Source organism: Agathobaculum sp. TL06, from assembly GCF_054658635.1.
On the sequence record NZ_BAAGGY010000012.1, the window covers coordinates 57,190 to 110,193 of the forward strand.

Consider the following 53,004-nt stretch of genomic DNA (forward strand, 5'->3'; position numbering starts at 1 on the left):
ACGCAAAAAGCGCGCAGTACCTCGGCGCGCTTTTCGCCTGCGCGGAACAGGTGCAGGACCCCGCCCTCGCGGCCGAGCTGCGCAAGCAATGCCTGCGCATGCACCGCATACTGACCCATTCGGATTTCCTGCACGACCCGCCTCTCACCGAGCAGCTCCGCCTGTACCGCACCGACCTCGCGGCCCTCTGCCGGACAGCCGCGGCCAACGCGGCGCTGTACGGCCCGTCGCACGGCACCAAAAACATCACCGTACACGCGCCCGATTACTGCGACGCGCTGATCGAGCCGCAGCTGATCCAAAAGGCGCTGTACAACCTTCTGTCCAACGCGCTGCACGCATCCCCCGCGGACGGCGATATCGTCCTTACCCTGACCGACGACAGCAGCTTTGCGACCATCACGGTCGCGGACCGCGGCCCCGGTCTGGATGCCGAGCTGTTTGAAGCGCTCCTGACCGGCTGGGAACGGCAGGTTTCGCTGGACGATTACCTTTCCCTGGCGCGCTGCGGCGCGCCGCTCGGCCTCGGCCTGCCCCTGGTCCAGCGCATCGCGCAGGCCCACGGCGGCAGCCTGCTCCTGTCCCCGCGGGAGGGCGGCGGAAGCGAGCTGCACATGAGCATCGCCCACCTGCCGGCCGCGCTTGCGGATAATAACCTGCGCGCGCCGATGATTTTGGAGGAGGGCTACTCGCTCGAGGAGATCGAGTTTTCCATCTTTGACTGACTGCCGCGTCACAGGCAAAAAAACCGCTGTATCCACCGGATACAGCGGTTTTTCTTTTGGGGTTGTCTTACCGGCCGGCGTCCGAGGCGATGTTACTCAAAACCTGCGCCAGTTCCGCGCGGAGCACATTGCCCTGCGGGGCGAACGAACCGTCCGTGTTGCCGTTCATCAGCCCGTTCTTCAGGCAGAATGCAACGCTGTCCGCCGCCCAGTCCGAGATCTGCGAAGCGTCGGTGAACTCCTGCACGGCCATGCCGTCGCCCGGCACGGTTTCGGTCAGGCCGCTCTCCTCCAGCAGGCCGAGGTAGCGCGTCAGCATCGCCGCGAACTCCTCGCGGGAAACCGTTTTCCCAGGGTGCAGGCGGTTCTCGTCATCGCCGGTGAGGATGCCTGCGTCAAAGCAGAACGTCATCGCCGGATAGTAGTCCTGACCGATATCCGCGTAGTCGGCCATCTCGTGGATGCCCATGCCCGCGGCGCCCGCTGTCAGCTTTTCGTCCCTGTTTTTCGCATCACGGTAGAGCGCGTCCGCAACCTCCTGACGGCTGACCGCGTGCAGCGGCCAGAAGCCCGCGTCCACCGGCGCGGCAAGATCCATCAGTCCCTGCTCCAGCACATAACGGACCGCCGGCGCGTACCACGCGGTATCGGCCACGTCGGCCGGCAGGGCGGTCTCCTGTTCATCCACCACCGTATTGGCGGCCGTATCCTCCGCCGCGTCGGGCGCGGTATCCGCCGCCAGCGCGGTGGCCGACATGGACAGCACGGTCGCGCCGGTCAGGAAAAACGAAAGCACCTGTTTGAATGTCATTTTTATAAATCCTCCTTCTGGAAGCTGTTATTTTCCTTAGTTGCTCCCTATTATAACACAGCGTCCCGCGCCCGCCCGCAAAATGTAACAGAGGTGTAATAAAGACGGCGGCCGGTATCCGGCCGCCGTCTTGTGCGTTTTCCGTCTCAGTCCTTATAAAACGCCCCGAAGCCCTTGTAGGCCATATACAGGTCGAGCTTGGTGATCACCTCGAACGGCGCGTGCATGGAAAGCACGGGTACGCCCGCGTCCACCGTATCGATGTTGCGGTTGGCCAGGTACATCGCCACCGTGCCGCCGCCGCCCTGATCGACCTTGCCGAGCTGGCCGGTCTGCCAGACCACGCCCGCCTTGTCAAAAATGCAGCGGATGCGCGCCATCAGCTCGGCGGTCGCGTCCGACGTGCCGGACTTGCCGCGCGCGCCCGTATATTTGACCAGCGCAAAGCCGCAGTTGGCGCGGGCGTCGTTGCGCTTTTCGGACACCTCGGGGAAGTTGGGGTCAAAGGCGTTGCACACGTCCGCGGACAGGCATACCGAATTTTCATAGCATTCCTCCACCAGCGCGCCCTGCGCGCGGCACAGATCGGCCATGAAGGTATCGAACGCGCGCGACTGCATACCGGTTACGCCGTCCGAGCCGGTTTCCTCCTTGTCCACCAGCAGGCAGACGCAGGTGTGCGCAGGCGTGGTTTTGAGGTCGAGCAGCGCGGTCGCCGCGGTGTAGGAGCACACGCGGTCGTCGTGACCGTAAGCGCCGACGAACGAACGGTCAAAGCCGATATCGCATGCGGGGAAGGCAGGCACGCAGCACAGCTCGGCGGAGAGGAAATCCGCTTCCACCATGCCGTACTGCTTATTCAGGTATTCCATGACCGCAAGCTTGATCTTCTCGCTGCACTTCTCGTCCACGGTCTCGCTCGGCACCGAGCCGACCAGCACGTTCAGGCCCTCGCCCTTGACCACCTCGGTCGCCTTTTTGGTCATCTGCTCGGAGGCCAGATGAGGCAGCAGGTCGGTGATGACGAACCTGGGGTCCTCCGGCTTGTCGCCGATGCGCACCTCGACCGTTTTCATCTGCCCATTGTGGCACACGCACACCACGCCGCGCAGTTCGAGCGGGATAGCGGTCCACTGGTACTTTTTGATGCCGCCGTAATAGTGGGTCTTGAAAAAGGCCATGCCGCCGTCCTCGTACAGCGGCACGGTGCGGATATCCACACGCGGCGCATCCAGATGGGCGGCGGTCAGGCGCACGCCCTCCTTGAGGCTCTTTTTGCCGATTACGGCCAGCGTGATCCCTTTGTTGCGGTTGACCTGGTAGAGCTTGTCGCCGGGCTTGACGGTATCGTCCCGCGTCCATGCGCGGAAGCCCTTGGCCTCCGCCAGACGAACCATTTCCCTGACCGCGTCGCGCTCGGTCTTGGCTTCGTCCAGAAATTTCTTGTAGTCCCCGGCATAGGACTGAATGTTCTTTTTGTCGCTGCCGGTCAGCCGGTCGAAGCCGGTTTTTTTGTCATAAAAAAGCTGTTCAGAGGTCATTTTCGTTCTCCTTTGCTCAAAATGGTATATAAAGCATCGGTCTCCCGCCAGAGCGCGGCGAGGTCGCCGTTGTTTTCCAGGATATAGTCGCAGCGGGCGCGGTAAAAGCCGTCGTCCGGCTGGGCAAGGATGCGCGCGCGCGCGGCCTGCTCGGAAATGCCGTCGCGGGCCATCACGCGCCGTATGCGCGTTTCGGTATCCGCCAGCACGCCGACCGTCTTTTCGCACAGATCGTCCGCGCCCGCCTCAAACAGGGTCGGCGCATCGTACAGCACGATCGGACAGGCGGCCTGCGCCTGTATGGCCGCGCGCGACGCGGCGCGGATATAGGGGTTCGTGATACGGTTCAGCTCGCGCAGCCGGTCGGGATCGGAAAATACGAGCCGCGCCAGCTTCGGGCGGTCGAGCGCGCCGGTTTCCTCCAGCACGCCGCCGAACGCCGCGTCCAGCGCCGCGAGCATCTCGCGGTTTTCCGCGCACAGGCGGCGGTAGACCGCGTCCGCGTCCACCCAGCCCGCGCCCCGTTCGCGCATCCGCGCGGCGACCGTGCCTTTGCCCGTGCCGCTACCGCCGGTCAGACCTATGATTTTCATTATCCCACACCCCCTGACTGGATATGCGCCCCGCTCAAAGCTCGATCACCGCGAAGCCCGCCGCCTTTTTAATGCGGTTGGCTACCGCCAGACCCAACCCTTCGTCGGACGGACACTGCGCCCAGATCTGCCGGACATCGGTTTCGTCGAACGCCCGCAGGCGGTCGAACACCTCGCGCGCCTGTGCCGCGAGGTCGGTTTGGGAGCCGAAGCACTCCACCACGCAGGTGGGGAAGCACTCCCTGTATTCATCAAAGCACAGCACGCCGGTGGGGCCGCTGATATGTGCTTTAATATACTGCGCCGTGCGTTGTGGGTCGCCCCGCACGACCGTTACCGGCGCTTTCGGCGCATAGTGGCGGTATTTCATGCCGGGCGCGGACACCCTGACCTCATCCCCGATCTTCTCGTACAGCGCGCGGTCGACCTCGACCTCGCCCAGCACGGCGCGGAGCTGTTCGAGCGTCACGCCGCCCGGCCGCAGCAGGCGCGGCTTGTCCAGCGCAAGGGTGACGACCGTGGATTCCACGCCCACGCCGCACGGCCCGCCATCCAGAATCGCAGCGATCTTGCCGTCCATATCGCGCAGGACGTGTGCCGCCGTGGTGGTCGAGGGGCGGCCGGAGGTGTTCGCGGAGGGGGCGGCCAGCGGCACGCCCGCCGCGCGGATGAGCGCGCGCGCCAGCGGGTGCGACGGGAGGCGGATGCCCACCGTGTCCAGCCCGCACGATACCTCGTTGGGAATGCAGCTCCCTTTGGGTACGATCATGGTCAGCGGCCCAGGCCAGAACGCTTCGGCCAGCGCCGCTGCCTGCGGCGGCACCGCGGGACACAAATCGAAAATCTGGTCAAAATCTGCGATGTGGACGATCAGCGGGTTATCCTGCGGCCGTCCTTTGGCTCGGAAGATTTTCGCCACCGCTTCCCCATTCAGGGCGTTTGCTGCCAGCCCATACACGGTTTCCGTGGGTATTCCCACCACTTCACCCCGCCGAATCAGGTCTGCGGCGATCCTTACGGCATCTTTATCAAGTTGTGGGGAAAGTATGCTTGTTTTCATCGATTACACTTCCATCAGTGGGAAATTTAATGCTCCAGTGTGCGGTCCACTCCTGTGACGCGGCCATTTTGCAGGTAAATATCCAGGGTGGACTCGTCAAACGGCATGTCAATGACGTAGGCCAGCAGCTCCGGCGAGTCGGTATAGTCCGGCGCGCCCAGCAGGCCGCGCACCTCGTCGGCCGTCATGCCCACCAGCGGCTGCGTTTCCAACAGGTCGTTCACCAGAAAATGCCGCTGGTCCGGCGCGGTCTTCGCCCAGTTTTCCGCGGTGAAATCGCGCGGCACGCCGAGGCCAAGGCCGAAAAAGCCGTTCGCCTGCCAAACGCCTCCACCCAGCAGCAGCGCGCACAGGGCAAGCGACGCCGCCCAGCCCCGTCCGCGCAGCCTGCCCGCGAACAGCAGGATGCTCCCCGCCAGAAACGACAGGATGCCGAGCAGCGCCAGCCCAAGGCCGGAATACAGCGTCAAAAAAATAAAAAGTCCCATAGCAATCCCTCCCACCCTCATTATAGCAGCGGCGAAGCGGAGATTTGTAACAGCGCTGTTAAATCGCAAAAAACGGCAGCGCCAGCAGGCCGGCGGGCGCGTCGATCACGCCCGTATAGATGCCGACCGCGATGAGCAGCGCGCCGGCCGCCAGAAAGATCAGCTTGCGGGTCAGCTTCAGGAGCAGCAGCACAATGTTGATCAGCACCAGCGCGCCGCCCACCACCAGCCAGGGCGCAGACTGCCAAAGGGAAGAAATTTCGTTCATTGGGGATTCTCCTTTCCAGGGGTCATGCTTCGCCCTGCGCCTTGAGCTCTTCAGCCGTGTCGGCGGCGATCAGGGCGTCGAGTATCTCGTCCATATCCCCGTTCAGGAATTGGTCGAGCTTGTAGAGCGTCAGCTTGATGCGGTGGTCGGACACACGGTTTTCCGGAAAGTTATAGGTGCGGATGCGCTCCGACCGGTCGCCCGTGCCGACCTGGCTTTTGCGGTCCGCGGCGATCGCGGCCTGCTGCTTTTCCACCTCAGCCTCGTACAGGCGGGCGCGCAGCACGCGCAGCGCCTTATCCTTGTTCTTGTGCTGGCTGCGCTCGTCCTGACATTCGACCACCGTGTTCGTCGGAATATGGGTCACGCGGATGGCCGAGGATGTTTTATTGATATGCTGGCCGCCCGCGCCGGATGACCGGAACGTGTCGATGCGCAGGTCCTTGGGGTCGATGTAAAAATCGACCTCCTCGGCCTCGGGCAGCACGGCCACCGTGGTGGTCGAGGTGTGTACGCGGCCCTGCGACTCGGTTTCCGGCACACGCTGGACGCGGTGTACGCCGCTCTCAAATTTCAGGCGGGAATACACCTTATCACCCGCCACGCGGAACACGATCTCCTTATAGCCGCCCAGCTCGGTTTCGGACGCGCTCATCACCTCGGTCTGCCAGCCGCGCTTATCCGCGTACATGGTGTACATGCGGTACAGATCGGCGGCGAACAGCGCGCTTTCCTCGCCGCCCGCGCCGCCGCGGATCTCGACAAAAATGTTCTTGTCGTCATTCGGGTCCTTGGGCAGGAGCAGGAGCTTCAGCTCGTCCTCCAGCCGCGCGATATCGGCCTTGGCCTGTTGCAGCTCCTCCTGCGCCAGTTCCTTCATATCCGGATCGGACAGCATATCCAGCGCATCCTCCTGCGCCCGCCGCGCCTTTTGGCAGGCGCGGAACGCTTGGACGATGGGTTCCAGCTCGTTGCGCTCCTTGAGGAGCTTGGCCGCGCGGCTGGGGTCGTCATACAGGCCCGGCTCGGCGAGGCGGGCCTCCAGCTCGTCCATGCGCTGCGCAAGAGCGTTCAGTTTGTCAAACATAACAGGTTCCTTTCCGATTCCGCCGCCTTACGCGGCCGGCGTATCCTTTCCCGTACCGCCCTGCCACCTGCCGGTGAGCATCAGACCCAGGATGGAGCAATACTCCCGACAATGCACCGCCACGCGCTGCGCCGGATAGGGCGTCGGCGCGGGGATACCGGCCGCGTCCAGTCCGCCGCGCGCCATCAGCACGCGGGCGCGCGCAAGGTGGTAATCGCTCGTCACCACCGCGGTCCTGTGTCCGTCCCCGATCAGGGCGCGGGCGTTTTCAATGTTCTGTATCGTATTGTTGGATTCGTCCTCGAGCAGCAAACGGTCCGCGTCCATGCCCCTGGCGGTCAGGTAATCGTACATCGCCTCCGCCTCCGGACACGGCTCGTTGCTCCCCTGCCCGCCGCACAGGATGGCGGTGGCCTCGGGGTGTGCCTGCAGGAAATCATACGCCGTATCCAGCCGCGCGGCCAGCGCCGCGGACGGACGGCCGTCCTCATACACCCGCGCGCCCAGCACCAGCAGGTAATCCGCGTCTCCGGCTTCCGGATCGGCGCGCATCCCGTGCAGGATGATGCCCTGCACCGCGACGAACGATACGACGAACAAGCCGAACAGCACACGTCCCACAACGGACAGCACGCGGCATACCCTGTACCGCTCCTGCAAGCGCAGCATCAGCCATTCGCCCGCGCAGCCGGCGGCCAGCGTAAGGAAAAACACGCCGCCGAACCGCGAGGGCGCCCAGGGTAGCTGCACCACGCCGCCCGCAGCGAACACCGCCGCCAGCGCGAGCCAGATCTTCCGTTCGCTCATTGCTGCAGCTCCTCCAGCTCGGCGGCCACGGCCTCCCATTCGTCCATTTTCGCGGCGAGCGACTCGTCGCATTGCTCCTTTTTGGTCATCAGTTCGAGTAGCCGCGCCGAGTCCGAGGACGCGTCGATCATCTGCTGCTCCAACTCGGCCGACTGCAGCTCGAGCTGGGAAATTTCACGTTCGAGCGCGCTGAGCTGCTTTTGCAGGTTTTTGGTGCCGCCGGTGCGCCTGGGTTTTTCCGGCGGGCGGGGTACGTCGTCCAGCGTCGGCGCGTCGGGCTTTTTCCGCCTGGGGGCCGGCGCGGGGGCGGGCGCCTCGGGCAGCTCGCCCCGTTCACGGAATTTCAAAAAGTCGGAATACGAGCCGATGAAGTCGGTCAGCCGCCCATTTTCCAGATACAGTACGCGGGTGGCAAACCGCTCGACGAAGTACCGGTCGTGCGAGACGAACAGCAGCGTGCCGTCGAACGCCTCCACCGCCTCCTCAATCCACTCGCGGCTGGCGAGGTCGAGATGGTTGGTCGGCTCGTCCAGAATGAGGAAATTCAGGGGGTCGTACATCAGCTCGCACAGGCGCAGGCGGCTTTTTTCGCCGCCGGACAGCATATCGACCGTTTTCATCTGCGTTTCGCCCGTGAACTGGAACGAGCCCAGCCGGTTGCGCGCGACCTGCATGGACACGTTCTTGTCATAGATCAGCGTGTCGATCAGGTTGCGGTGCGGGTTGGCGAAATGCACCTGCTGCGGCAGATAGGCGGGCTTCAGGCCCACACCCTTGCGGATCGTACCCTCGTCCGGCGTTTCCTCCCCCAGCAGGATCCTGAGCAGGGTGGTTTTGCCCGCGCCGTTCGCACCCAGCAGGGCGACCTTCTCGCGGTTGCGGATGTTGAAGCTGATATCGTGTAATATTCCACGGCCTTCATAACTTTTTGTAATATCCCGAACCTTTAATACCTCCTCGGTCTCGTAGTTCGGGTCGCCGAAGGTGACGGTCATCTTTTTGTCCTTTTTCGGGCGGTCGGTGACGGTCATGCGCGCGATGCGCTTTTCGATTGAGGCGGCGCGCTTGGCCAGATGCTCGGTGCCGTGCTCGTGCATGATACGGGCGACCGCTTCCAGCCGCTTTTTCTCGGCCAGCTCGTGCTCGTGGTGCTTGAGCTGTTCCTCGCGGCGGCGTTCGCGCTCGACCGCGTAATAGGAGTAGTTGCCGTTGTAGAACTCGCAGGTGCAGTCGTGAATCTCGATCACACGGTCGCAGCACTGGTCGATGAACCAGCGGTCGTGCGAAATAATCATCACCGTGCCGCGATAGGACTCGAGGTAACTGCCCAGCCAATCGACCGCGTCCATGTCCAGATGGTTGGTCGGCTCGTCCAGCAGCAGGATGTCGGTCTGTTCGAGGATGATGCGCGCCAGGTTGATGCGCGTCTTTTCGCCGCCCGAGAGCAGCGCGAACGGCTGTGCGCGCATGGCCGCGGGGATTTCCAGGCCGTTGCACACACGGTCGATCTCAAAATCACGGTTGTAGCCGCCGAGGAGCTCCAGACGGGTTTCAAGCTGGGCGTAGCGTTTGAGCAGCGAGGCGTCGTCCGGCTTGCGGGCCATCTCGTCGGTCAGCGCGTCCATCGCGGCGGCGACCTCGTCGGATTCGCGGAAGGCCAGGCGCAGCACGTCCTCGACCGTGGATTCCGGCGGGAAATCCGGCATCTGGTCGATCACGCCCGCGTTCTTGCCCGCGCCGAGCGAAACATGCCCCCCGTCATAGGGCAGGCGGCCGGTGAGGATGTTGAGCAGGGTGGTCTTGCCCGCGCCGTTCGCGCCCAGAATGGCGACCTTTTCTCCCTGCTGGATATCAAAGGAAATATCCTGCAGGATGAGGCGGTCGCCGTAATATTTGGTGAGGTTTTGTACGGAAATGTCAGCCACAGCCGCGGCTCCTTTCAAATATCGGGATAAATGGATATATACCGTTTTATTATAGCACAAAAGATAGATAAGGGAAAGCCTCTCCCCTGTATTTTACCGCTTGGCAACGCATCGACGTACCGTAGAACGCCGCCGATACCGCCTGAACTCTGCGTCGGTTGCGCCAAGCTGCCTGATACGGTATACTTTTCCCCAAAAGGAGGATATATCAATGGATGCAACAAAAACAGGCGTTTTTATCGCCGCGGTACGTCGGGAGCGGAACATGACACAGGCGGAGCTGGCAGCCAGGCTGCATGTGACCGATAAGGCGGTCAGCAAGTGGGAACGGGGGGGTTCACTTAGATAAAGATACCACACCAATCCCACGCTGACTTTTGCTCAACCAATACAGCCGGAGGGCTGGATAACAAGAAAAGGCGGTATGCGCCCCGTGGAGGGGTAGCATATCGCCTTTTCTTGTGGGGGTTTCCAAAGGGGGCAACGCCCCCATTTGGCACACGACTTTGCGAAGCAAAGTGTAGTGTGTTATACGCTCTGTCGGCGTTGTCGTGAAAATGCCGTTGCCGCCGGGGAGGGCAAGGGCATTTGAAGCGGCAAGATTTGAAGCGGCAAGAAAACAGGGCTGTGCTTGCGTGGCGTGGAGCCGCAAGCGCAGGTCTGGTTTCATCAGCAGACAGGGCGTATATGAAAGCCCCCGTCCCTCGTCCTACGCTCCGACTTGTGGACAAAGTGTCCCGAAGTTGTGGCCACACTCCCGGAAAAGTAGCAGGACAGCGGGCAACCGTCAAGGCTGAAATGAACGGGGTTACACCCGGCCTTGACCGCCGCCCGCCGCCCCGCTGGATGGGTGGACAAGGCGGCCAATCCCTCAAAGTGCTTGGCCGCGCTCTTTCTGATTTTGAGGTATTCAGTTTTTCAAAATTGAATAATCAAAATAAATTTTTTCGATTGAAAAAATTTTATTTGTTATCATCTTCAATGCCATATTTTTTCTTTTGCCGAATCACATAATTACTGATTTTTTCATCATATAGTGGATACTGGTAATCCAACTGGCATGCCACTTCTGACGAAACCTCCCGGAACAATGCCATACATTGTTCAAAGGATTCCCACATATGGGGATAGGAATCCATATTATAAGTAGACATAAGTCGTTCCCACAATTCCTCTGGGACATATTGCTTCATAAATTTATAGTTTTTTCCCAAACTGAAATGAAATCCCTGTTTGATACCAATCAGCCAGGAAATCATGCGAAGCAATTCTTTTCGTACTATATCATTCATATGGTCAATAGCAAAAAGAATTTCTTTGCGGCATAAGCCCTTTACTACATATGTTGTAGTATTCCAAAATTCATTACAGCAATCGTCAAACATTCTTTGAGTAGGCTTCTGCAAGTGGTAGTCTATATCCGTTGGTATTGGCGGCTTTACGATACGGTTGTCTTTATCCAACAGTAACTTTACCAGTTTATCCCATGTAAAATACTCGTCTATCAGTTCCAGCGGCAGCAAAGTTAAATCTATCTTAACATCATCAGTAAACAGCATTAAATATGAAAATCCCTTTTCTACAGCTGGAAATAATTCCATATCTTCCGGCTTTTGCAGAATCAACCTTTCACCAAATATATCTAGCCATTTATCATCACTTGTGAAGCTGTCCATATCCGTAACAAAAAAAGTAATATCAAAATCCTGAAAATCATCAGGCGGAATATTTGTATTTGTTCTAGATCCTTCCAAAGTAACCATGCGAATGCGTTTGTCTGTTTTTGCAAAATTCAAAACAATATCATAAACTTCCTTTTCTGATCTCATTTTTATCTCCTCCAATTATTGAAATAGGTGTGAAGCCATTTTAGGGCTTTCCCGCCTTGATTACCCTTTAGCAAAGACGGGCGGGACTGTCAACGGCGGCGCATGAAATGCGCCGTTCATCTTGACCGTTGACTGGCTCGGCTGGCTTTGCTATTTTCTCGATGAAAAACAATTTATTCGTATTTATTTCCATCATTGTCATAGTAAGCCACATGAATGGAATACTCTTTTTCTGGGTTTTTAATTGAGATAATATCCATATCATCTGTGTTGTATCTCAATGTATCTTGCACTTGTCCATTTATTGTATAAGTGATTTCAGCATACTCTGTTTTAGCACCATTAAACCAAATTAAATCATACCATTCTCCGTTTATTGCAACGCCACCGACAATAATCTCATCACTATTTCGGTTTGTTGATGTACTAAATTTGTAGTCTCCATTTCCTGTTGGTTCAAAGATAGCAAGTGTAGATTTATTATCTGTACTGTATGCTCCACTCACGATATAACCGCCAAGTTCCAGTTCTTTTGCGATAGTCCATTCATTCCCTTTTGAAATTGCGGTGTTCAATATGCTTTCTCTGCTGGTAATGGTATCTCCTTTGGGAGTTAAACTAAAGAAATATAAAAAAGCGGCAGCAACGCAAATAACAGTCGCTGAAATTATCAGTAACCACTTTTTCATAACCAATACCTCCATATAATCTGATTTATTATTCTCTTACTTGCGTCCCCGCTGCGGCTTTGGATTTTTCAGCAAATCCGATTTCTGTGCAATCTTTTTCAACCACTTCTTTTCTTCCTCTGACAGTTTCCCATAGTTCAGCTTGAGCCGCTTACAGATAAATGCCATAGCCGCCTGCTCCGGGTCGCTGTCCTCTCTGGTGGTTTCCTCTGCGGTCTGCAAAAAATCTTCCAGAGGATTGTCCTCCGGGACGCTGAAAAAATCGTCCTTGTGGGCTTCCCGCAGGTCGAAGGCTATCTTGTTTATGTCCTGCTGTATCACATAGCGGCAAAAGCTGTCATCGTCAATATGGGCGGCGATAAGCTGTCGCAGCTGTGGGTCAGTCAAGCCGGGATTGTGTTGTTTCATAATCGTTGCACTCACAGCGTCCACAATGGCGTTTGCGCTCTGCACCTGCTTTCCCGCTACGCCGTTCACATAGATTTCAAGGTCGGCCATGAGCCGGGGAAAATCCGGGTGGGTCGCCAGTTCACACAAGAGGGAATTGTCCACCCGCCCGCTTTTCAATAGTTCAATCATATCGTCGCTCAAACGCAGGTCTGCAAGATCGGCGTTTGGGTGATTTTTTGTTTGGGAACGGCCCAGCAGATAATCAACAGTCACTTCGTAAAACTTTGCTAACTCAATAAGGGCATAGTGGCTGATGTCCTTATACTCGTCCGCTTCATAGCTGCCAAGCGCAGATTTGGAGAGGTGCGTCTGTTCCGCAAGCTGTTCCAGCGTCAAGCCACGCTCCACACGCAGGTCTTTTAGTCGTTCTTGAATAGTTAGGGCCATACTCTCCCCCCCTCTGTCCTCTGTTCTAAAATATCATCCAATCTTACCACGACTTTTTGATTTCTCTTAATAAAGCAACCGTAATATCTTTGGCAATACTTGATGCTTTTGCACAGTTTCCGTCAAAATTATCAACTCCGCTGTGTTTTTCAGTATCGGTCACACACCGAATGGCGATAAACGGTATGTCATTTGCATAGCAGACATGAGCGATACTGGCAGTTTCCATGTCAACCGTCAAGGGAGCAAATTCATCGTTTATTTTTTGCCGGCTCTCATCGGTTATAAACGATTCTCCCGTTACCATACGGCCCCAAACTACCTTTCCAGAAGTTGAAAGCTTGTCAACAGCAGACTTTGACATATCTATCAGCTTTGGGTCTGCCACAAAAAACACAGAATTCATCCACGGATGAAATTCCGTTAAAATGTCTGGCGCTACATCGTGGTAACAAACTTCTGTGGAGATAACTGTATCGAATATTTCAAGTTCTGGCTCCATACCGCCCGCTGTCCCTGAATTGATAATTATATCCACGCAAAATACATCTATCAAAAGCTGAGCGGCTATGGCGGCATTTACTTTGCACACGCCGGAAAACAGGGCGACAACTTCTACACTATCAATCTGTCCAGCATGGAATTTCAGCATAGCTTTTTCCGTTATCTTACAGTTGCTTATCAAGGGCAAAAATGGGGCGAGTTCTTCGTCACCCGCACATAAAATTCCGATTTTCATAGATTATTGTCCTCCTATGGCTTGAAAGCCAATTTTTATGTTTATTTTACCATAATTCCGAGAGCACGGAAATAGCCTGTTTTTTAAGCCGATTTCCTACCTTTCGGATATACGGGACGGGCGGTCATTTAGGTGTAGACTTAGGGTAGTTCATCGATGGACAGCACCTTGAAAACAGAATGACCGTCCAAAAAGGAATACCCCGGCTGGGGAAGCACTGCAAGGAGCCAGCTTCTGGACACTTTGTCCAGAGGTCACTTCGGGACAAGTTGTCCCGAAGTTGCGGGGAGCGTGCCTCGTCGCCGCAAGCTGCGTATCATTCGCTTCCGCCAGAGGGCGAAAGCTCACTCGCTCCGCTGCGGCTCCTCTCCCCACAAAGTCTGACGACTTTGCGGGGGCCCCTGTTGGGAACACGCCGCAGGCATGGGGCAAGAAACCTTTTCGGGGAGAACGGCAACGGAAAGCAAAATGGAGGGAACGCATGAGAGATAACCCCTATAAAGACTTGCCGCCGCTGGAACGCAGGCCGGACGGTTCCCTTTACCGCATGACACCGGCGCAAAGGAAACAGGCGGCCAGCCTGATACGCCAGGAGTGCTGTTGCTGTGAGGACGGCAACTGCATTGTCCTTGATGATGGGGACACCTGCACCTGCCCGCAGACAGTTTCTTTCTCGGTCTGCTGTAAGTGGTTCCGCTGGGCGGTCTTGCCGCTGGACGGGACGCTGGAAGCGGAGATTTTCCGGGATAAGGACTTGAAACGCTGTGTGGTCTGCGGCGGTGTGTTCGTCCCCAAATCCAACCGGGCAAAATACTGCCCCGGCTGTGCCGCCAGAGTTCACAGGCGGCAGAAAACAGAAAGTGAACGGAAAAGGAGGTCTGCTGTGGACAGTTAGGAGCGAAAAAAGCCTTGATTTATTAGGCTCCGCAAGCCCCAAACCGGGGCAGGTGGTATAAAGTATCGCCCGCCCCGGAAAACGGGCTTCTAACCGTCCACAAAACACGATATGACAAACACGATTTACATTCATCAGCCGGAAAAGGCGTTCAGCTTCACCCGGCTCCCGAATTTTCTCTTTGAAGCCCCCACATTCAAGCCCCTGTCTAACGAGGCAAAGGTTCTGTACACCTTTATCCTGCGCCGGACAGAGTTATCCCGCAAGAATGGGTGGGCGGATGACTGCGGACGGATTTTCCTGTATTACCCTATCTGCGAAGTGGTTGACCTGCTCCACTGTGGGCGGCAGAAAGCGGTGAACACCCTGCGGGAACTGCAATACGCCGGACTGGTGGAGATCCAGAAGCAGGGCTGTGGAAAACCCAACCGCATTTTTCCAAAATCCTATGAAGCGGTTCCAAACACCGACTTCAAGAAATCCCGTTCTGGTACGCCGGAGGACTGAAAACCGTACCCTTGAAGTACGGAAACCGCCCCCCTAAAGTACGAAAACCGGACGGTATATAGAAATACAAAGATTAAAATGATTTATTTATATCCATTCCATTCCTATCGTATCAGAGATAATTCTGGCAGGATTTTCCCTGTGGAAAACCCAGGATAGGAAAGGAATGGGGAAAGGAGCAGAATGGCACAACACGCAATTTTGCGGTTTGAGAAGCACAAGGGCAACCCGGCAAGGCCGCTGGAAGCCCATCACGAAAGGCAGAAAGAACAATACGCCAGTAACCCCGACATTGACACAAGCCGGAGCAAATACAATTTCCATATCGTCAAGCCGGAGGGACGCTATTACCACTTCATTCAGAGCCGTATCGAGCAGGCCGGATGCCGAACCCGCAAGGACAGCACACGGTTTGTCGATACGCTGATAACCGCCAGCCCGGAGTTTTTCAAGGGGAAATCTCCAAAGGAGATACAGGCGTTCTTCCAAAGGGCGGCAGATTTCCTCATTGGCCGGGTAGGACGGGAAAATATCGTGTCGGCGGTGGTACACATGGACGAGAAAACGCCCCACCTGCATTTGACCTTTGTTCCGCTGACAAAGGACAACCGCCTGTGTGCAAAGGAGATTATCGGCAACCGGGCAAACCTGACGAAGTGGCAGGACGATTTTCACGCCTATATGGTGGTGAAATATCCCGACTTGGAGCGTGGGGAGAGTGCCAGCAAGACAGGCCGGAAGCATATCCCCACCCGGCTTTTCAAACAGGCGGTTTCCCTCTCCAAACAGGCCAGAGCCATTGAAGCCGCCCTTGACGGCATTAACCCGCTGAACGCCGGAAAGAAAAAAGAGGAAGCCCTCTTCATGCTGAAAAAGTGGTTCCCGCAGATGGAGAACTTCTCCGGGCAGTTGAAAAAGTACAAGGTCACAATCAATGACCTGCTGGAAGAAAACAAAAAGCTGGAAGCAAGGGCAAAGGCCAGTGAGCAAGGCAAGATGAAAGACCGCATGGAACGGGCAACGCTGGAAAGCGAATTACACAATCTCCGCAATTTCGTTGACCGTATCCCGCCGGAAGTGCTGGCGCAGGTGAAACGGCAACAGCGGCACACAGTAAAGGAAAGGTGATAGATATAAGCAGAAATTTTCGCCGCCCCTGTGCGGCATTGTACCTTGAAAACTGAATATGGAGGACACTGGATGGCAAAAAGCGAAAGCGATATTTTTACGCCCCGGACAGGGCAGGTCATACAAGCAGAGAACGGCACGCAGTATTTTGTATGTGGGAACAACCGTATAAAAATCTCCGAACACTTCGCCGCAGGCGGGAAGCCCCTCGGTGATCTGATTGTAGATGTGGTGCGGCATACCGCAGAAAAAGCCGCTTCAACCTGATAGCCCATCATTGATAACACGCCCACGCTTATGATATAATTGCCATAGAGCAAAAGTATTGTAAGCGTGGGTTGTTTCTTTAAGAAGGAGGATTTTTAACGGTGAAACAACCTTACAATACTACGATTTACAACACGGCGCTTTATATGAGATTGAGCCGGGACGATGAAAACTATGGTGACAGCGTAAGCATTGAAACACAGCGGACAATCCTGCAACAGTACGCAAAGGAACAGGGACTTCATGTAGTCGGTGAGTATGTGGACGATGGCTGGTCGGGGACGAACTTTGAACGCCCGGATTTTCAGCGCATGATGGACGATGTGGAAGCCGGAAAAGTAAACTGCATTGTCACGAAAGACCTTTCCCGTTTCGGGCGGGAACATGTGATGATGGACTACTATCTGGAATTTCTGTTCCCGGAAAAACGGGTGCGCTACATCGCCGTTGCGGAGAATGAGGACACAGAGAAAGGGCTTTCCGATTTTGTCCCGTTCAAAAACCTGTTCAATGAATGGTTTGCGAAAGATACAAGCCGCAAGGTAAAGGCCGCTTTCAAAGCAAAGTTTGCCACAGGACAGCGTATCGGCGCTTATGCTCCCATCGGGTACAGGAAACACCCGGAAATCAAAAACAAGCTGATAATCGACGAGGAAACCCGCTGGATAGTGGAGAAGATTTTTGACCTCGCCATTCATGGCAGAGGGGCGGCCAGTATCACAAGAATACTGATTGCGGAAAAGGTTCCCACGCCGGGATTTATCAACTTCCAGCGTGACGGGACTTTCGCAAACATCTATGCGGGTGCGCCAGAGGAAAAAAGCTACGCATGGACGATAGCGCAGGTCAAGAGCATTATGAAAGACGAAACCTATATCGGCCATACCATCCACTACCGGGAAACAAACATTTCCTTTAAGAACAAGCGGAGGATACGCAAGCCCCAAAGTGAATGGGTGCGGGTGGAGAACACGCAGGAGCCGATTATCAGCGAACAGGTTTTCCGGCAGGTACAGGAGCAGATAGCAAACCGCCGCAGAAAATGCAAGGACGGTACAACACAGATTTTTTCCGGATTGGTAAAATGTTCGGATTGCGGCTGGTCGTTGTCCTATGGGGAGAACAGGCAGAACAGCAAGCCTTACGGCCATTATCATTGTAGCAAGTACGGACAGGGCACACGCCAATGCTCCATGCATTATATCCGCTATGATGTGCTTTACGCCTATGTCCTCTCCCGTCTGCAATACTGGTCGGGGCTGGTACAGCATGATGAAGAACGGCTTTTGAAGCGGCTGTTAAATGCCAATGACAAGGGACAGGCCGCCGCAAGAAAGAAGCAAGCCGCAGAGTTGAACAAAGCGGAGAAGCGGAAAGCCGAAGTCGATACCCTGTTTGCCCGGATGTATGAGGACTGGGCGGCGGGGCGTATCACAGAATACAACTTCTCTATGCTGTCCGGGAAGTACCAGAGCGAACAGGCTGAACTGGACACAAAGATTGAACAGCTTCAATCCGCTATCGCCACTGAAAGCCAGAACGCCGCAGACGCAGAAAAATGGATTGCCTTGATGAAAGAGTGCGTCAATCCAACAGAACTGACCGCCGAACTTTTGAATACGCTGATTGAAAAAATCGTTGTCCATGAAGCGGTCAAAGGTGAGGACGGAAGCCGGGAACAGGAGGTAGAAATCTTCTACCGCTTTATCGGCAAAATTGATTAAATGACACCAATATTTTTAACTATGTGATACCGGCGCGGGCCTGCCGGATATCAACCTCATCGAACCGCTTGCGGCGGCACTGGACGTCAGCGTGCTGGAGCTGATGCAGGGCCGGCGGATCCCCACTGAGACCGTCCGCCACGCCGAGGCCGCAGGGGTACTGACCGATGTCCTCGATATGGCAAAGCACACGCAGACAGACAAGCGCAGCCGCCTCAAGGCGGCCGACCGCGCCTTGTCCCGACTTCTGGAGACCATCGGCTTTCTGTTCCTGCTGTGCTCGGCATATTGCAGGGTACAGCTACAAACGCCGATACCGCTTTGGCTCACCATCAGCGCCCTAGTCCTTGCGGCAGCCGTCCTGCTCGCCAAATGCGTCTTACATCGGGCGGCGGCAAATCACACATAATAAAAACGCAACAAACCCCCGGAACAGCTTCTCCGGGGGTTTTATCAACAAACAGGGATCAAAACCGCATCAGCGGGATCTGGTGCGGCTCCGCCTCGCCCGCCGGCAGCAGCATGGACGTGATATCCGGCCGCGCCGTTTCGATGAAGTTGACGCCGCTGCGGATCAGTCCGGCCAGTGTGCGCTCGTCATTCGTCGGCAGGCTCATGGTGAACAGCCCCGCCCGCCGGCAGGCTGAGAGCAGCGCCGGCGTCAGGTCGCCCGCCGCCGCGCGCAGGCCGAACAGGCCGGTCGTCTGCGCCGCACGCACCAACGCGTCTATATTGTCCGGCAGCGCGGGCAGCTCGCCCATGATGTGCAGGTCAGGGTTGGCGACCGCGATGCGCGCCGCCTCCACCAGGCCCAGGCCGACAAAGATCGTATTGTCCAGCCATTCGGAATGGCGCAGGGTGATGCGGAGCTGCGGCAGAAGCGTCTGGTTATGTACCGTGATCGCGATTTTTGCCCGGCAGGTGCGCGCCAGCTCGATCGCCTGTCCGGCGGGGACAAGCTGCGGCGCCGCCTGGTGCAGCTCCGCGTAGCTGTAATCCGTGATGCTCAGCCGCGTTCCGTCGTTGGCCACGCAGTACCCGTCCGACGACAGCACCGCGATGCCGTCCGCGGTCATATCGACCGACAGGCAGCAGCCTTTCGCGCCCTCCTCATTCCCTGCCAGGATGGACTCCAGTCCATCCGGCTCGGTATCCATACAGCCAACCGCGGAAAGGACGAAAATCTCTTTGTTGGTATAATACAATACCATTCCCCTTCTTTCCGTTTACAGGGTTTCAGGCGCCTCGTACGCCACGCCCAGCGTATCGACGGTCACCTTGCGCATGCGCTGCTCCTGGCGCGGGCGGTCGTGCCAGTCGCGCGGGGTGTTCACGATCCCGTCGACCACATCCATACCCTCGGTCACCATGCCGAAGGAGGCGTACTGGCCGTCCAGATGCGGCGAATCCTCGGTCATGATGAAGAATTGGCTGCCCGCGGAATCCGGCACCGCGGTGCGCGCCATGGACAGCACGCCGCGCGTGTGGTTCAGGTCATTCTGAAAGCCGTTGGCAGTGAATTCGCCGCGGATCTCATAGCCCGGGCCGCCCATTCCGGTGCCTTCCGGATCGCCGCCCTGGATCATAAAGCCCGGAATAACGCGATGGAAGATCGTTCCGTCATAAAAGCCCTTCTGGATCAGCGAAATAAAATTGCGCACCGTATTCGGCGCGACCTCGGGATATAGCTCCGCGCGGATGATACCGCCCTGTTCCATTTCAATCGTAACGATAGGATTGCTCATTACCATACTCACTCCATTATTACCGCGAATTTGCGGATATTCATTTATATTGTAGCAAATTTCCCCGCAAACAGCAAGACATGTTTCCATAATGAAACTCTACGCCGCCGCGCGCCCTTTCCGGCGGACGAAATCCACTTTATGCACAAAGCTTTCCACCACGCATTGGGGATAACTCTGTGTACAAAGTGGATAACTTCCGGTATTTGCTTGTAAAAGCTGCCTGTTCTACCGGATCCGCTGTTTACAATCTGTAATATTTCCCTGCTCCGCGCGAGCCGCGCATGAAAACCGCCGCTGCGAAGCATACTCTACCGTAGGGATTTTTGTATCAAAAAGGAGGAGCGATATGGCGGAGGAACATCCATCCATCCAGGCGCCGGAAGAAAATAATATTATGGAGACCGGCTCGATCACGGCTAAAACCTCGCGCGGCACGGTCCACTGCATCACGATCGTAGGCCAGATCGAAGGGCATATGGAGCTGCCCGCGCAAAACAAAACCACAAAATACGAGCATCTGATCCCGCAGATCACCGCGGTCGAGCAGGCGGAGGAGATCGACGGCATGCTGATCCTGCTCAACACCGTGGGCGGCGATGTGGAAGCCGGCCTGGCGATTGCCGAGCTGATCGCGGGCATGACCAAGCCGACGGTCTCGCTTGTGCTGGGCGGCGGCCATTCGATCGGCGTACCGCTCGCCGTGGCTGCGAAAAAGAGCTTTATTGCCGCCTCCGCCGCCATGACCATCCATCCGGTGCGCATGAACGGCACCATTATCGCCGTGCCGCAGGCCTTCGAATACCTCGCTAAGATTCAGGAGCGTATCGTGGATTTCATCACCACGCACTCGCGCATTTCCGCTGAACGGCTGCAGCAGCTCATGCGCGAGACCGGACAGCTCACCGCGGACGTAGGTACGGTCATCTCCGGCAAGCAGGCGGTCACGCTCGGCCTGATCGACGAGGTGGGTACCCTGTCCGGCGCGCTTGACGCGCTTTACCAGATGATCGGCCAGGCAAAGGAAACGCATCCGTAACGCCCGCGTTTCGGAAAAAGGGAACAATAAAGGCCTCGTCCCTATCGAACGAGGCCTTTTACTTCCAGATCTCCATAGATTCTCTTTTCTCAGCAGGATATTTCCCGCTGTCCTTTTTTATTTTTTGCTGTCCGCTTTTTCATCCTACGTTCACGGGAACCGCGCGGCTGCGGTTCTTCGGGTAATGAACACATTTCGGTTTGTTACCTTAACTACATTCAGGAACTCTATATCAAGTCGGATTTTGAAATGCGTCTCTTCCTGGCGGGCAATCGTTCGATTCTACTCCTGTATGCCCGAACCATTTTCAGCAGGCTTTGATATGATCTCTGTCCTGTGCTCTGGTCCGCTTTTGCTGCATCATACTCATCAGTATGCCCATCGGCCTTTTTTCTTGGATGCGCACTATTTTTGGCGATTACAGGTATCGTACTGATCAATTTTCATATTCGCCAACGCATTGCTTCAGGGTTCTTTCATGCATGAACCTTACTTTCCTGCTGCCTCGATCCGCTTACATCGTCAGTATGCTTTCACGGATATATTTTCACGAGGATAGCTTCCTCACAGGTGCCGTTCCTTACTATCAGAAGCCGATCGCGCTTTTCAGGCGGTTCGTTTTTTTAATTTGGAACTCGCTCTTTTTATAAATAGCTATCACCTTGATCGTTTCGGTCACAGCGCCGCGGCGAGTCCCGCGAACTGGTAGGATGTTTCTTCTGATACCATTGGACTCACCCCTTTCTCCGGTATCATTTGGCTTTGTATGCCAACCCTTCAGAATAAGAATGGGTTCTCGCCCTTTGTAAAGCCCCTGCTTTACGTCCCTTGGTGTTTGCCCTTTTCTTTTCTGTGACATTATAATATCATCAACCTTGCACAACGTCAAGCATTATTTTATGTTTTTTCATGGTTATATTAAACAAAACATTCTTGTCCTTTTCAGCGTTTTCCCTCTTCCCACGCTTCCGCTGATTTGCTATAATTGTATTGTTGGGTGCGTTTCGGCCCCAGCCGGAAAACGTACAGCAAGCAGCATTCGCATGGGGGTCGTTGGACCCCCTTTTTTTGAGGGAGGTTTTCTCGTTGGATATTTTCAGCTTCTATATGCCCACCCGCCTGTTTTTCGGCAACGGCGCCGTGCGCAAGCTCGCCAAAGCGCGCCTGCCGGAGGGCTGCGGCCTGATTATCACCGGCGGCACGTCGACCACACGGCTCGGCTATGTCGACCGTGTGGCCGACGTGCTGCGGCAGGCCGGACACGAAACGGCTGTTTACAACAAGGTACAGCCCAACCCGACCATCGAAGGGGTGCGCGAGTGCGCGGCGCTTTGCCGCGCGGCGCACATCTCATTCATCGTCGGCCTGGGCGGCGGCTCCTCGATCGACACGGCCAAGGCGGCCGCTGTCATGGCCACCAACGACGGCGACTGGTGGGACTATGTCCACGGCGGCACGGGCGGCGGCAAGCGCATCGCCAACGCCGGTTTGCCGGTGGTCGCCATCCCGACCACTGCGGGCACAGGCACCGAGGCAGACCCGTTCACGGTCATCACCAACGGCGAGGAAAAGATCGGCGGGGGCGGCGAAAAGTGCTTCCCCGCCATCTCGGTCGTGGACCCAGACTTTATGATGACCGTACCGCCGCACCTGACCGCCTATCAGGGCTTTGACGCGTTCTTCCACGCGGCCGAGGGCTATATCGCCCGCACCGCCAGCCCGATGAGCGACATGTTCGCGCTCCGCGCGGTCGAGCTGATCGGCCGGTCGCTCGCAACCGCCGTGCATGACGGCGGCGACCGCGAGGCACGCGCCGAGGTCGCGCTTGCCAACACGCTGGCCGGTTTTGTCGAAACGCTGTCGAGCTGCACGGGCGAGCATGCGATCGAGCACGCCCTGAGCGCGTTCCATCCCGCGCTGCCGCACGGTGCGGGCCTGATTATGATTTCGCGCGCCTATTGGAGCCGGTTCGCCGAGGTTTCCGGCGAACGGATGGCCGCGCTGGCGCGCGCGCTCGGGCGCACGGACGCTGTTGGCGCGACGGATTTCCTGGCGGCGCTGGCCGATCTGCAGAAGCGCTGCGGCGTCCACCAGCTCCGCCTGTCCGGCTACGGCGTCCGGCCGGAGGATTTCGGGAAGATCGCGGACAACGCGGCCGCCACCATGGGCGGCCTGTTCCGCGCCGACCCGCGCCCGCTTGGCCGCGAGGAAATCATCGGCATCCTTGCGGACAGCTACCAGTGAGCCGCGGACGCGGGGAGGGCAATCGATGAAACAGGTGCTTTTGATCGCCACCGGCGGCACGATCGCGTGCCGTGAAACGGCAAACGGGCTGTCCCCGACCCTGACCGGCGGGGAGCTTGTCCGCCTGCTGCCCGCGCTGGAGACGGTCTGCGCGGTCACGGTGTGCGAGCTGATGCGGCTGGACTCCACCGACCTGACCGCCGCAGACCGCATGCAAATGGCGCGCGCGGTCTGGGAAAACCGCAGCCGGTACGACGGCTTTGTCATTGCCCACGGCACGGACACGCTTTCCTATACCGCCGCGCTGCTGCACCATGTGCTGCGGAACATCGACCGCCCCGTGGTGCTGACCGGCTCGATGCTGCCCATGGGCGCGCCGGATTCGGACGCGCCCCGCAACCTGCTCGACGCATGCCGCGTCGCGGCGGCGGACTGTGCCGGCGTGCTGGCAGTGCTGCACAGGAAGATCATTCACGGCCCCCACGCCGCAAAGCGCCATTCGCTCAAAGCGGATGCGTTCACTTCGGTCGGCGCGCCGCTCGCGGGCGTAATCGACGGGACTGGGTGCGTGCGGCTGACGCATCCGCCACAGCACGGCGGCGAACCGCGCTTCGTGCAGGACATCGACACGGACGTCCTGCTCGTCAAGCTGACGCCCGACCTCCCGCCCTCGTTTTTCAGCGCCCTGCACGGGTATCCCCGGGTGGTGGTCGAGGCGTTCGGCGCGGGCGGCATCCCCCGCTGGCTGGAGGGCGCGGTGCGGGCGCTGATCCGGAGCGGCACACGCGTCTATCTCACCAGCCAGTGCGCCGAGGGCGGCGTGGACCTGCACAAATACGAGGTCGGCCGGCGGGCCGAGGCCATGGGCGTCATCCCGCTCGGCAGCCGGACGACCGAGGACGCGCTGGCCGCCATCCAGTGCCGCGAGCTGTGACGCGCGTCTGCTTGATTTTTCCAGCCTTCCCGTTTTCTCCCCGCAGGACATACCACTCATAACGCCGCTCCTTTCTGCGCATACTGTGTGCGAGAAAGGAGTGTTTGTTTATGCAGGTCACGATCGACCGCGGCGGCTGCATTTCCTGCGGCCTGTGCGAAGCAACCTGTCCTGATGTGTTCCGCATCGCCGGAGATGGGCTGGCGGAGGTCTATCACCAGCCCGACACCGCGGCGCAGGAAGCGGACTCCCAGGAAGCCGCAGGCGGCTGTCCGGTCTCTGTTATTCACACCGAAGGCTGATTTTTGTATTAATTGCACAATTCTTTCTTATCTAATTTGTATAATTCATACAATCAGCCTCTTGTTTTTCCCCCAGAAAAAAGGTATGATATAGACAAATCTTAAAAGAAAGAAGGCCGCAATATGAACAAGTTTGTAAAGGCACTCAGCAACATGAGCGAAGCATCTATGCAGAACAACGGTTATGTCCGTAACCTGCTGCGCACCTATGGCGGCAAGGTTTCGAACAGAGCCAACACCCCGAAGGATTAAGCCCCCATCGGGATCATGCCATAGAACGAAAAGACGTCCGGAGGCGCTCGCCTTCGGATGTCTTTTCTATATTTTGCGGATATTCTCCCGATAATAGGCTTCAAACAGGCTCATCATCAAGCCCTTGCGGCGCCCCTCGCCCCTGTGCCGCAGGTAGCGCCAGCAGGACCGCGCGGTCAGCAGCCCGCCGACGGCGCAGACGATCATATCCTGCATTGTGTCGCCCACGCCGGTGGACGCGACCTGCTGCGGGTCCGCGCCGGAAAAGGACACGAGGTATTCCCATATCTCCCACAGGACCGCGCTCAGCACCGCGAACATCCAGGTATACAGCGAGGCGTTGAACGCATCCTCCCGATCGAGCGCATGGCTGGGCTTTTTCGCAAAATACACCACCATGCCCAGCACGGCGAACAGAAAGCCCGACAGGAAATGCAGCAGCTTATCCCACCAGGGGAGCCACTCATACCCGCCGAACAGGCTCGCAAACGGCACCGCCGCCAGCACGAACCAGTCGAACACGATCTCCAGCAGGTACACCGGCCGCAGCCGGCAGACCCGATAAAGCGCAAACGGCACAGCGGGCAGGGCGAGCGCCGCGGCGGCAAGCAGGGCGTTGTACGCCGTCAGGTCCCGCCGCAGGCCGTATCCCGCGGCGCACAGCGTGAACACATAGTAAAACAGCAGGGTGCCTCCCCGCAGACCGCGCAGCCTGTCCATCCGGCCGGCCTCCCATCACTTGTATTTCTGGTACTGACTTACCGCCAGCTCGTCGCAGCGGTTGTTATAGGGGTTATCCGCGTGTCCTTTCACCCAATGGAACCGGACCTCATGCTTTTCGAGCAGATCGAGCAGCCGTCCCCACAGCTCCGGATTTTTGGCCGGCTTTTTATCTCCCTTGATCCACCCTTTCGCGCGCCAGCTTTTTGCCCAGCCCTTTGTGATGCCATCGACAACATATTTGCTGTCCGAGTACAGGTCGACCGAGCAGGGCTCGGAAAGCGCTTCCAGCGCGGTGATCACGCCGAGCAGCTCCATGCGGTTGTTGGTGGTTGATGGCTCGGAGCCGGACAGCTCCTTCTCATGCGCCCCGTACCGCAGGATGGCGCCCCAGCCGCCCGGCCCCGGGTTGCCGGAGCAGGCCCCGTCCGTATAAATCGTCACGTTTTTCATAGTATCTCCCATTGTTTTTTCTTTATTATAGCACGGGCCGCCGGAAAAAAGAAGCGCTTCCGCCGCACGCCGCAAAAAACAAGCACCGTCCGGAAAACCGGACGGTGCTTGCCGCAACAGCTTGTGAAACAGCGTGTGAAAATTGTCTGTATCAGGCGATGACCGTTGCAGATACATCCACCTGCTCGTAAACGATGCTGATGATCGAAAGCACAACCATCGCGGTCGCCCGGCAGATATGTATCAGGTCGTCGTCAATCCCATGATGGCGGCCGGCCGCGCGGTATTCGTCATGCATGGCGCCGATACGGTTGATCAAAGCGTCCACCGAGGTCGGCGGGATGATCGGGCTTGCCCACTGCTCGAATTTCGCTTCGGTCATCCGGCGGCGGATCACGAGCGCAACGCGCTTTTCGTATACATAATGCGCCAGCAGGTTGCGGTCGTAGATATCGTCGTTATGCGGATAGGTGAAAAAGTCGGTCATAAAGTGGCAGATCTCGCCCAGATCGACCGAAAGCTCATGCCCATTCACCGGACCGATGGTGTATTTTTCGGTAAACGCGCGGATTTTTTCCATCACCTCATCCATCATGATCGACGGATTGTGGCGCTTGGTCAGGTAGGTCCCCGTCAAATCCGGCTTCAGGTTTCCATAAACGAAGCCGCTCTGGTCAAAGGTAACGCCGCAGGTCTGCTCGACATAATCGAGCAGCAGGTGTGCAACACGAATGTGGGATACGGAATCCATTAGCAATCCTCCAGCCGGAATACGCTTTTCTTAACAACTTCTTAACAGCACGGCCGCTCAGCAGCCTTTCATTTCTCCAAATCATCAATAGTATAGCACATCTCCGCGCCGCTGTCTCGTTTTTTTCTAAATTGTAACGAAATCAACATCTAATTTCGCGTTTTTCTCTGTTTTTCACAATACAGGCAAAATTATTTTAGCTATCTCGCACGAAATGCCTCATTGCGGAATTGCACCTCGCCCGCCAATGCCTGCCGCAGGCGTTGGCACATCGCCTCCCGATCGCGGTTGAGCGTGCCGGCAAGGTTGACATAATTGGAGGCGTGGTTGGCGCGGAACACGCTGCCCTCGGCGTCGATATGCTCCAGAAGCGTGAGCGTCTCCCGCGCGATCTCGACCGGCTGCATCATATAAAACCGCCCTGCCTGCCAATCCCGCATCAGGGGCGTTTCCAGCTCAAACAGCAGGGTCAGCAGGCCGATATACTCCGGCTTCATGCGCGACAGGGCCAGCGCGGTCCCGACCGCGTGCTCCTCGCTCAGCTCCAGCGAGCCAAGGCCCGCAATGCAGGTGACCGACAGCTTCATGCCCGCCTTTTTCACCATCAGGCCCGCGCGCACGATCTCGTCCACCGTTTCGCCCTTATTGACGCGGCGCAGCACCTCGTCCGAGCCGGATTCCAGCCCCATATACACCATTTCCAGGCCAAGCCCGTGCAGCTGATCCAGCTCCTCCTGCGTTTTGACCAGGATGGACGCGGGCGAGCCGTAGCTTGTCACCCGCTCGCACTCGGGAAACAGGCGGCGGATATACTGCAGTAGCTCGGCCATATGCTCCGCACGGCACATCAGCGCGTCGCCGTCCGCGAGGAAAATGCGGTCCACGCGGCGGTACATGCGCCGCGCCTCATCGAAATCCGCTTTCACGTCCTCCAGCCGCCGCACGCGGAAGCGCTTTTCCTTATACATATCGCAAAACGTGCATTGATTATGACTGCAGCCGACCGTCGCCTGTACGATCAGGCTGTATGCCTCTGACGGCGGGCGGAACACGCGACCCTCGTATTCGATCACGTCCCTCTCTCCTTTCTCCCGACAATAAGGAACGGGCGGAGGGTGGCTCCGCCCGCTTTGTCTCATTCCTCGTCTTCTTCAGCCTGTTCTTCCTCCGCAGGCTCCTCCGGCTCGGCGGCCACAGGCGCTTCCGCTTCCTCCGGCACCTCTTCGTCGAACGTGTCCTGATAGGAGGCGTCCGCCGCCGCGCACTCCTCCGCGCAGGCGCAGGAGGCACAGTCGGATTCGGCGCGCATCATTTCCTCCAGCTCGTCCATTGCCTTGAGCTCCGCCTCATGATAAACTTCTTCCTCGCGCTTTTTCTGAAGCAGAACGAGCGCCGCCGTTGCGCCGGCCGCACAGGCCAGGCTGGTCAGCAGCAGCCCCGTTTTTACTTTCGTCGATTTTTTCACGGTATCCACTTCCTCTCAAAGTGATGCGGAATGTTTGTCTTTACTTTACCATATGGTCTACCTAAAGTCAATGGCGAAGGGTGGTTATTTGCCCAGTTCGTATGCGCGGGCAATGCAGTTGTCGCATGCTTCCGCCAAAATATCGTACAGACCGCGCGATTCGAGCACCTTCATCGCCTCGACCGTGGTGCCGCCGGGCGAGCAAACCGCGCCGATCAGCTCGGCGGGCGTCCGGTCCCCCTGCAGCAGCATTTTGGCGGAGCCGATCATGGTCTGGCAGAACATCCCGAGCGCGTCCGCCTCCGGCACACCGTGCTGTACGGCGCTGCGCACCATCGCGTCCGCGAAGGCGTAAATATAGGCGGGCGCCGAGCCTGCATAAGGAATGACCTCGTTGAGCATGCTTTCCTCATCGAACACCGCGGTCACGCCCATGGTATCGAACAGGGCGCGCACGGCGTCAAGCTGCTGCTGCGTCGCGGCCGCGTTTTTCACAAGCTGCGCCGCCCCCGCGCCCAGCATGAGCGGCGTGTTCGGCATCACGCGGACAACCGGCGTATCCGCGCCGAGCGCGCGCTCGATCTTCGCAAACGTTATGCCCGCCGCGATCGAAACCACCAGCGGCTTTTCACACCGGCACCCCGCCAGAACCGGCAGGATCTCATCAAAATTCTGCGGCTTGACCCCCAGCACGACCGTGTCGCACGCGGTATACACCTCGGTATAATCCCCCGTGACCGCAAAGCCCTTTTCCCTGTTTTTCTCGCGTTTTTCCGCGCTGCGGTTGAACAGAAGCGCCTGCGCGGGCGGGAACAGCCCTGCGCGCACCGCGCCCTCCACGATCGCGGTACCCATGTTGCCCGCGCCCAGCACGCCGAAACGGTAGGTTTTCATCCGAACACACTCCTTATCTTATGACTGCCTGTGGGATTTATTATAGCACAGCGCGCTTTTGTGTGCAAACGCCTTGTGAAAAGGTCTGTTTCATGGTACAATACTTTTATTATTTTATTCCGGAGGGGACGCCATCGTGGGACATTTGCTGCCGCATATCGGGCTGCGGACGGTCAAGACCGGCCTGGCGGTCGCGCTGGCCCTGTTTTTTGCCGACCTGCGCTCCTCGCCCGCGGCGATCTTCGCGGCCATCGGCGCGATCGTCGCCATGAACCGCACGGTGGGCGACGCGTTCCAGTCCTGCCGCACGCAGTTTTTCGGCATCCTGCTGGGCGCGGGCTTCGGCGCGGTGTTTGTCAACCTGTTCGAGGGGTTCCGCTATATCGGCGTCGGGCTGGGGCTGATCGCCCTGATCCTGCTCTGTGTGGAGCTCAAGCTGCAGTTTGCGGTGCCGCTGGCATGCATCGTGTTCGTGTCCATCTGCCTGTCCCCGGCGGACGAAGCCTTTTTTTACGGCGCCAACCGCCTGCTGGATACCTCGATCGGCCTGGCCACCGCCCTTGTGGTCAACATTGCGCTCAAGCCGTACAACAACCGCGCGCGGATCACGGAGCAGTTCACCCATTTCCTGCAGGCCGTACCCGCCTATGTGGAGACGCGCGTCATCTGCGGGCGGTATCCGGACCTTTCCCCGCTCAGCCGCCAGCTGGCGCGCATCGCGGAGGAACTTTCCATCTTTGAAAAGCAGAACGTGTTCCGCTTGCCGGACCACCGCACACAGGCGGTCTATCTGCGCGGCTGCGAACAGCTCGCCAACGCTCTACTGCAGGAGCTGACCGCGCTGTGCGCCATGGATGAAAAGGGCCGCCTGTCTCCGGAAAACGCGGAAAAGCTGTCCGCACTCGGCCTGCATGTGCCGGATACGCTGCCCGCGCCGCCGCAGAGCGACGCGGATGTGGTGGGCAATTACCACCTGTCCGGCCTGCTGCAGGCCTACCACTACCTGAGCGAATTCAACCTCATGGAATGAACCGTCCCAGGGCCAGGCGTCCGGCATGGGGCAAAAGAGAAAGAAATGTAGTAAGGGAGTTCAAAACAACAACATGGAAAAGAAAAAGAGAAGCAGTTTTTCCAGCCGCATCGGCTTCGTGCTCGCCGCGGCCGGCTCGGCGGTGGGGCTGGGCAACATCTGGCGCTTCCCCTATCTTGCGGCAAAGTATGGCGGCGGCATCTTCCTGCTGGTCTACCTGATCCTGGCGGTCACGTTCGGCTTTGCGCTGATGATTACCGAAATCGCGATCGGCCGCCGCACCGGCCTGTCCTGTATCGGCGCGTACAAGGCGCTGGACAGGCGGTTCGCCGGCCTCGGCTGGCTCGCCTCGCTCGTGCCGGTTATCATCACGCCGTACTACTGCGTCATCGGCGGCTGGGTTATCAAGTATTTTGCCGATTATCTGTCCGGAAGCGGCAGCCTGCTGGCTGAAAGCGCCTACTTTGACCGCTTTATCGGCTTTGCCGGCGAAGGGCTGTTCGCCACCCCGCTGCCCTGGTTCCTCCTTTATGTGCTGCTGACCGCGGTGGTCGTGCTGCTCGGCGTGGAGAAGGGCATTGAAAAGGTGTCCAAGTTCATGATGCCCGTGCTGGTCATCCTGTCCATCATCGTGGCCGTGTTCTCGCTGACCATGGAGGGCGCGCTGGAAGGCCTCAAATTCTATATCGTACCCGATTTCAGCAACTTTTCCGGCAAAACCGTGCTGGCGGCCATGGGGCAGATGTTCTATTCCATGTCGCTGGCCATGGGCATTATGATTACCTACGGCTCCTATATGCCGAAAGAGTCCAATCTGGAGCGTTCGGTCGGCCAGATCGAAATCTTCGACACCGCGATCGCCTTTATCGCGGGCCTGATGATCGTACCGGCGGTCGTGGCGTTCAACGGCGGCGACCCGTCCGGCATCAACGCCGGCCCCGGCCTGATGTTCGGCACGCTGCCGCAGGTATTCGAACGCATGTGGATGGGCCATCTGGTCGGCGGCGTGTTCTTCCTGCTGGTGCTGTTTGCGGCGCTGACCTCGTCCATTTCCCTGATGGAAACCGTCGTCTCCATCGTGTGCGACAAGCTGCACTGGAAGCGCCGACCGGCCACGGTCGCCGTGACCCTGTTCGTCCTGCTGCTCGGCCTGCCCTCCTGCCTGGGGTACGGCCCGCTGACTTCGGTCCAAATCCTCGGCATGGCGTTCCTCGACTTTTTCGACTTTATCTCCAACTCGGTGCTCATGCCGATCGTGGCGTTCTTCACCTGTTTGCTGGTCGGCTGGGTGGTCGGCACCAAAACCGTGTCCGACGAGGTGGAAAAGAACTTCCCGTTCCACCGCAAGCGCCTGTTTGAGATCATGGTCCGCTGGGTCGCTCCTATCCTGGTGGTCTGCATTCTGGTCGGGCAGCTGCTCGATGTGACGGGCATTATGAAGCTGTAAAGCAGAAACCAGGCTTCCGGCATGTTGGAACGACTTCACAGCTTTTTTATGAATCTTCTCAATGAACAGCCGCAACAGGTTCGAGCGGTCGATGTAGCACTTTGCCTTGGCGATGAAGTTGTATGTGCCGATACCATCTCTATCGCTTTCCGAGCCATTTCCCCCGCGTTCCCGCATTTTTATATTTCCTCATTTTATGGAAAAAGCCCGACAAGCGTCGGGCTTTTTCCACAGACTGCAACGAGCCGGATCCCTTTTGGGGGATCCGGCTCGTTTTATGGAGAGGAATATCTGCAAGCCTCAGAGAGAGGCAAGGCAGCAAAATAGAGGGGGAGCGGATTATATGGGTTCCTCCGCCAGCCTGCGGTACTTTGCATACCGCGCTTTCGCGTCCGCAACCGCTTTTCGGTAAAGCGCGTCCGCGCGATCAGGGAAGTTGTTCTTGAGCGAGGCATACCGGTTCTCGCCCATGAGAAAGTCCATCAGCTTATCCGTATCCGGCGCGGGGGAATCGAGCTGGAAAGGATTTTTGCCCTCCGCCGCGCGGCGGGGATCATAGCGGTACAGCTGCCAGTAGCCGCATTCGACCGCTTTCTTCATCTCGGTCTGCGTGCAGCTCATACCAGCCTTGATATGCTGCTCCAGACACGGGCAGTACGCGATAATGATCGAGGGGCCGGGATATGCTTCCGCCTCGCGGATCGCTTTCAGCGTCTGCGCCTGGTCGTAGCCAATGGCTACCTGCGCGACATAAACATAGCCGTAATTCATAAAGATCGCGCCGAGATCTTTCTTGGCGATCTGCTTGCCGCCTGCGGCGAACTTGGCCACCGCGCCGGTCGGCGTCGCCTTGGAAGACTGGCCGCCCGTGTTGGAATACACCTCGGTATCCAGTACCAGCAGATTGATATCGCGGTTCTGCGCCAGAACATGGTCGATGCCGCCGAAGCCGATATCGTATGCCCAGCCGTCGCCGCCGATGGCCCAAACCGACTTTTTCGCCAGATATTCTTTGTTTTCCAGCACATACTGCACATCTTCAGTCTGTTTGCACTGCGCAAGCGCTGCGAGCAGGGCGTCGGTCACCGCGCGGGACTGATGCTTGTCGTTCCAGTTTTCCAGATAGCTGCCGACCGCTTCGGGCGCGCCGCCCGCGGCTTTCATCGCTTCCAGACGGATGAGAATTTCCTTACGGATTGCCTCCTGCGCATGCAGGAAGCCGTAGGCGAACTCGGCATTGTCTTCAAACAGGGAGTGTTCCCACGCCGGACCGAAGCCGCGCTCGTCGCGGCAGTACGGCAGGATGGGCGCGCCGCCGCTGTAAGCGGACGAACAGCCGGCCGCATTGCCGACGTACATACGGTCGCCCACCAGCTGGCTGACCATCTTAAGGTAAGTGGTTTCGGCACAGCCCGCGCAAGCCGCAGAGAACTGGAAGTATGGCTTGGAAAATTCCAGAGACTTGATGTTCCTGTCGCTGATGACATCCTTTTTGAGATAGGACTCGTTCATCGCCGTCTCATCGAAGTGCGCCTGCTCGCCTTTCATCTCGTCGAACGGGGTCATGGTCAGTGCGCCCTCGACCGGACAGACAGTCAGGCACACGCCGCAGCCCAGGCAGTCATAGGGAGAAACCTGCATGCGGTAAGAATACGCCGGCGCATCCTTGCCCAGCCCCTTGGCGGGTACAGTCTCAAACGAAGCGGGAACGTTCGCTTTCTCCTCCTCGGTCAGCAGCACCGGCCGGATAGCTGCATGCGGGCAGGCCGCCGCGCAGCGGTTGCACTGCGCGCACTTTGCGCCGTCCCACTTGGGTACGCTGGTCGCTACGCCGCGCTTGGCATAGGCCGAGGTGCCGTTCTCCCATGTGCCGTCCAGCACGCCGTACTTCTGGAACACGGAGACTGGGAGCTTGTCGCCCTGTTGGCGATCCATCGGGAGCACGATGTCGCGCACGAACGGCGTCGTCCCGCACGCTTCTGCCGGCTCGTCGGAGGCATTTGCCCAGCTTTCCGGAATTTCGACCCAGACAGCCGCGTCCACGCCGCGGTCCACCGCCTCGTTGTTCATGTCAACGATCTTCTGACCGGCTTTCTTGAAGTAGGAGTTGTAATTGTTTTTCTTCATATCCTCGACTGCGACATCCAGCGGGATGACCTTGGTCAGGGCAAAGAATGCCGCCTGCAGGATATTGTTGGTGCGCTTACCGAGGCCGATCTCCCCTGCGATCTTCGCCGCGTCAATGATGTAGAACCGCGCGTGCTTGTGATGCAGGTCGCGCTTCATCTTGGCGGGCAGGCGGTCCTCCAGCTCCTCTGCGCTCCACGGGCAGTTGAGCAGATAGATGCCGCCGTCTTTGAGGTCCTCGGTCGTGTCGTATTTATTCACATAGGTCGGCGCATGCACAGCCACAAAGTCCGCCATAGAGACCAGATAGGTCGAGCGGATTGGATCGTCGCCAAAGCGCAGGTGGGACTGCGTCAGGCCGCCTGACTTCATCGAGTCGTAGGAGAAATACGCCTGCGCGTATTTGTTGGCGGTCAGGCCGATCGTGGTGATGGCGTTCTTGTTCGCGCCCACGGTGCCGTCGCCGCCCAGTCCCCAGATCTTGCAGGAAACCTGTCCGGAATGCGGCAGCTCGATCTCCTTGTAATCCAGCGATGTAAAGGTAACATCATCGTTGATGCCGATGGTAAAGTTGTTTCGGGGCTTATCCTGCCGCAGATTATCGTACACCGCGGCAAACATGCCGGGCGTTGCGTCCTTGGAGGACAGGCCATAGCGCCCGCCGACCACGGTAATGTCGCCCCTGCCCGCCTGGTTGAGCGCTGTGACCACATCCAGATAAACCGGCTCGCCAACCGATCCGGTTTCCTTGGAACGGTCAAGCACCGCAATTTTTTTGCAGGCTGCGGGGATGGCCTCCGCAAAATGTTTGACAGAGAACGGGCGGTACAGGTGGATCTGCACCATACCGACCTTACGGCCGGCTGCATTGAGGAAGTCCACGGTTTCCTTGACCGCTTCCGAGGCCGAACACATCACAACAATGACCTCTTCCGCGTCCGGAGCGCCGTAATAGTTGAACAGCTTGTAGTCCCGACCGGTGAGGGCGTTGATCTCGTCCATATAATGCTGCACCGTGTCCGGCACAAGGGCGCTCTTGACGTTCGCGCCTTCCTTGCACTGAAAGTAAATATCGGGGTTGACATTGTTGCCGCGGTTGGTCGGGTGCTCGGGGTTGAGCGACTGGCGGCGGAACGCATTGAGGGCGTCATAATCCACCAGGCCGCGCAGGTCCTCGTAATCGAGCGCCTCAATGCGCTGCATCTCGTGCGAAGTGCGGAAGCCGTCAAAGCAGTGCATGAAAGCATACTTTGCATGGATTGCCGAAAGGTGCGCCACCGCGCCCAGATCCATTGCCTCCTGCGGGGAGGAGGACATCAGCATCGCATAACCCGTCATGCGGCAGGTCATAAAGTCGGTATGGTCGCCGAAAATCGAGTGGTGGTTGCTCGTCACCACGCGCGAGGCAATGTGAATGACATTCGGCAGAAACTGTCCGCCCATCGCATACATCGCCGGTATCATCAGCATCAGGCCCTGGGACGAGGTAAAGGTCGTCGTCAGCGCGCCTGCCTGCAGCGAACCGTGGCAGGTGCCTGCGGCGCCCGCCTCGGACTGCATCTGAATCACGTCCACCGTGGAGCCGAACAGGTTCTTCCGGCCCTTGGCAGACCATTCATCCACCTTTTCCGCCATCGGGGAGGACGGCGTGATCGGATAGATCGCAGCAACTTCGGTAAACGCGTAGGCCACATGGGCCGCAGCGGTATTGCCGTCCATCACAGCATATTTCTTTTTCATTCTGATACTCCTCTGCTTCCTCATGAATACATCTGCTGCAGCAGGGAACGTCCCCTGCCGTTTTGACGCAGATTTTTGAACCTGCACAATTTATTATAATAGCGGTATGCAGATCCTCATATGGCTCATCGCGTGTCCGATCACAGCAAGCAAAGGATGATTATCTTCTGCGTTTTTACCAAACAGTCAAGCTGTCTCAGGCTCCGGATCAGAAATCCAGATGGTAATTCTGGATACGACAGTTTTCTTCAATGAGCCGCTTCTTTTGCAAAAGCAGCGCAGTGATCTGCTGCTGTTTTTGCTCGTTATAACGGAACTTTGGGATAGTGACGCTGATCGCGGCCTTTACGCTGTTATCCGCCATCAAAGGAACCGCGATGCAGCAGATGTCTGGGGTGGATTCCTCATTTTCATAAGCAATGCCGGAAACCCGAACCTGCTGCAGCTGCGCGATCAGCTTTTCAACGTCCATTATGGAATTCTGGGTATAGGGTACGAAGGAGTAGTCGCGGTAAATATCGCGCACCTCCTCATCGGTCTTTCCAGACAGCAGCGCCTTCCCCAGCCCCGTCACATGGGCAGGCAGGCGCTTGCCCACACCGCTGATAATAGTGATAACGGTCTTGGCATCTTCCCTGAGCAGATAGTGTACATCCGTGCCGGAAAGCACGCCCATTTGACAAACCTCTTCCACTGCTGCTACAATATTATGCATTTCTTTCCGGATGAGGGACAGCGCATTCGTCCCGCTGGCAAAGGACAGCCCCAGTTGAAACAAACGAGGGCCAATTTTGTACAGCATTCCTTCCAGATCAACATACTTTTTAGCAGACAGTGTTTTTAAAATTGGGGAAATCGTTCCTTTAGGCAACTCCAACAGATCGGCAATTTCGGACAGGTTCAAGCCGTTTGGATTTGAATCAATCAATTCCAGGATGCGCAGCACTCTCAGCGTCGGATTATGATATTCCATATATTTCGCCTCATCTCATATATAAGTTATATTCCCATAACTTATATATACCATATCAGCGAATATTTTGGTACTGGTCCAACACATCGTCCAGCAATTTTTTTGCTTTTTGCCATGTTTCCATCTCAATCTGAGCAAAGGGATAGACCGCACGACTATCAATTTCCACACCGCGGTGAACCAGCAGCATTTTCAGCAGCAGCGAGCAGTTTGTGTCCAGCTCATAGACGGGCATCAGCCGCTGGAGCAAATGGAACAGTGTGAAGGTCCGTGTAAAATCCCTGCTGTTGACTGCCCTGACCAGATCACTCCACAGCTCAGGCACAATAACTGCCAGCCCGCCGATACAGCCCCCGCCGCCGTTATTGGCAATATTGTTCAGGAACTGGTCGTCATAGCCGGAATAGGTCGTGAACGCATGCCCTTCCACCGCCCTGCAGACCATATTGGTATGGTGGCAGGAATCGACCGAATCTTTCATGCCAAGGATATTCGGGTTGGACTCTACCAGACGCTTTACTGTCTCCGGTGCAATGGAATGCCCTGTACGGGCGGGATAGTTATAAAGATAAAGTCCTCCCTTTACTTCCTTTGCCAGACGGTCGTAGTAACGAAACAGCTTTTCCTGATCCAGCGCATAGTAATACGGGCTGATAACCATAGGGGTATATCCCATCTCATAAACTGCATTGGACAGGCGCAGGGTATCCTGATAGCCGACGCAGCCAGTGCCGGCCAGCAGTTCCACCCGCTGGCCGGCATACGATGCATAAAAGCGGAAGAAATCCATCCTCTCCTCCACGCTCAGCCCAGGGAACTCTCCCGTGGAGCCAAGTACAAGGATGCCGTCTATCCCGCGGCCGATCAGAAAATCAATGACCTTTTTATTGCCCTCATAGTCCGGCTTTTCGTTCCGATTAAATACGGTGACTGCTGGGGCAATAATCTTTATCATATTGTGATTCCCTGGCATCGGCGCTTATCCGAGTACCCGCAGCACACCAAATACCAGCGTGCTGACCGCAACCATCGCAAGGCCGTTGAGCGACTCATAGGCAATGAGCTTAAGGCGCTCACGGATTTCCATGTTGACCGCGCCTGCACTGACATGGAAGAACGAGCCATGCGGCAGGCCGTCAAAAGCAAAGCTTCCTGCGTGCGTCATCGCGGCAGCTGCCAGCGAGGGTACTCCGCTTGCCACAACAGTCGGCCCAAAGATCTGGCTGCCCAGCGTGGTGCCAGAAGTCGCAGATGCCGTTGCGGCGCCCATCAGAATACCGGCGATCGGTGCGAGCATAAATGTAGGCAAGCCCATGGCCTCAATAATGCCGGTGATTGCGTTATTCAGCTCGGAATTCGAGATAATGCCGGACAGCGCGCCCGTACCAATCAGCAGCATCGCAACGCCGCTCATTTTGGCAAGGCCTTCCGTGAAATACCGGAGCAGGTACTTCGCCTTACCCATGGCAACGGCGCCTGCGATACCGCCGACCGGCAGTGCAATCAACGGGTCAATCGTGACACCTGCGAACGGGCGCAGGAGCAGCAGGATGATGGTAACCGCCGGGCCTGCCAGCGCCGCACCGAGCGAGGGCAGATCCCTTTTCTCCATCATAACGATGTCCGAAGCGGCAAATTCGGTACCCTTTTTGGCGAGCGAGCGCGCAAGGAACGAGGTGACGACCAGCGCGGTAACTGCCGGCAGGATACCAACGGCAATCACCGAGGTCAGCGGCACGCCAAAGGCTTCAGACGCTGCGATCGCATTGGGGTTCGGACTCATAACATTACCCGCCTTAACGCCTCCGACCATTGCCATCAGGACGCCCAGCTTATGATAGCCGGCGCGCTGTGCCATCTGCATTGCAATCGGGGAAACCGTGATAACAGCTACGTCGCCGAATACACCGACTGCTGTCAGCACCCATGTTGCCAGCATCATAGCGATCAGGCAGCGCTTTTCGCCCAGCTTGCTGATAATAGCCTCAGCGATGCGTTCCGCAGCGCCGCTTTCGATCAGCGCGCCTGCAAGAATGCCTGCGGTCACGATACGGATAATCGCGGAGATCATCCCTTGCGTGCCGGAGATCATGCTGTCCACCGTGCCGCTCAGTCCGGCGCCGCCAACCAGGCCGCCCACAATCGCGCCGAAGATCATGGCATAGGTAGGCTGTACCTTTTTCAGGATCAGCACAATGGCAACCGCAAGGCTCACCAACGCACCTGCCACAGAAATCGTAATTCCATCCATATCTTTCGTTCTCCTTTTAGCCGCTTAAATGTGATCGAACTTCATAACCGCCCCTTCAGAGCCGGAGGCCGCAAGCTTGCAGTACAGACCGAGCCATCCTTTCTTGAACTTGGGCTCCGGTCGCTTCCAAGCCTTCAGGCGTTCCGCGATCTCATTTTCCGGCACCAGAAGATCGAGCTTCTTGTTGTCCACATCAATCTCAATCTGATCGCCGTCGCGCACGATTGCAATCGGGCCGCCTTCCGCAGCTTCCGGCGAAATATGGCCGACAAAGCAGCCGTTGTTGGTGCCGGAAAAGCGGCCGTCGGTAATCAGCGCAGTCGTCTGGGCAAGTCCACGGCCATAGAGGTACTTCATTGCCTTATACATTTCACGCATGCCAGGGCCGCCCTTCGGACCTTCATAGCGGATGACAACCACATGTCCATCGTGTACCTTGCCTGCAAGGATCGCCTCTTCCGCTTCCTCTTCGGAGTCAAAGCAGATCGCTTCCCCCTTGAAATGATGCAGGCTTTGGTCGAATGCGCCGGGCTTTGTGATACCGGTATCCGGCGCAAGGTTACCGCGCAGCACAGCCACGCCGCCGGTGTAGCCAAACGGATCGTCCAGCGTGTGGTTAACCAACCCTGTGGCCGGATATAGATATTTATGATTTGCAATATTCTCTGCCAAGGTATGCGCAGTGACAGTCATCACATCGGTCTCCAGCATGGACTGCAGGTTTTCCATCAAGCGCGGTACGCCGCCGTCGCGATAGAAGTCGATGACATTATACCGGCAGGCAGGATTCATTTTCGCCAGCTGCGGCGTGGTTTCGGAGAGCGTGTCAAATTCGTCCAGCACATGGATGTCAAGCTCTGCCTCATACGCAATCGCCGTCAGATGCATAACCGCATTGGTCGAGCCGCTCATCGCAAGGCACGCCTTGATCGCGTTGCGAACAGCGCCGTTCGTCAGGATCTGGCGCGAGGTAATGTTTTTCTCAACCAGTTCCATGATCTTGATACCCGTCTCCTCTGCCTTTACCAAACGGGTTGCCGAAGTTGCAGGCGCCGTGCCGCCATCCGGCAGCGTCATACCCAGCGCTTCGGCAAGCGCACACATGGTGTTGGCAGTACCCAAATAGGAGCAGGAGCCGCAGCCGGGGCAGGCCGTATCCTCCAGAGAAACATATTCCTGCTCCGTGATCTTGCCGGCGGTCAGCATACCGTACGCCTCCGTGCTGGAGGTCTGGTCCGACTGGCGTCCATCAAACTCAACGCCGCCCTCCATCGGGCCGCCGGGAAGAAAGATACAGGGAATATCCAAGCGGGCAGCAGCCATAAGCATGCCGGGAACGATCTTGTCGCAGGAGCCAAGCAGCACCAGGCCGTCGAACAGGTTGATTTCCGCCATCGACTCAATCGAGTTAGCGATCAGCTCACGGCTCGGCATGATATAATGCATACCGTCGTGACCCTGGCCCATGCCGTCGCATCCGCCGATTACCCCAAATTCGATCGGCGTGCCGCCGGCACGGTAAATGCCGTCTTTCACACGCTGCGCTATCTGGCGGAGATTGAAATGTCCTGGTACACATTCGCTCCACGCGTTCGCAATACCGATGAGAGGACGTTTGAGATCTTCTGTAGAGAAGCCCATGGATTTGTATGTTGCCCGATAGTATTGATTGCTGAGCCCTGTGAGAATTCGTGCGCTGCGTTCCATAATCTTTCCTCCTGATTTGTATATACGAACAATATATGTATATACGAATTTTATGTAATAACCATATCACACACAAAATAGGGTTGTCAAGGGAAGCATGCTGAATAGTGTTATAAAATTATCAATCTAATTTTGTGAAATCCGTCCAAATTTAATTTGCACTTTATGCCTCCAAATTAGTGCATTTCTGTAACTTCCGTTGTATTTAGCCTGTGCCCTTCCTAACGCAGATACCTCATACAGGGTTTTTCGTAATAACGTTGTGGAGAGACGCGGGCTTAGTATCTAAAAAGAAAAGTTCTCCACAGAACCAATCGTTCTGTAGAGAACTCCCTCGCTTTGAGTTGGGCTTTGCCGTTGCCCTTGTGCAGACGCGTCTTAGGCCGGAAGCCTGGTTTTTTGCTATCCCAGCCACTTCGCCGGATTGTGCAGCAGCTCTTCCAGATAACAAAAGAACAGGTGGCAGTGATACCCGTCCGCCGCCGCATGATGGAGCTGCAGCGTAAACGGCAGCACAGTTTCGCCGCCGGACGCGGTCAGCCTGCCCCATACGATGAACGGGCGCAGGAAAATGCGGTCGTCTTTCATCCGGAAGGAGACCTCGGTATAGGAAAACCACGGCACACAGGAAAGCAGCACGGCGTTTTCCCGCGGCGCTGTACGCAGCCCCTGCGTATGGAAACGCCGGATATCCTGCGTCATCGCGGCATAAAAATCAGAAAATCGGGGCGTATAGGCCGTACATAAACTGTCCATCTGTCCCGTCTCCTCGGACAGCACGGTGTATTCCGGATGCACGGTGTCAAAGCGTCCCAGCCGCCCCGCGCCGTCATAGCCGAGCCGGAACTCCGGCCGGCTGTTCACGGCCGCCGTCACCGCCCAGGTAAACGCTGGGAAAAAGCGCAGGCCGTTTTCCTTTGTGTACCGGCGGAACGCGGTGACGCAAAGCTCCCGCGTCAGGCTGTAAACGCAGCCCGCCTGCATGAAATGCGTGAAGGTATCCCGCCGCTCCCAGCCCTGCAGGTCGATTGGATGGAACATATTCCCGCCCCCTTTTTCCCATTATAGCACAGCCGCGCCCCCTGCGGCAAAAAAGCGGGCCGGACCCCACAGGTCCGGCCCGCTTCGGCAGGGAGGTGATATAGTCTGTTTTGTCAGATCAGCTGGCCGCGCAGAAGCAACGTGTGGACGTTCAGCTCGTCGTCCAGCAGCAAAATATTCGCGAGCTTGCCCGGCTCGAGCGAGCCGTAATCGTGCTGCACGCCGATCGCGCGGGCCGGATTGGTCGAGGCCGAACGGATGGCCTGCCCCAGCGGTATGCCCATTTTGACCGCGCTGCGCACGCAGTCGAGCAGGTTGGTGGCCGAGCCGGCGATTGTGCCGTCATGCAGCGTCGCGCGGTTGCCGCGCACGGTGACCGCCTGCCCGCCGAGCGAATACTCGCCGTCCTCCAGGCCGGTGGCCATCATGCTGTCCGAAATCAGCACCACGCGGTTCCAGAACATTTTGAACGTCGCGCGCACCACGGCCGGATGGATATGCACCCCGTCCGTGATCAGCTCGACCGCGACCTCGTCGTTATCGGCCGCGGCGCCGATAACGCCGGGCGCGCGGTGCGACAGGGGGGGCATTGCGTTATACAGGTGCGTGACCTGCCGCGCGCCGCGGCGGAACGCCTCGCACGCGGTATCGTAATCCGCCTCGGTGTGGGCGATGGACAGGCGCACCTCGCCCGCCAGCGCCTCGATGGTCTCCATCGCGCCCGGCAGCTCGGGCGCGAGGTCGCACAGCTTGAACAGCCCGTTCGCCTTTTCCTGCAGGCGGCGGAACATATCCGCGTCCGGCGCATGCAGGTAGGCCGCGTTCTGCGCGCCCTTTTTGGCCTCCGAAATGAACGGCCCCTCCATATTGATGCCCACCAAAGCGGCGTCCCTGCTCTCCGTGCGGTAGCTTGCGGCAGCCTCCGCAATCACGGACAGCTTATCCTCCGGATAGGTCATGGTCGCCGGACAGATGGCCGCGACGCCGTTCTGCGCCTGGTATTTGGCGATCGCGGAGATCGCCTCATGCGTCCCGTCGCAGAAGTCATAGCCCACGCAGCCGTGGAAATGCAGGTCCACCAGGCCCGGCACCGCGTACAGGCCGCCCATATCGACCGCCTCCGCCGTTGGCTCGGCGGCGGAGATCCGGTCGCCCGAAATGGTCAGGCTGCCCGTGCGGAACGAGCCGTCCGGCTGGTATACCTTCAGATTCTTAAACTCCATACTTTCCCTTCTTTTCCTTTACAGCAGGTCCCCGCACTTGGACAGCGCCGCTTCGTCCGCCACTACGGATACGTCGGTGTGGAGCTGCAGGATGGTTGCCGGCACGCGCGGCGTAACCGGTCCAAAGAACGCCTGGCGCACGATGTCCGCCTTATTCTCTCCGGAAACGACGATCACGATGCGGCGCGCGAGCATGATGGTCTGCACACCCATGGTATACGCCTGGCGCGGCACATCGTCCGCGGAGGCGAAAAAGCGCTTGTTTGCCTCGATGGTGGACTCGGTCAGGTCGACGCAGTGCGTACCCTTGGAGAAGAACTCGTCCGGCTCGTTAAAGCCGATATGTCCGTTCAGGCCCATGCCCAGCAGCTGCAGGTCGATCCCGCCGGCCGCGCGGATCGCCGCGTCGTAACGCGCGCACTCGCGCTCCGCGTCGAGCTGGGCGCCATCCGGCAGGTTGATGCGCTCCGCCGGCACATTGATGGCGTCGAAAAAATTCTTGTGCATAAAATAGTGATAGCTCTGGTCATGGTCCGCGGTCAGGCCGCGGTATTCGTCCAGATTGAACGTGGTGCAGGCGCCGAAATCCACGTCGCCCTTATTATACCACTTGATCAGCTGCTCGTAAATGCCGATCGGGGAAGAGCCGGTCGCGAGGCCGAGCACCGAATCCGGCTTGAGGATGACCTGCGCCGAAATAATGTTGGCCGCCTTGCGGCTCATATCGTTATAGTCCTTTGCGCGAATGATTTTCATATCCAGCACCTCTCCAACAAATTAATTACATTTATTATACCACAGCGGCCGGCGCTTTTTCGCCTGAAGCAGCCGCTCTGCGGCTATTATACCACAGCGGCGCGTTTCTGTTAAGCGGTGCGCCGCCGGTCGCCGGGCTGATTTCACGGCCGCATCACAGGGACAGGCACTGTCCGCCCGCAGAGCGGATGCACACTGCCCATCCCTGCACGGGATGGCCCGGCCTGCGCCGAAAAAGCAGGGAGGCGGGCTGACCGCCCGCCTCCCCGTTGCGCGGAGCGCAAATCCATGGGTTTTCTGTTTTTTACAGCATCTTGTGCATCTCGTCGGCTACGAACTGCACCTTGGTACCCACAATGACCTGTACCGAGGTCTTGGACGGACGCATGACGCCCGCCACGCCCGCGGATTTGATCTTTTTCTCATCCACCAGCGTGTAATCCTTGATTTCAATGCGCAGGCGGGTGATGCAGTTATCCAGCGAGGTGATGTTGTCCTTGCCGCCGAGTCCCTCCAGCACGGTGGCAGCGATGGCGGTAAAGTCATTGTTCGCCAGGGTCGCGCCCGCGTCCTGCGCGGCGGTATCATCGTCGTCATCCTCACGGCCCGGGGTCTTGAGGTTGAACTTGCTGATCGCGATGCGGAACACGATATAGAACACCACGAACGCCGCGATGCCCAGCGGGATAATCAGCAGGGTCTTGGCCGCCGCCGGCAGGGAGGCGGAGAACACCAGGTCGGTCAGGCCCGCGGAGAACGAGAAGCCCGCGCGGAAGCCGAGCGACACGGTGACGAACGCGAAGATGCCGTACAGCAGCGCGTAAACAACGTACAGGGCGGGAGCCAGGAACATGAACGCGAACTCAAACGGCTCGGTAACGCCGCAGATGAACGCACAGAGCGCCGCGGAGCCGACCAGACCGATCGCGATCTTCTTCTTGTTGCTCTTGGCGCAGTGGACCATTGCCAGCGCCGCGCCCGGGATACCGAACATCATGCAGGGGAAGAAACCGGACATGTACATGCCGAGGCTCCAGGTGATCGGCGCGCCGGTCAGGCTCATATCGCCGGTGACCTTGCCGGCCCAGAAGTTCTGCAGGTCGCCCATGCCGATGGTGTCGAACCAGAACACGTTGTTGAGCGCGTGATGCAGGCCGGTGGGAATGAGCAGACGGTTAAAGAACGCATACAGGCCGGCGCCGACCGCATCCAAGCTGACGATGGCTTCGCCCAGGGCAACCAGGGCGCCGAACAGGACCGGCCATGCGAACAGCAGGATCGCCGCGGCCACGATGGATACGACGGCCGTTATGATGGCCACGCAGCGCTTGCCCGAGAAGAACGACAGCCAATCGGGCAGCTTGGTGTCCTTAAACTTGTTGTAGCAGGCCGCGCCGAGCAGGCCCGCGATAATGCCGATAAACGGGTTTTCGATCTTGCTGAACGCCAGCAGCGCGTCCTCGTTGCTCGCAACGGACGGCATGATGACCGTGACAACCGAAGTGTTGAGCAGCTTGGTAATCATCAGCCAGGATACCAGGCCGGCGAGGCCCGCCGTGCCGTCCTTATCCTTGGCCATACCGACCGCAACGCCGATGGCGAACAGCCAGTGCATGTTGTCGATGAGCGCGCCGCCCGCCTTGATCAGGAAGAAACCGATCGTGTAAGCCGCGCCGCTGGCGACATAACCATTGACCTCGCCCGCCATAGCAGCGGGAGCGAGCGCGTAGCCAATACCCATCAGGATACCGCAGATCGGCAGACAGGCTACCGGCAGCATCAAGGCTTTGCCCAGTCTCTGCAAATACTTTAACATAGGATTTTCCCCTCCTCATTTCTTTCAGGCCTTTTCTCTCATTCAGCCTTATGTAGTGCCGCGCGCCTTACCGAGCCGAACGGCGGGACGCGCGGTATTCCACCGCCCCGCGGGGCGAAGTGAAATCCTCTTACAGGTTTGCCTTGAGGAACGCCTCGATCGCTTCCGCGGCCGCGTCCTCGTCCGGACCCTCGATCGTGACCTTGAGCGGGTCCCCCTTCTTGGCGCCCATGCTCATCACGCCCATGATGCGCTTGGCGTCAACCTCTTTCTTTGGAGAGGCGACCATGATCTTGGACTGGAATTTGGCGGCCTCCTTCACCAGCATGCCGGCCGGACGCGCGTGGATGCCGAGCTCGTCGGTAATCGTGTATTCAATGGTTTTCATAGGGATGACTTCCTTTCCTGAATATATTTGATTTTTTTGGGTGAACTGATTTGTTTATTTCGCCTGCAGCGTCAGCAGCGCGTCTCCGGCCGCGACCGGTCCGGTCTTTTCCGTCTTTACGGCGGCGAACTGGTCCGTGTTGCAGATAATGACGGGCGTGACCGTTTCATAGCCCGCGGCCTTGACCGCCTCGGGGTCGAATTCGATCAGCAGATCGCCTTTTTTGACCTTGTCGCCCGCCTTGCAGCACGCCTTATAGTGCTGGCCGCCCAGCTGGACCGTGTCGATGCCGACGTGGATCAGCACCTCGGCCCCGTCCGCCGTGGTCATGCTCACCGCATGGCCGGTGTCGAACATCACATCGATCGTGCCGTCCGCGGGCGCCGTTACGCGGCCCTCGGCCGGCAGGATGGCCGCGCCCCGCCCGAGGATGCCCTGCGCGAACGTCGGGTCAGGCACCTCCTCCAGCGGGACGACCGTTCCCGCCATCGGCGCGGCGATCGAGATGCCGGCGGAACCGCCGAACAATCCCTTGAGTTTCCCAAACATACAATCACACCCTTTTTCGACGAGTATGTCCTCCTGATGCAAAAAGTATCCAAAAACGAAAAAGAACCAAATTTCGCCGCAGTAACACAGTCTTACCCAAAAGACAAACTACGAGAAATTTGGTTTTGCCCGCCGGAGCGGTAACAATCCAATCATTCAGAGGACATTGTTTACTTGTTGAGTGTATTGTAACAAACTGTTCACAATTTTGCAAGCCCGATTTGCACGGCAAACTATCCGAAAATGCCATCCGTTTTTTGTGAGTTCATACCAATAAAATCGGTTTCCCCAACAAAAAAGGGAGGCCTTTCTTCGGCCTCCCGCCTGCCTTATCCGGCATTTTTATCCATCACGCGCGCGATATGTATGGTCAGGTAAAGCAGCTCGTTCTGTCCGGAGGCGAAGCCCTTTTCCCGCTTGACATAGGCGCACACCTTTTGCGCGCAGGCGAACGCGCGGGGGTATTTGTACCGCACGACACCGAGCAGGTCCGCATCCTCATCCCCGTACTGCTGGCCGCTCACGATGCGCCGCGCGAAAAACTTCAGGTGCGTCACAAAGCGGTAATAGTCGATCGAATCGCAGTCCGGCTCAAAGCCGTAAGCGCTCCGCACGATGCGGAACACCTCCTGCATGAGATAGGTCATATCGTACACGTCGCGGATCTCGCCGCCCACCTGCGCGTTGACAAAGTGCATGGCGATAAAGCCCGCCTCGTCCTCGGTGAATTCTACACCCGTTTCCTCGCGGACGATCTCATTGGCCTTGCAGCCTACCTGGTATTCATCCTTGTAGAACTGCCGGATATCCCACAGCAGCGGATTGGGCAGGCGGATGCCCTCCTTATACCGGTGGATGGCGGCCGAGATATGGTCGGGCAGGGTGACATAAATACTGTCCGACAGCTCTTTCCCCAGCGCGATCTTGGCATGGTTGATGATGCGCTCGCTCATCAGGAAGTGCGGGAGCGGGATGCTGGTGATGAGCTGCTGGAACCGGTCCGAAAGCTGGTCCGAGTGCAGCGTGAAGCGTTTTTCTACCTGCGCGGCGGGCGCCTCGTCCCCCGCGCGCCGGCCGAAGCCCAGCCCGCGCCCCATCAACACGGTTTCCGCGCCGTTTTCGTCCAGCGCTACGACCACGTTGTTGTTCAGTACCTTTTCAATCCGCATGGCTTTCCCCCTATTCTGCGCCGCAAAACGCGTCCAGCGCGCATCGCGCGGCGCGGACCGCCGCCTCGTCGCACCGCCAGACCTCGAATTCGCTGATGCCGGGCAGCCCCATCGGCACCCCCTCGCGCCGGTAGGCCATGCGGCTGTTTTCCGTCCGTTTGGCGGACAGGTGGAACGCGTCCGCCCCTGTCGCCGGCTGCAGCATGCGGATCACGTCCGCGTTCACGCCCGCGCCGACCAGGATCTGCGGCCGGCCGCCGCTCCTCCCGACCAGCTCGCGCAGCAGCGCCGCGCCCTCGGTGCAGCTTGCCTGCCGGCCGGAGGTCAGGATGGTGTCCACGCCCAGGCGCCGCGCCGCCGCGAGCGCCTCAAACGGGTCGCGGCACACGTCGAACGCGCGGTGCAGCGTGATCCCGCAGCCGCCCGCCAGCGCGATCAGCTCCGCCATACGCGGCTCGTCCAGCGTTCCGTCCGCCCGCAGCACGCCGATCACGACCCCGTCCGCGCCCAGCGCGGCAAAGCGTCTGACCTGCCGCTGCAACAGCTCGAACTCCTCCTCCGAATACAGGAAATCCCCGAACCGCGGCCGCAGCAGTACGCGGATCGGGATGTCCACCCGCCCGCGCACCATGCAGAACAGGTCCTCATCCGGCGAGGTGCCGCCGATCACCAGGTTCGCGCACAGCTCGAGCCGCATCGCGCCGCCGCGCGCCGCGCTGACCGCGGATTCGACCGAATCCACGCATACCTCCAGCATCCGTGCCATGTCCTATCCCTCCCTTTATCGGGGCGCTTCCCGCCCGATTGCGCCGCGCCCCGTCCGGCGCAGTCATTTGCTTCCAGTATACCATGTGCCGCGGCCGCGGTCAACGCCGCCGCGGCGCGCAATATCTTCGGAAAGATATTGTCTTTTTGCCGGTAAAACGGTATAATCGCTATGGGTATTAAGAACAAATGAAAAACTGTATCGGAGGCGCATTATGCGTATCATCATTGTAGGCTGCGGCAAGGTCGGCTCGGCGCTGGCCGAGCAGCTCTCCGGCGAGGGGCATGACCTGACGCTCATCGACCTGTCCGAGCGGCGGCTGGAGGAGCTGACCACCTCGCTCGACGTGGACTCGGTCTGCGGCAGCGGCACCAGCTACCATGTGCTGCAGAACGCCGGCATCGAGGACTGCGACCTGCTGATCGCCGTGACCGCGCACGACGAGATCAACCTGCTTTCCTGCCTGATCGCCCGCAAGGCGTCGGGCTGCCATACCATCGCGCGCGTGCGCGATCCGGAATATGTTTCCGAGGTCGGCTTTATCCGCGATGAGCTTGGCCTGTCCATGGTCATCAATCCGGAGCTGTCCACGGCGCGGGTCGTTTCCCGCCTGATCCGCTTCCCCTCCGCGATCGGCGTGAGCACGTTCGCCAAGGGACGCATCGAGCTGCTGGATATCCGGCTTCCGTCCGGCTCCCGTCTGGCGGGCATGCCGGTCTGCGAGATCAACGCCTCGCTGCATACCCATGTGCTGCTGTGCATGGTCCGGCGGGCGGGGACCACCTTTATCCCCAAGGGCGACTTTGTCCTGCAGGCGGGCGACGATATCACGATCATTATTCCCCCAAACGAGCAGGTCTATTTCTTTGAAAAGATCGGCGTGCCGCACAGCCATATCGGCTCGGCCATGCTGGTGGGCGGCGGGAAAATATCGTTTTTCCTGGCCGGCATACTGCTCAGCTCGGGCATTTCGGTCAAGATCATTGAAAACCGGCTCGACCGCTGCGAGATGCTGTCCGAGCTGCTGCCCGGCGCGACCATCATCCACGGCGACGGCACCGACCGCGATCTGCTCGACGAGGAGGGGCTGGCCACCTGCGGCGCCTTTATCGCCCTGACCGGCATGGACGAGGAAAACATCCTGCTCGCGCTGCATGCGGGCCGCCATTCCAAGGCCAAGCTGTTCACCAAGATCAACCGCGTCAATTTCGAGGAGGTCATCGAGAGTCTGCCCATCGGCACCATCATCCGCCCCAAGCAGACGACCGCCGACCTCATCAGCCAATACACCCGCGCGATGCAGAATTCCATGGGCTCCAATGTGGAAACGCTGCACGAGCTGCGCGGCGCGGAGGCGCTCGAATTCCGCGTGGCCGCGCACGACCTGACCGGCGTGCCGCTGCAGGACATGCCCATCCGGCCGGACGTGCTGCTGTGCTGTATTAACCGCCGCGGCAAGCGGATCATCCCACGCGGCCAGGACATGCTGCAGGAGGGGGACACGGTCATCGTCGTTTCCACCCGCCAGGGCATGAACGACCTGCAGGATATCTTTCTGCCCCGTGAAACGGAGGAACAACGGCCATGAATCACGCTATGGTGTGCTACCTGGTCGGCTGGATGCTGAGCGTGGAGGGCGGCATCCTGCTGCTGCCCATGCTGACAGCGGTTATCTACCAGGAGCCGATCGCGTTCGCCTATTTGGCCGTGTCCGCGCTCTGCCTGGTCTTTTCCTGCTTGTTTACCCGCTGCAAGCCCGAGAACACCCGCTTCTACGCGCGCGAGGGCTTTGTCACCGTATCGCTGTGCTGGATCGTGCTCGCGCTGACCGGCGCGCTCCCGTTCTGGCTCAGCGGCGAGATCCCCTCCTATGTGGACGCGCTTTTTGAAAGCATCTCCGGCTTCACCACAACCGGCGCGACCATCCTTGGCGATGTGGAGGCGCTGTCGCACGCCTCGCTCCTGTGGCGCAGCCTGACCCACTGGGTGGGCGGCATGGGCGTGCTGGTGTTCATGCTGGCCGTGCTCCCGCTCGCAGGCGGGCAGACGATCTACCTGATGCGCGCGGAAAGCCCCGGTCCGTCGGTGAACAAGCTGTCGCCCCACCTGCGCGACACCGCGTTCATCCTGTACGCGATCTACCTGGGTATGACCATTGTGGAGGTCGTGCTGCTGCTGCTCGGCGGCATGCCGCTGTTCGACGCCGTCAACACTGCGCTGGCAACGGCCGGCACCGGCGGCTTCGGCATCTGGAACAACTCCATGGCGCATTACAGCGGCTATTACCTGCAGGCCGTGGTCACGGTGTTTATGATCCTGTTCGGCGTGAATTTCAACATCTATTTCCTGATCCTGACGCGCCGCTGGAAGCAGGCGCTCCGGATTGAGGAGCTACGCGTTTACCTTGGCGTGATCGCCGCCTCCACCCTGCTGATCGCGTGCAACGTCCGTCATCTGTTCGGCGGCTTTTTTGACAGCCTGCACCACGCGCTGTTCCAGGTCGCCTCCATCATCACGACCACCGGCTTCGCCACGGTGGACTTCAACCAGTGGCCCGCGTTCAGCAAGTGCATCCTGGTGCTGCTCATGTTCATCGGCGCCTGCGCCGGTTCGACCGGCGGCGGCATCAAATGCTCGCGCATCCTGCTGATGTGTAAAAGCATCAAAAAGGAGATGCAGTTCCTGATCCATCCGCGCTCGGTGCGCGTCAATAAGATGGACGGCCGGCGCGTGCAGCATGAGGTTATGCGCTCGGTCAACGTCTTCCTGATCGCCTATCTGATCATTTTTATCCTGTCCACTCTCGTGCTGTGCCTTTCCAGCCAGGACCTGGTCACGAATTTTACCGCGGTCGCGGCCACGCTCAACAACGTCGGCCCCGGCCTGGAGCTGGTCGGGCCGTCCTCCAATTTCGGCTTTTTCGACCCGCTCAGCAAGATCGTGCTGATGTTCAACATGCTGGCGGGACGCTTGGAGCTGTTCCCCATGCTGCTGCTGTTTGCGCCGGATACCTGGCGCAGAAACCGCTGACGCGGCGCCGTACAAACGCGAAAAACCCCCGAAGCCTGCTTCGGGGGTTTTTTTCAGCGGATCCCTCTGTTCAGCGGACGATCTCCTTTGCCGCGGCGGAGAGCGCCTCCACCTTTTCGGCGGCCGCCGCCTTGCTGTCGCCCTTGGCCATGATATAGACCTTGACCTTAGGCTCGGTGCCGGACGGACGGATAATAAATGTCGTACCGCCCTCCAGCTCGTAATACATAACGTTCTGGCCCTTCAGCTCGATCTGCTCCGCGCTGCCGTCCGCCATGCGAGTGCGGGTGCCGGGCATATAATCGCGGGTGTATTCCACCTGATGCGTGCCGATCCTGCCGAGCGGCTTTTCGCGCAGCTCTGCCATCAGCTCTTTCATGCGCGTCAGGCCGGAAACGCCGGGCATGGTGATGGAGATGGTCTTTTCGCAGTAATAGCCGTATTTTTCGTACATTTCCTCCATCGCGTCGTACAGGGTCTTGCCCTGCGTGCGGTAATAGGCCGCCATCTCCGCGATCAGCATGGAGGCGGTCACGGCGTCCTTGTCGCGCGCGTAGTCGCCCGCGAGATAGCCGTAGGACTCCTCAAACGCAAAGAGGTACTGGTGCGAGCCGGTCTTTTCAAACTGCTTGATCTTTTCGGCCAGGAATTTGAAGCCCGTGAACGTATCAAAGCACGCCACGCCGTTCTTTTCCGCCGCCGCGCGCGCCATCTCGGTCGTCACGATCGACTTGAGCACCGCCGGATGTGCGGGCATGGTGTTCGTCAGCTTGCGGGCGGTGATGATGTAATCAATCAGCAGCACGCCCACCTGGTTGCCCGAAAGGGTGACGTAATCGCCGGTCTTGTCCTTGAGCACAATGCCGGTGCGGTCGGCGTCCGGATCCGTGCCGATAATGAGGTCGACATCGTTCTGCCGCGCCAGCTCGATCGCCAGGTTGAAGCCTTCCTTGTATTCCGGATTGGGGTTTTTAACCGTCGGGAAGTCCCCGTCGATCTTCATCTGCTCCGGCTCGCAGATGATATGCTTATAGCCCAGCCGGCGCAGGATCTCCGGCACCAGGCGGTAGCCCGCGCCGTGGAACGGGGTGTAGACCAGCTTAAACTCATCCGCGACCTGCTTTACACAGTCCGGATTGACCGCGACCTTGAGCACCTCGCCGAGATACGCCTCGTCCGTTTCCCTGCCCAAAATGCGGATCATGCCGCTTTCCACAAATGCGTCGTAGTCGCCCGTGCGCACGCCGCTGAAAATATCGGTCGCCGCCATTTCCTTGGCAACCACATCGGCCTCCGCCGGAGGCAGCTGCGCGCCATCCTCCCAATACACCTTATAACCGTTGTATTCCTTGGGATTATGGGATGCGGTGATATTGATGCCCGCGATGCAGCCGTAATGGCGGATCGCAAAGGAAAGCTCTGGGGTCGGGCGAAGCTCGTCGAACAGCAGGGTCTTGATGCCGCTCGCCGCAAGGATGCAGGCCGACTGTCTGGCAAATTCAGGCGAAAAATGGCGGCTGTCGTACGCGATCGCAACGCCGCGGTCCATGGCGGCTTTTCCGTTGGATACGATCAGGTTGGCCAAGCCCTGAGCGGCCTGTCCCACGGTAAAGCGGTTCATGCGGTTGAGGCCTACGCCGAGCACGCCGCGCAGGCCGGCTGTTCCAAAAGACAGCGGGGCAAAAAAGCGGCTTTCGATCTCTTCCTTATTTTCCTGAACGGACTGAAGCTCCGCGCGCTCATCCTCGGTAAGCGCCGGATTCTCCAGCCAACGTTTGTATTCTGCAATATAGTCCATTGGTATCACCTCATCCTGTAATTTGGCCAAAGCCACTATATAAATTATACAATATCTATCTGTCAATGCAAGGGGTTTTGTGCGAATTCGTGAAAACCACCTGATACTCCGGCACTTATATACAAATATAAATATGCATTTTTGTGTGTATTGTTCCATTGCAGAAAGGTTTTACAAGCGAAACAAAAATCAGGGGAAAATTTATTTGGTATTTCTGGTTATTGATTGCTGCTCCTGCATATGGGGAAAATATTCTCCAAATTTTCCCTTTTTCAAAATGTTTTTTTTTGAGGGTATTTTCGACCGCATTCCGACTATTTTTTCAGTATTATGTGCAGTATCGCGCCATCAGAAAAAGGTTCTCGCACTGGTGCTGGCGTTCGCATGCGCGTTCACCATGTTTGCCGGTGCGGCGTTCACGGATGAGGCGGACATTAAGGCCACCGACGCCGTGAACATGCTGACGGCGCTGGG

At 58.1% G+C, this 53,004-nt stretch carries 56 protein-coding genes (1 of these 56 only partly in view); 20 read left to right on the forward strand and 36 right to left on the reverse strand.

Features of this window, described 5'->3' with window-relative positions:
* On the forward strand, positions 1-725 hold the 3' portion of the coding sequence (locus tag ACYQ3S_RS08730; protein ID WP_459688552.1) for a sensor histidine kinase. Its footprint begins 358 nt before the window's first position; the window shows 725 of its 1,083 coding nt (coding positions 359-1,083); the start codon falls outside the window, past its left edge; the stop codon is at positions 723-725.
* A 67-nt stretch (positions 726-792) separates the two neighbouring features.
* On the opposite strand, the gene ACYQ3S_RS08735 is transcribed toward ACYQ3S_RS08730, so the two are convergent.
* From ACYQ3S_RS08735 to ACYQ3S_RS08775, 9 genes are all read right to left on the reverse strand, one after another.
* Positions 793-1,536, reverse strand: a complete 744-nt coding sequence (locus ACYQ3S_RS08735; RefSeq protein ID WP_459688554.1) for an S-layer homology domain-containing protein — start codon at positions 1,534-1,536, stop codon at positions 793-795.
* Positions 1,537-1,682: 146 nt separating this feature from the next.
* On the reverse strand, positions 1,683-3,077 hold the full coding sequence (locus ACYQ3S_RS08740) for an aminopeptidase (RefSeq protein ID WP_459688556.1): 1,395 nt from the start codon (positions 3,075-3,077) through the stop codon (positions 1,683-1,685).
* Positions 3,074-3,670: a dephospho-CoA kinase gene (gene coaE / locus ACYQ3S_RS08745; protein WP_459688558.1), complete on the reverse strand. Its 597-nt coding sequence runs from the start codon at positions 3,668-3,670 to the stop codon at positions 3,074-3,076. The genes ACYQ3S_RS08740 and coaE overlap by 4 nt, the downstream gene beginning before the upstream one ends.
* Positions 3,671-3,704: 34 nt before the next feature.
* Entirely contained in the window at positions 3,705-4,730 is a 1,026-nt protein-coding gene (locus tag ACYQ3S_RS08750; protein ID WP_459688559.1) for an L-threonylcarbamoyladenylate synthase, read from the reverse strand.
* Between the two features lie 26 nt (positions 4,731-4,756).
* Positions 4,757-5,218: a hypothetical protein gene (locus tag ACYQ3S_RS08755; RefSeq protein WP_459688561.1), complete on the reverse strand. Its 462-nt coding sequence runs from the start codon at positions 5,216-5,218 to the stop codon at positions 4,757-4,759.
* Between the two features lie 58 nt (positions 5,219-5,276).
* Positions 5,277-5,486: a hypothetical protein gene (locus ACYQ3S_RS08760; protein ID WP_459688563.1), complete on the reverse strand. Its 210-nt coding sequence runs from the start codon at positions 5,484-5,486 to the stop codon at positions 5,277-5,279.
* Between the two features lie 22 nt (positions 5,487-5,508).
* Positions 5,509-6,573 (reverse strand): peptide chain release factor 1, encoded by a 1,065-nt coding sequence (prfA, locus tag ACYQ3S_RS08765; RefSeq protein WP_459688565.1) that lies wholly within the window; start codon positions 6,571-6,573, stop codon positions 5,509-5,511.
* A gap of 27 nt (positions 6,574-6,600) precedes the next feature.
* A complete protein-coding gene (locus ACYQ3S_RS08770) occupies positions 6,601-7,380 on the reverse strand; it encodes a YdcF family protein (RefSeq protein WP_459688566.1) in 780 nt (259 codons plus the stop codon).
* Positions 7,377-9,305 carry an ABC-F family ATP-binding cassette domain-containing protein gene (locus ACYQ3S_RS08775; protein ID WP_459688568.1) on the reverse strand — a complete coding sequence of 643 codons (1,929 nt, stop codon included), beginning with the start codon at positions 9,303-9,305 and terminating at the stop codon, positions 7,377-7,379. Before ACYQ3S_RS08775 ends, ACYQ3S_RS08770 begins: the two co-directional genes overlap by 4 nt.
* A 211-nt stretch (positions 9,306-9,516) precedes the next feature.
* On the opposite strand from ACYQ3S_RS08775, the gene ACYQ3S_RS08780 reads away from it, so the two are divergent.
* Together ACYQ3S_RS08780 and ACYQ3S_RS08785 are read left to right on the forward strand one after the other, a co-directional pair.
* Positions 9,517-9,654, forward strand: coding sequence for a helix-turn-helix domain-containing protein (locus tag ACYQ3S_RS08780; protein WP_459688570.1), 138 nt, complete (start codon positions 9,517-9,519; stop codon positions 9,652-9,654).
* A gap of 239 nt (positions 9,655-9,893) precedes the next feature.
* Positions 9,894-10,319: a hypothetical protein gene (locus ACYQ3S_RS08785; RefSeq protein WP_032548332.1), complete on the forward strand. Its 426-nt coding sequence runs from the start codon at positions 9,894-9,896 to the stop codon at positions 10,317-10,319.
* On the opposite strand, the gene ACYQ3S_RS08790 is transcribed toward ACYQ3S_RS08785, so the two are convergent.
* The 4 genes from ACYQ3S_RS08790 to mtnN all read right to left on the reverse strand — a co-directional run bounded on the left by ACYQ3S_RS08790 (position 10,268) and on the right by mtnN (position 13,399).
* Entirely contained in the window at positions 10,268-11,134 is an 867-nt protein-coding gene (locus ACYQ3S_RS08790; protein WP_001255868.1) for an aminoglycoside 6-adenylyltransferase AadE, read from the reverse strand. The two genes, ACYQ3S_RS08785 and ACYQ3S_RS08790, sit on opposite strands and share 52 nt — an antisense overlap.
* A 173-nt stretch (positions 11,135-11,307) precedes the next feature.
* The gene (locus ACYQ3S_RS08795) at positions 11,308-11,823 is read right to left on the reverse strand and encodes a hypothetical protein (RefSeq protein ID WP_015573183.1); all 516 of its coding nucleotides are present in this window, start codon (positions 11,821-11,823) and stop codon (positions 11,308-11,310) included.
* A gap of 36 nt (positions 11,824-11,859) precedes the next feature.
* Positions 11,860-12,660, reverse strand: a complete 801-nt coding sequence (locus tag ACYQ3S_RS08800; protein WP_008395979.1) for a helix-turn-helix domain-containing protein — start codon at positions 12,658-12,660, stop codon at positions 11,860-11,862.
* Positions 12,661-12,703: 43 nt separating this feature from the next.
* On the reverse strand, positions 12,704-13,399 hold the full coding sequence (gene mtnN / locus ACYQ3S_RS08805) for a 5'-methylthioadenosine/S-adenosylhomocysteine nucleosidase (protein ID WP_008395978.1): 696 nt from the start codon (positions 13,397-13,399) through the stop codon (positions 12,704-12,706).
* 481 nt (positions 13,400-13,880) lie between these two features.
* Here mtnN and ACYQ3S_RS08810 point away from each other — a divergent pair, with 481 nt between their 5' ends.
* The 6 genes from ACYQ3S_RS08810 (at position 13,881) to ACYQ3S_RS08835 (ending at position 18,329) form a co-directional block, all read left to right on the forward strand.
* A complete protein-coding gene (locus ACYQ3S_RS08810; RefSeq protein WP_044930679.1) occupies positions 13,881-14,294 on the forward strand; it encodes a cysteine-rich VLP domain-containing protein in 414 nt (137 codons plus the stop codon).
* Between the two features lie 111 nt (positions 14,295-14,405).
* Positions 14,406-14,801, forward strand: coding sequence for a replication initiator protein A (locus ACYQ3S_RS08815; RefSeq protein WP_008395976.1), 396 nt, complete (start codon positions 14,406-14,408; stop codon positions 14,799-14,801).
* Between the two features lie 183 nt (positions 14,802-14,984).
* Positions 14,985-15,929, forward strand: a complete 945-nt coding sequence (gene mobV / locus ACYQ3S_RS08820; protein ID WP_008395975.1) for a MobV family relaxase — start codon at positions 14,985-14,987, stop codon at positions 15,927-15,929.
* A gap of 72 nt (positions 15,930-16,001) precedes the next feature.
* A complete protein-coding gene (locus ACYQ3S_RS08825; protein ID WP_002334813.1) occupies positions 16,002-16,196 on the forward strand; it encodes a hypothetical protein in 195 nt (64 codons plus the stop codon).
* 101 nt (positions 16,197-16,297) lie between these two features.
* On the forward strand, positions 16,298-17,920 hold the full coding sequence (locus tag ACYQ3S_RS08830) for a recombinase family protein (protein ID WP_435413791.1): 1,623 nt from the start codon (positions 16,298-16,300) through the stop codon (positions 17,918-17,920).
* A 91-nt stretch (positions 17,921-18,011) separates the two neighbouring features.
* Positions 18,012-18,329: a hypothetical protein gene (locus ACYQ3S_RS08835; RefSeq protein WP_459688575.1), complete on the forward strand. Its 318-nt coding sequence runs from the start codon at positions 18,012-18,014 to the stop codon at positions 18,327-18,329.
* Between the two features lie 58 nt (positions 18,330-18,387).
* On the opposite strand, the gene ACYQ3S_RS08840 is transcribed toward ACYQ3S_RS08835, so the two are convergent.
* Together ACYQ3S_RS08840 and ACYQ3S_RS08845 are read right to left on the reverse strand one after the other, a co-directional pair.
* Entirely contained in the window at positions 18,388-19,131 is a 744-nt protein-coding gene (locus tag ACYQ3S_RS08840; RefSeq protein WP_107631292.1) for a hypothetical protein, read from the reverse strand.
* A gap of 15 nt (positions 19,132-19,146) precedes the next feature.
* Positions 19,147-19,665: a peptidylprolyl isomerase gene (locus ACYQ3S_RS08845; protein ID WP_459688577.1), complete on the reverse strand. Its 519-nt coding sequence runs from the start codon at positions 19,663-19,665 to the stop codon at positions 19,147-19,149.
* A 349-nt stretch (positions 19,666-20,014) separates the two neighbouring features.
* Between ACYQ3S_RS08845 and ACYQ3S_RS08850 the strand changes: the two genes are divergently transcribed.
* Positions 20,015-20,704 carry a ClpP family protease gene (locus tag ACYQ3S_RS08850; protein WP_459688578.1) on the forward strand — a complete coding sequence of 230 codons (690 nt, stop codon included), beginning with the start codon at positions 20,015-20,017 and terminating at the stop codon, positions 20,702-20,704.
* A gap of 586 nt (positions 20,705-21,290) precedes the next feature.
* On the opposite strand, the gene ACYQ3S_RS08855 is transcribed toward ACYQ3S_RS08850, so the two are convergent.
* Positions 21,291-21,563, reverse strand: a complete 273-nt coding sequence (locus tag ACYQ3S_RS08855; protein WP_459688580.1) for a hypothetical protein — start codon at positions 21,561-21,563, stop codon at positions 21,291-21,293.
* Between the two features lie 248 nt (positions 21,564-21,811).
* Here ACYQ3S_RS08855 and ACYQ3S_RS08860 point away from each other — a divergent pair, with 248 nt between their 5' ends.
* The 4 genes from ACYQ3S_RS08860 to ACYQ3S_RS08875 all read left to right on the forward strand — a co-directional run bounded on the left by ACYQ3S_RS08860 (position 21,812) and on the right by ACYQ3S_RS08875 (position 24,436).
* Positions 21,812-22,948, forward strand: coding sequence for an iron-containing alcohol dehydrogenase (locus tag ACYQ3S_RS08860; RefSeq protein ID WP_459688623.1), 1,137 nt, complete (start codon positions 21,812-21,814; stop codon positions 22,946-22,948).
* 25 nt (positions 22,949-22,973) lie between these two features.
* Complete coding sequence (locus ACYQ3S_RS08865) at positions 22,974-23,882, forward strand: asparaginase (protein WP_459688582.1); 909 nt, start codon at positions 22,974-22,976, stop codon at positions 23,880-23,882.
* A 110-nt stretch (positions 23,883-23,992) separates the two neighbouring features.
* On the forward strand, positions 23,993-24,184 hold the full coding sequence (locus ACYQ3S_RS08870) for a ferredoxin (RefSeq protein ID WP_054328020.1): 192 nt from the start codon (positions 23,993-23,995) through the stop codon (positions 24,182-24,184).
* A gap of 123 nt (positions 24,185-24,307) precedes the next feature.
* Entirely contained in the window at positions 24,308-24,436 is a 129-nt protein-coding gene (locus ACYQ3S_RS08875) for a hypothetical protein (protein WP_256435208.1), read from the forward strand.
* Between the two features lie 66 nt (positions 24,437-24,502).
* On the opposite strand, the gene ACYQ3S_RS08880 is transcribed toward ACYQ3S_RS08875, so the two are convergent.
* The 6 genes from ACYQ3S_RS08880 to proC form a co-directional block, all read right to left on the reverse strand.
* Entirely contained in the window at positions 24,503-25,156 is a 654-nt protein-coding gene (locus tag ACYQ3S_RS08880; RefSeq protein WP_459688584.1) for a hypothetical protein, read from the reverse strand.
* A 15-nt stretch (positions 25,157-25,171) separates the two neighbouring features.
* Positions 25,172-25,609: a ribonuclease HI gene (rnhA, locus tag ACYQ3S_RS08885; protein ID WP_459688585.1), complete on the reverse strand. Its 438-nt coding sequence runs from the start codon at positions 25,607-25,609 to the stop codon at positions 25,172-25,174.
* A 151-nt stretch (positions 25,610-25,760) separates the two neighbouring features.
* On the reverse strand, positions 25,761-26,360 hold the full coding sequence (locus ACYQ3S_RS08890; protein ID WP_459688587.1) for a zinc dependent phospholipase C family protein: 600 nt from the start codon (positions 26,358-26,360) through the stop codon (positions 25,761-25,763).
* A 200-nt stretch (positions 26,361-26,560) separates the two neighbouring features.
* A complete protein-coding gene (locus tag ACYQ3S_RS08895; protein WP_459688589.1) occupies positions 26,561-27,433 on the reverse strand; it encodes a radical SAM protein in 873 nt (290 codons plus the stop codon).
* Positions 27,434-27,495: 62 nt separating this feature from the next.
* Positions 27,496-27,825, reverse strand: a complete 330-nt coding sequence (locus ACYQ3S_RS08900; RefSeq protein WP_459688591.1) for a hypothetical protein — start codon at positions 27,823-27,825, stop codon at positions 27,496-27,498.
* 84 nt (positions 27,826-27,909) lie between these two features.
* On the reverse strand, positions 27,910-28,719 hold the full coding sequence (gene proC / locus ACYQ3S_RS08905) for a pyrroline-5-carboxylate reductase (protein ID WP_459688592.1): 810 nt from the start codon (positions 28,717-28,719) through the stop codon (positions 27,910-27,912).
* A gap of 136 nt (positions 28,720-28,855) precedes the next feature.
* Between proC and ACYQ3S_RS08910 the strand changes: the two genes are divergently transcribed.
* The 3 genes from ACYQ3S_RS08910 to ACYQ3S_RS08920 all read left to right on the forward strand — a co-directional run bounded on the left by ACYQ3S_RS08910 (position 28,856) and on the right by ACYQ3S_RS08920 (position 31,523).
* Complete coding sequence (locus ACYQ3S_RS08910) at positions 28,856-29,749, forward strand: FUSC family protein (RefSeq protein ID WP_459688594.1); 894 nt, start codon at positions 28,856-28,858, stop codon at positions 29,747-29,749.
* Between the two features lie 73 nt (positions 29,750-29,822).
* Positions 29,823-31,196 (forward strand): sodium-dependent transporter, encoded by a 1,374-nt coding sequence (locus tag ACYQ3S_RS08915; protein ID WP_459688596.1) that lies wholly within the window; start codon positions 29,823-29,825, stop codon positions 31,194-31,196.
* 21 nt (positions 31,197-31,217) lie between these two features.
* Positions 31,218-31,523: a hypothetical protein gene (locus ACYQ3S_RS08920; protein WP_459688598.1), complete on the forward strand. Its 306-nt coding sequence runs from the start codon at positions 31,218-31,220 to the stop codon at positions 31,521-31,523.
* Positions 31,524-31,535: 12 nt separating this feature from the next.
* On the opposite strand, the gene nifJ is transcribed toward ACYQ3S_RS08920, so the two are convergent.
* The 13 genes from nifJ to ACYQ3S_RS08985 all read right to left on the reverse strand — a co-directional run bounded on the left by nifJ (position 31,536) and on the right by ACYQ3S_RS08985 (position 47,702).
* Positions 31,536-35,063, reverse strand: coding sequence for a pyruvate:ferredoxin (flavodoxin) oxidoreductase (gene nifJ, locus ACYQ3S_RS08925; protein ID WP_459688599.1), 3,528 nt, complete (start codon positions 35,061-35,063; stop codon positions 31,536-31,538).
* A gap of 208 nt (positions 35,064-35,271) precedes the next feature.
* Complete coding sequence (locus ACYQ3S_RS08930; protein ID WP_459688600.1) at positions 35,272-36,036, reverse strand: IclR family transcriptional regulator; 765 nt, start codon at positions 36,034-36,036, stop codon at positions 35,272-35,274.
* 55 nt (positions 36,037-36,091) lie between these two features.
* Positions 36,092-36,991, reverse strand: a complete 900-nt coding sequence (locus ACYQ3S_RS08935; protein WP_459688601.1) for a dihydrodipicolinate synthase family protein — start codon at positions 36,989-36,991, stop codon at positions 36,092-36,094.
* 24 nt (positions 36,992-37,015) lie between these two features.
* On the reverse strand, positions 37,016-38,287 hold the full coding sequence (locus tag ACYQ3S_RS08940; protein ID WP_459688602.1) for a GntP family permease: 1,272 nt from the start codon (positions 38,285-38,287) through the stop codon (positions 37,016-37,018).
* A 24-nt stretch (positions 38,288-38,311) separates the two neighbouring features.
* Positions 38,312-39,994 carry a dihydroxy-acid dehydratase gene (gene ilvD, locus ACYQ3S_RS08945; protein ID WP_459688604.1) on the reverse strand — a complete coding sequence of 561 codons (1,683 nt, stop codon included), beginning with the start codon at positions 39,992-39,994 and terminating at the stop codon, positions 38,312-38,314.
* Between the two features lie 402 nt (positions 39,995-40,396).
* Positions 40,397-41,035, reverse strand: coding sequence for a CatA-like O-acetyltransferase (locus ACYQ3S_RS08950; protein ID WP_459688605.1), 639 nt, complete (start codon positions 41,033-41,035; stop codon positions 40,397-40,399).
* Positions 41,036-41,148: 113 nt separating this feature from the next.
* Positions 41,149-42,258, reverse strand: coding sequence for an N-acetylglucosamine-6-phosphate deacetylase (nagA, locus tag ACYQ3S_RS08955; RefSeq protein WP_459688606.1), 1,110 nt, complete (start codon positions 42,256-42,258; stop codon positions 41,149-41,151).
* Positions 42,259-42,276: 18 nt separating this feature from the next.
* Entirely contained in the window at positions 42,277-43,014 is a 738-nt protein-coding gene (gene nagB / locus ACYQ3S_RS08960; RefSeq protein ID WP_107631303.1) for a glucosamine-6-phosphate deaminase, read from the reverse strand.
* 304 nt (positions 43,015-43,318) lie between these two features.
* Positions 43,319-44,830: an N-acetylglucosamine-specific PTS transporter subunit IIBC gene (nagE, locus tag ACYQ3S_RS08965; RefSeq protein ID WP_459688608.1), complete on the reverse strand. Its 1,512-nt coding sequence runs from the start codon at positions 44,828-44,830 to the stop codon at positions 43,319-43,321.
* Positions 44,831-44,960: 130 nt separating this feature from the next.
* Positions 44,961-45,218: an HPr family phosphocarrier protein gene (locus ACYQ3S_RS08970; protein ID WP_054328031.1), complete on the reverse strand. Its 258-nt coding sequence runs from the start codon at positions 45,216-45,218 to the stop codon at positions 44,961-44,963.
* Between the two features lie 54 nt (positions 45,219-45,272).
* The gene (locus tag ACYQ3S_RS08975; RefSeq protein ID WP_459688610.1) at positions 45,273-45,767 is read right to left on the reverse strand and encodes a PTS sugar transporter subunit IIA; all 495 of its coding nucleotides are present in this window, start codon (positions 45,765-45,767) and stop codon (positions 45,273-45,275) included.
* Positions 45,768-46,096: 329 nt separating this feature from the next.
* The gene (gene licT / locus ACYQ3S_RS08980) at positions 46,097-46,936 is read right to left on the reverse strand and encodes a BglG family transcription antiterminator LicT (protein ID WP_459688612.1); all 840 of its coding nucleotides are present in this window, start codon (positions 46,934-46,936) and stop codon (positions 46,097-46,099) included.
* 10 nt (positions 46,937-46,946) lie between these two features.
* On the reverse strand, positions 46,947-47,702 hold the full coding sequence (locus tag ACYQ3S_RS08985; protein WP_459688613.1) for a copper homeostasis protein CutC: 756 nt from the start codon (positions 47,700-47,702) through the stop codon (positions 46,947-46,949).
* 214 nt (positions 47,703-47,916) lie between these two features.
* Between ACYQ3S_RS08985 and trkA the strand changes: the two genes are divergently transcribed.
* Complete coding sequence (gene trkA, locus ACYQ3S_RS08990; RefSeq protein ID WP_459688615.1) at positions 47,917-49,290, forward strand: Trk system potassium transporter TrkA; 1,374 nt, start codon at positions 47,917-47,919, stop codon at positions 49,288-49,290.
* The gene (locus ACYQ3S_RS08995; RefSeq protein WP_459688617.1) at positions 49,287-50,732 is read left to right on the forward strand and encodes a TrkH family potassium uptake protein; all 1,446 of its coding nucleotides are present in this window, start codon (positions 49,287-49,289) and stop codon (positions 50,730-50,732) included. The genes trkA and ACYQ3S_RS08995 overlap by 4 nt, the downstream gene beginning before the upstream one ends.
* A gap of 70 nt (positions 50,733-50,802) precedes the next feature.
* Here the strand turns inward: ACYQ3S_RS08995 and ACYQ3S_RS09000 are convergent, their stop codons facing one another.
* Positions 50,803-52,530 carry a phospho-sugar mutase gene (locus ACYQ3S_RS09000; RefSeq protein WP_459688618.1) on the reverse strand — a complete coding sequence of 576 codons (1,728 nt, stop codon included), beginning with the start codon at positions 52,528-52,530 and terminating at the stop codon, positions 50,803-50,805.
* 205 nt (positions 52,531-52,735) lie between these two features.
* Between ACYQ3S_RS09000 and ACYQ3S_RS09005 the strand changes: the two genes are divergently transcribed.
* A partial coding sequence (locus tag ACYQ3S_RS09005; protein WP_459688620.1) for a hypothetical protein occupies positions 52,736-53,004 on the forward strand: 269 nt, incomplete at its 3' end.

Excerpts from the sequence above, each read along its gene's own strand:
- ACYQ3S_RS08995 (WP_459688617.1), top strand. The coding sequence starts at position 49,287 with ATGAATCACGCTATGGTGTGCTACCTGGTCGGCTGGATGCTGAGCGTG.
- ACYQ3S_RS08875 (WP_256435208.1), top strand. The coding sequence starts at position 24,308 with ATGAACAAGTTTGTAAAGGCACTCAGCAACATGAGCGAAGCATCTATG.
- ACYQ3S_RS08970 (WP_054328031.1), bottom strand. The coding sequence starts at position 45,218 with ATGAAAACCATTGAATACACGATTACCGACGAGCTCGGCATCCACGCG.
- ACYQ3S_RS08800 (WP_008395979.1), bottom strand. The coding sequence starts at position 12,660 with ATGGCCCTAACTATTCAAGAACGACTAAAAGACCTGCGTGTGGAGCGT.
- ACYQ3S_RS08815 (WP_008395976.1), top strand. The coding sequence starts at position 14,406 with ATGACAAACACGATTTACATTCATCAGCCGGAAAAGGCGTTCAGCTTC.
- nagB (WP_107631303.1), bottom strand. The coding sequence starts at position 43,014 with ATGAAAATCATTCGCGCAAAGGACTATAACGATATGAGCCGCAAGGCG.
- ACYQ3S_RS08795 (WP_015573183.1), bottom strand. The coding sequence starts at position 11,823 with ATGAAAAAGTGGTTACTGATAATTTCAGCGACTGTTATTTGCGTTGCT.
- ACYQ3S_RS08740 (WP_459688556.1), bottom strand. The coding sequence starts at position 3,077 with ATGACCTCTGAACAGCTTTTTTATGACAAAAAAACCGGCTTCGACCGG.
- ACYQ3S_RS08810 (WP_044930679.1), top strand. The coding sequence starts at position 13,881 with ATGAGAGATAACCCCTATAAAGACTTGCCGCCGCTGGAACGCAGGCCG.
- coaE (WP_459688558.1), bottom strand. The coding sequence starts at position 3,670 with ATGAAAATCATAGGTCTGACCGGCGGTAGCGGCACGGGCAAAGGCACG.
- ACYQ3S_RS08760 (WP_459688563.1), bottom strand. The coding sequence starts at position 5,486 with ATGAACGAAATTTCTTCCCTTTGGCAGTCTGCGCCCTGGCTGGTGGTG.
- trkA (WP_459688615.1), top strand. The coding sequence starts at position 47,917 with ATGCGTATCATCATTGTAGGCTGCGGCAAGGTCGGCTCGGCGCTGGCC.
- ACYQ3S_RS08850 (WP_459688578.1), top strand. The coding sequence starts at position 20,015 with ATGGCGGAGGAACATCCATCCATCCAGGCGCCGGAAGAAAATAATATT.
- ACYQ3S_RS08890 (WP_459688587.1), bottom strand. The coding sequence starts at position 26,360 with ATGGATTCCGTATCCCACATTCGTGTTGCACACCTGCTGCTCGATTAT.
- ACYQ3S_RS08950 (WP_459688605.1), bottom strand. The coding sequence starts at position 41,035 with ATGTTCCATCCAATCGACCTGCAGGGCTGGGAGCGGCGGGATACCTTC.
- ACYQ3S_RS08915 (WP_459688596.1), top strand. The coding sequence starts at position 29,823 with ATGGAAAAGAAAAAGAGAAGCAGTTTTTCCAGCCGCATCGGCTTCGTG.
- ACYQ3S_RS08870 (WP_054328020.1), top strand. The coding sequence starts at position 23,993 with ATGCAGGTCACGATCGACCGCGGCGGCTGCATTTCCTGCGGCCTGTGC.
- ACYQ3S_RS08920 (WP_459688598.1), top strand. The coding sequence starts at position 31,218 with ATGTTGGAACGACTTCACAGCTTTTTTATGAATCTTCTCAATGAACAG.
- ACYQ3S_RS08860 (WP_459688623.1), top strand. The coding sequence starts at position 21,812 with ATGCCCACCCGCCTGTTTTTCGGCAACGGCGCCGTGCGCAAGCTCGCC.
- mtnN (WP_008395978.1), bottom strand. The coding sequence starts at position 13,399 with ATGAAAATCGGAATTTTATGTGCGGGTGACGAAGAACTCGCCCCATTT.
- ACYQ3S_RS08845 (WP_459688577.1), bottom strand. The coding sequence starts at position 19,665 with ATGAGCAATCCTATCGTTACGATTGAAATGGAACAGGGCGGTATCATC.
- ACYQ3S_RS08985 (WP_459688613.1), bottom strand. The coding sequence starts at position 47,702 with ATGGCACGGATGCTGGAGGTATGCGTGGATTCGGTCGAATCCGCGGTC.
- ACYQ3S_RS09000 (WP_459688618.1), bottom strand. The coding sequence starts at position 52,530 with ATGGACTATATTGCAGAATACAAACGTTGGCTGGAGAATCCGGCGCTT.
- nagE (WP_459688608.1), bottom strand. The coding sequence starts at position 44,830 with ATGTTAAAGTATTTGCAGAGACTGGGCAAAGCCTTGATGCTGCCGGTA.
- ACYQ3S_RS08855 (WP_459688580.1), bottom strand. The coding sequence starts at position 21,563 with ATGTCACAGAAAAGAAAAGGGCAAACACCAAGGGACGTAAAGCAGGGG.
- ACYQ3S_RS08930 (WP_459688600.1), bottom strand. The coding sequence starts at position 36,036 with ATGGAATATCATAATCCGACGCTGAGAGTGCTGCGCATCCTGGAATTG.
- rnhA (WP_459688585.1), bottom strand. The coding sequence starts at position 25,609 with ATGAAAAACGTGACGATTTATACGGACGGGGCCTGCTCCGGCAACCCG.
- ACYQ3S_RS08840 (WP_107631292.1), bottom strand. The coding sequence starts at position 19,131 with ATGGTATTGTATTATACCAACAAAGAGATTTTCGTCCTTTCCGCGGTT.
- ACYQ3S_RS08735 (WP_459688554.1), bottom strand. The coding sequence starts at position 1,536 with ATGACATTCAAACAGGTGCTTTCGTTTTTCCTGACCGGCGCGACCGTG.
- ACYQ3S_RS08755 (WP_459688561.1), bottom strand. The coding sequence starts at position 5,218 with ATGGGACTTTTTATTTTTTTGACGCTGTATTCCGGCCTTGGGCTGGCG.
- ACYQ3S_RS08935 (WP_459688601.1), bottom strand. The coding sequence starts at position 36,991 with ATGATAAAGATTATTGCCCCAGCAGTCACCGTATTTAATCGGAACGAA.
- ilvD (WP_459688604.1), bottom strand. The coding sequence starts at position 39,994 with ATGGAACGCAGCGCACGAATTCTCACAGGGCTCAGCAATCAATACTAT.
- ACYQ3S_RS08770 (WP_459688566.1), bottom strand. The coding sequence starts at position 7,380 with ATGAGCGAACGGAAGATCTGGCTCGCGCTGGCGGCGGTGTTCGCTGCG.
- ACYQ3S_RS08940 (WP_459688602.1), bottom strand. The coding sequence starts at position 38,287 with ATGGATGGAATTACGATTTCTGTGGCAGGTGCGTTGGTGAGCCTTGCG.
- ACYQ3S_RS08750 (WP_459688559.1), bottom strand. The coding sequence starts at position 4,730 with ATGAAAACAAGCATACTTTCCCCACAACTTGATAAAGATGCCGTAAGG.
- ACYQ3S_RS08975 (WP_459688610.1), bottom strand. The coding sequence starts at position 45,767 with ATGTTTGGGAAACTCAAGGGATTGTTCGGCGGTTCCGCCGGCATCTCG.
- ACYQ3S_RS08790 (WP_001255868.1), bottom strand. The coding sequence starts at position 11,134 with ATGAGATCAGAAAAGGAAGTTTATGATATTGTTTTGAATTTTGCAAAA.
- ACYQ3S_RS08780 (WP_459688570.1), top strand. The coding sequence starts at position 9,517 with ATGGATGCAACAAAAACAGGCGTTTTTATCGCCGCGGTACGTCGGGAG.
- prfA (WP_459688565.1), bottom strand. The coding sequence starts at position 6,573 with ATGTTTGACAAACTGAACGCTCTTGCGCAGCGCATGGACGAGCTGGAG.
- nagA (WP_459688606.1), bottom strand. The coding sequence starts at position 42,258 with ATGGAGTTTAAGAATCTGAAGGTATACCAGCCGGACGGCTCGTTCCGC.
- nifJ (WP_459688599.1), bottom strand. The coding sequence starts at position 35,063 with ATGAAAAAGAAATATGCTGTGATGGACGGCAATACCGCTGCGGCCCAT.
- mobV (WP_008395975.1), top strand. The coding sequence starts at position 14,985 with ATGGCACAACACGCAATTTTGCGGTTTGAGAAGCACAAGGGCAACCCG.
- licT (WP_459688612.1), bottom strand. The coding sequence starts at position 46,936 with ATGCGGATTGAAAAGGTACTGAACAACAACGTGGTCGTAGCGCTGGAC.
- ACYQ3S_RS08825 (WP_002334813.1), top strand. The coding sequence starts at position 16,002 with ATGGCAAAAAGCGAAAGCGATATTTTTACGCCCCGGACAGGGCAGGTC.
- proC (WP_459688592.1), bottom strand. The coding sequence starts at position 28,719 with ATGAAAACCTACCGTTTCGGCGTGCTGGGCGCGGGCAACATGGGTACC.
- ACYQ3S_RS08865 (WP_459688582.1), top strand. The coding sequence starts at position 22,974 with ATGAAACAGGTGCTTTTGATCGCCACCGGCGGCACGATCGCGTGCCGT.
- ACYQ3S_RS08880 (WP_459688584.1), bottom strand. The coding sequence starts at position 25,156 with ATGGACAGGCTGCGCGGTCTGCGGGGAGGCACCCTGCTGTTTTACTAT.